This is a genomic window from Rhizobium mulingense (assembly GCF_029194105.1).
Classification (GTDB): Bacteria; Pseudomonadota; Alphaproteobacteria; order Rhizobiales; family Rhizobiaceae; genus Rhizobium; species Rhizobium mulingense.
The window spans coordinates 630,041-686,559 of sequence record NZ_JARFVE010000003.1 but is presented as its reverse complement, the minus strand read 5'-3'; the positions used below and the strand labels follow the sequence as shown (position 1 = coordinate 686,559).

53 protein-coding genes and 5 pseudogenes (2 of these 58 running past the window's edge) are annotated in these 56,519 nt (G+C 61.4%); 21 read left to right on the top strand and 37 right to left on the bottom strand.

Features of this window, described 5'->3' with window-relative positions; translation table 11 throughout:
* The 4 genes in view from PYR71_RS08140 to PYR71_RS08125 are tightly spaced (at most 2 nt apart) and all read right to left on the bottom strand, a layout consistent with a single transcriptional unit that may run on beyond the window.
* Positions 1-441, bottom strand: partial view of a CgeB family protein gene (locus PYR71_RS08140; RefSeq protein ID WP_275618932.1) — the 5' end (the start) only. It extends 690 nt beyond the left edge of the window; 441 of the gene's 1,131 nt are visible here — the first part of the coding sequence; its start codon is at positions 439-441; the stop codon falls past the left edge of the window.
* A gap of 2 nt (positions 442-443) precedes the next feature.
* Positions 444-1,556, bottom strand: a complete 1,113-nt coding sequence (locus PYR71_RS08135; protein ID WP_275618931.1) for a glycosyltransferase family 4 protein — start codon at positions 1,554-1,556, stop codon at positions 444-446.
* Positions 1,553-3,595 carry an NAD-dependent epimerase/dehydratase family protein gene (locus PYR71_RS08130; protein ID WP_275618930.1) on the bottom strand — a complete coding sequence of 681 codons (2,043 nt, stop codon included), beginning with the start codon at positions 3,593-3,595 and terminating at the stop codon, positions 1,553-1,555. The genes PYR71_RS08135 and PYR71_RS08130 overlap by 4 nt, the downstream gene beginning before the upstream one ends.
* Positions 3,592-4,695 (bottom strand): NAD-dependent epimerase/dehydratase family protein, encoded by a 1,104-nt coding sequence (locus tag PYR71_RS08125; RefSeq protein ID WP_275618929.1) that lies wholly within the window; start codon positions 4,693-4,695, stop codon positions 3,592-3,594. Before PYR71_RS08125 ends, PYR71_RS08130 begins: the two co-directional genes overlap by 4 nt.
* A gap of 181 nt (positions 4,696-4,876) precedes the next feature.
* Between PYR71_RS08125 and PYR71_RS08120 the strand changes: the two genes are divergently transcribed.
* Together PYR71_RS08120 and PYR71_RS08115 are read left to right on the top strand one after the other, a co-directional pair.
* On the top strand, positions 4,877-5,863 hold the full coding sequence (locus tag PYR71_RS08120) for an MDR/zinc-dependent alcohol dehydrogenase-like family protein (protein ID WP_275618928.1): 987 nt from the start codon (positions 4,877-4,879) through the stop codon (positions 5,861-5,863).
* Positions 5,863-6,906, top strand: a complete 1,044-nt coding sequence (locus tag PYR71_RS08115; protein ID WP_275618927.1) for a Gfo/Idh/MocA family protein — start codon at positions 5,863-5,865, stop codon at positions 6,904-6,906. Before PYR71_RS08120 ends, PYR71_RS08115 begins: the two co-directional genes overlap by 1 nt.
* Here the strand turns inward: PYR71_RS08115 and PYR71_RS08110 are convergent.
* On the bottom strand, positions 6,893-7,192 hold the full coding sequence (locus PYR71_RS08110) for a hypothetical protein (protein ID WP_275618926.1): 300 nt from the start codon (positions 7,190-7,192) through the stop codon (positions 6,893-6,895). The two genes, PYR71_RS08115 and PYR71_RS08110, sit on opposite strands and share 14 nt — an antisense overlap.
* 61 nt (positions 7,193-7,253) lie before the next feature.
* Complete coding sequence (locus tag PYR71_RS08105; RefSeq protein ID WP_275618925.1) at positions 7,254-7,475, bottom strand: hypothetical protein; 222 nt, start codon at positions 7,473-7,475, stop codon at positions 7,254-7,256.
* A 201-nt stretch (positions 7,476-7,676) separates the two neighbouring features.
* On the opposite strand from PYR71_RS08105, the gene PYR71_RS08100 reads away from it, so the two are divergent.
* The 3 genes and pseudogenes from PYR71_RS08100 to PYR71_RS08090 form a co-directional block, all read left to right on the top strand.
* Positions 7,677-8,483 carry a nucleotidyltransferase family protein gene (locus tag PYR71_RS08100; protein WP_275618924.1) on the top strand — a complete coding sequence of 269 codons (807 nt, stop codon included), beginning with the start codon at positions 7,677-7,679 and terminating at the stop codon, positions 8,481-8,483.
* A gap of 10 nt (positions 8,484-8,493) precedes the next feature.
* A complete protein-coding gene (locus tag PYR71_RS08095; protein WP_275618923.1) occupies positions 8,494-9,216 on the top strand; it encodes a metallophosphoesterase family protein in 723 nt (240 codons plus the stop codon).
* Between the two features lie 180 nt (positions 9,217-9,396).
* A pseudogene (locus PYR71_RS08090) lies at positions 9,397-9,600 on the top strand (SDR family NAD(P)-dependent oxidoreductase); the annotation flags it as partial.
* Positions 9,601-9,649: 49 nt separating this feature from the next.
* Here the strand turns inward: PYR71_RS08090 and PYR71_RS08085 are convergent.
* From PYR71_RS08085 to PYR71_RS08065, 5 genes and pseudogenes are all read right to left on the bottom strand, one after another.
* On the bottom strand, positions 9,650-9,913 hold the full coding sequence (locus PYR71_RS08085; protein WP_183916907.1) for a hypothetical protein: 264 nt from the start codon (positions 9,911-9,913) through the stop codon (positions 9,650-9,652).
* Positions 9,914-9,949: 36 nt separating this feature from the next.
* Positions 9,950-10,194: pseudogene (locus tag PYR71_RS08080) on the bottom strand (hypothetical protein).
* 73 nt (positions 10,195-10,267) lie between these two features.
* Positions 10,268-11,725, bottom strand: a complete 1,458-nt coding sequence (locus PYR71_RS08075) for an APC family permease (protein WP_275618922.1) — start codon at positions 11,723-11,725, stop codon at positions 10,268-10,270.
* On the bottom strand, positions 11,722-12,165 hold the full coding sequence (locus PYR71_RS08070; protein ID WP_275618921.1) for an amino acid permease: 444 nt from the start codon (positions 12,163-12,165) through the stop codon (positions 11,722-11,724). Before PYR71_RS08070 ends, PYR71_RS08075 begins: the two co-directional genes overlap by 4 nt.
* Before the next feature lie 10 nt (positions 12,166-12,175).
* Positions 12,176-12,475 carry a hypothetical protein gene (locus tag PYR71_RS08065; protein WP_275618920.1) on the bottom strand — a complete coding sequence of 100 codons (300 nt, stop codon included), beginning with the start codon at positions 12,473-12,475 and terminating at the stop codon, positions 12,176-12,178.
* Here PYR71_RS08065 and PYR71_RS08060 point away from each other — a divergent pair.
* The 4 genes and pseudogenes from PYR71_RS08060 to PYR71_RS08045 all read left to right on the top strand — a co-directional run bounded on the left by PYR71_RS08060 (position 12,461) and on the right by PYR71_RS08045 (position 17,254).
* Positions 12,461-14,416: a protein-L-isoaspartate(D-aspartate) O-methyltransferase gene (locus tag PYR71_RS08060; RefSeq protein ID WP_275618919.1), complete on the top strand. Its 1,956-nt coding sequence runs from the start codon at positions 12,461-12,463 to the stop codon at positions 14,414-14,416. The two genes, PYR71_RS08065 and PYR71_RS08060, sit on opposite strands and share 15 nt — an antisense overlap.
* A 103-nt stretch (positions 14,417-14,519) precedes the next feature.
* Entirely contained in the window at positions 14,520-15,047 is a 528-nt protein-coding gene (locus PYR71_RS08055; protein ID WP_275618918.1) for a DUF4142 domain-containing protein, read from the top strand.
* A 59-nt stretch (positions 15,048-15,106) separates the two neighbouring features.
* Positions 15,107-15,368: pseudogene (locus PYR71_RS08050) on the top strand (hypothetical protein).
* 102 nt (positions 15,369-15,470) lie between these two features.
* Positions 15,471-17,254 (top strand): annotated as a pseudogene (locus tag PYR71_RS08045) (thiamine pyrophosphate-requiring protein).
* Positions 17,255-17,288: 34 nt separating this feature from the next.
* Here the strand turns inward: PYR71_RS08045 and PYR71_RS08040 are convergent.
* The 7 genes from PYR71_RS08040 to PYR71_RS08010 form a co-directional block, all read right to left on the bottom strand.
* Positions 17,289-18,053: a FadR/GntR family transcriptional regulator gene (locus tag PYR71_RS08040; RefSeq protein ID WP_183916921.1), complete on the bottom strand. Its 765-nt coding sequence runs from the start codon at positions 18,051-18,053 to the stop codon at positions 17,289-17,291.
* A gap of 24 nt (positions 18,054-18,077) precedes the next feature.
* Positions 18,078-19,142: a four-carbon acid sugar kinase family protein gene (locus tag PYR71_RS08035; protein WP_275618917.1), complete on the bottom strand. Its 1,065-nt coding sequence runs from the start codon at positions 19,140-19,142 to the stop codon at positions 18,078-18,080.
* The gene (locus PYR71_RS08030) at positions 19,139-20,131 is read right to left on the bottom strand and encodes an ABC transporter ATP-binding protein (RefSeq protein WP_275618916.1); all 993 of its coding nucleotides are present in this window, start codon (positions 20,129-20,131) and stop codon (positions 19,139-19,141) included. The genes PYR71_RS08035 and PYR71_RS08030 overlap by 4 nt, the downstream gene beginning before the upstream one ends.
* Positions 20,131-21,138 (bottom strand): ABC transporter ATP-binding protein, encoded by a 1,008-nt coding sequence (locus PYR71_RS08025; protein ID WP_275618915.1) that lies wholly within the window; start codon positions 21,136-21,138, stop codon positions 20,131-20,133. Before PYR71_RS08025 ends, PYR71_RS08030 begins: the two co-directional genes overlap by 1 nt.
* Positions 21,135-22,094, bottom strand: a complete 960-nt coding sequence (locus PYR71_RS08020) for an ABC transporter permease (RefSeq protein WP_275618914.1) — start codon at positions 22,092-22,094, stop codon at positions 21,135-21,137. Before PYR71_RS08020 ends, PYR71_RS08025 begins: the two co-directional genes overlap by 4 nt.
* Before the next feature lie 2 nt (positions 22,095-22,096).
* A complete protein-coding gene (locus PYR71_RS08015; protein ID WP_275618913.1) occupies positions 22,097-23,053 on the bottom strand; it encodes an ABC transporter permease in 957 nt (318 codons plus the stop codon).
* Between the two features lie 128 nt (positions 23,054-23,181).
* On the bottom strand, positions 23,182-24,819 hold the full coding sequence (locus tag PYR71_RS08010) for an ABC transporter substrate-binding protein (protein WP_275618912.1): 1,638 nt from the start codon (positions 24,817-24,819) through the stop codon (positions 23,182-23,184).
* 323 nt (positions 24,820-25,142) lie between these two features.
* Between PYR71_RS08010 and PYR71_RS08005 the strand changes: the two genes are divergently transcribed.
* The 5 genes from PYR71_RS08005 (at position 25,143) to PYR71_RS07985 (ending at position 30,784) form a co-directional block, all read left to right on the top strand.
* Complete coding sequence (locus tag PYR71_RS08005) at positions 25,143-26,048, top strand: dihydrodipicolinate synthase family protein (RefSeq protein ID WP_275618911.1); 906 nt, start codon at positions 25,143-25,145, stop codon at positions 26,046-26,048.
* Positions 26,049-26,059: 11 nt separating this feature from the next.
* Positions 26,060-27,247, top strand: coding sequence for a sialidase family protein (locus PYR71_RS08000; RefSeq protein ID WP_275618910.1), 1,188 nt, complete (start codon positions 26,060-26,062; stop codon positions 27,245-27,247).
* A gap of 345 nt (positions 27,248-27,592) precedes the next feature.
* Positions 27,593-28,726 carry an iron-containing alcohol dehydrogenase gene (locus tag PYR71_RS07995; RefSeq protein ID WP_275618909.1) on the top strand — a complete coding sequence of 378 codons (1,134 nt, stop codon included), beginning with the start codon at positions 27,593-27,595 and terminating at the stop codon, positions 28,724-28,726.
* 30 nt (positions 28,727-28,756) lie between these two features.
* Complete coding sequence (gene pdxA, locus PYR71_RS07990; RefSeq protein WP_275618908.1) at positions 28,757-29,743, top strand: 4-hydroxythreonine-4-phosphate dehydrogenase PdxA; 987 nt, start codon at positions 28,757-28,759, stop codon at positions 29,741-29,743.
* A gap of 132 nt (positions 29,744-29,875) precedes the next feature.
* Complete coding sequence (locus PYR71_RS07985; protein ID WP_275618907.1) at positions 29,876-30,784, top strand: alanine--tRNA ligase-related protein; 909 nt, start codon at positions 29,876-29,878, stop codon at positions 30,782-30,784.
* Positions 30,785-30,836: 52 nt separating this feature from the next.
* On the opposite strand, the gene glpK is transcribed toward PYR71_RS07985, so the two are convergent.
* The 10 genes from glpK to PYR71_RS07935 form a co-directional block, all read right to left on the bottom strand.
* Positions 30,837-32,339, bottom strand: coding sequence for a glycerol kinase GlpK (gene glpK, locus PYR71_RS07980; protein WP_275618906.1), 1,503 nt, complete (start codon positions 32,337-32,339; stop codon positions 30,837-30,839).
* Positions 32,340-32,490: 151 nt separating this feature from the next.
* Entirely contained in the window at positions 32,491-34,215 is a 1,725-nt protein-coding gene (locus PYR71_RS07975; protein ID WP_097583662.1) for an ABC transporter substrate-binding protein, read from the bottom strand.
* A 79-nt stretch (positions 34,216-34,294) separates the two neighbouring features.
* Positions 34,295-34,576 carry a DUF2160 domain-containing protein gene (locus PYR71_RS07970; RefSeq protein WP_275618905.1) on the bottom strand — a complete coding sequence of 94 codons (282 nt, stop codon included), beginning with the start codon at positions 34,574-34,576 and terminating at the stop codon, positions 34,295-34,297.
* Positions 34,577-34,588: 12 nt separating this feature from the next.
* Positions 34,589-35,410 (bottom strand): carbohydrate ABC transporter permease, encoded by an 822-nt coding sequence (locus PYR71_RS07965; RefSeq protein WP_097583659.1) that lies wholly within the window; start codon positions 35,408-35,410, stop codon positions 34,589-34,591.
* Between the two features lie 12 nt (positions 35,411-35,422).
* On the bottom strand, positions 35,423-36,286 hold the full coding sequence (locus PYR71_RS07960) for a carbohydrate ABC transporter permease (RefSeq protein ID WP_011427488.1): 864 nt from the start codon (positions 36,284-36,286) through the stop codon (positions 35,423-35,425).
* A gap of 3 nt (positions 36,287-36,289) precedes the next feature.
* The gene (locus PYR71_RS07955) at positions 36,290-37,360 is read right to left on the bottom strand and encodes an ABC transporter ATP-binding protein (RefSeq protein WP_275618904.1); all 1,071 of its coding nucleotides are present in this window, start codon (positions 37,358-37,360) and stop codon (positions 36,290-36,292) included.
* 9 nt (positions 37,361-37,369) lie between these two features.
* Entirely contained in the window at positions 37,370-38,464 is a 1,095-nt protein-coding gene (locus tag PYR71_RS07950) for an ABC transporter ATP-binding protein (protein WP_275618903.1), read from the bottom strand.
* Between the two features lie 41 nt (positions 38,465-38,505).
* The gene (gene glpD, locus PYR71_RS07945; protein WP_275618902.1) at positions 38,506-40,020 is read right to left on the bottom strand and encodes a glycerol-3-phosphate dehydrogenase; all 1,515 of its coding nucleotides are present in this window, start codon (positions 40,018-40,020) and stop codon (positions 38,506-38,508) included.
* A 111-nt stretch (positions 40,021-40,131) separates the two neighbouring features.
* Positions 40,132-40,905, bottom strand: coding sequence for a DeoR/GlpR family DNA-binding transcription regulator (locus PYR71_RS07940; RefSeq protein WP_004673604.1), 774 nt, complete (start codon positions 40,903-40,905; stop codon positions 40,132-40,134).
* 112 nt (positions 40,906-41,017) lie between these two features.
* Positions 41,018-41,935, bottom strand: a complete 918-nt coding sequence (locus PYR71_RS07935) for a DMT family transporter (RefSeq protein WP_275618901.1) — start codon at positions 41,933-41,935, stop codon at positions 41,018-41,020.
* 72 nt (positions 41,936-42,007) lie between these two features.
* On the opposite strand from PYR71_RS07935, the gene PYR71_RS07930 reads away from it, so the two are divergent.
* Positions 42,008-42,937, top strand: coding sequence for a LysR family transcriptional regulator (locus PYR71_RS07930; protein ID WP_183916954.1), 930 nt, complete (start codon positions 42,008-42,010; stop codon positions 42,935-42,937).
* A gap of 138 nt (positions 42,938-43,075) precedes the next feature.
* Here PYR71_RS07930 and PYR71_RS07925 read toward each other — a convergent pair whose 3' ends face one another.
* The 4 genes from PYR71_RS07925 to PYR71_RS07910 form a co-directional block, all read right to left on the bottom strand.
* The gene (locus PYR71_RS07925; RefSeq protein WP_275618900.1) at positions 43,076-43,597 is read right to left on the bottom strand and encodes a DUF992 domain-containing protein; all 522 of its coding nucleotides are present in this window, start codon (positions 43,595-43,597) and stop codon (positions 43,076-43,078) included.
* A gap of 329 nt (positions 43,598-43,926) precedes the next feature.
* The gene (locus PYR71_RS07920) at positions 43,927-44,091 is read right to left on the bottom strand and encodes a DUF1328 domain-containing protein (protein WP_003571841.1); all 165 of its coding nucleotides are present in this window, start codon (positions 44,089-44,091) and stop codon (positions 43,927-43,929) included.
* Between the two features lie 99 nt (positions 44,092-44,190).
* A complete protein-coding gene (locus PYR71_RS07915) occupies positions 44,191-44,781 on the bottom strand; it encodes a hypothetical protein (RefSeq protein ID WP_275618899.1) in 591 nt (196 codons plus the stop codon).
* A 139-nt stretch (positions 44,782-44,920) separates the two neighbouring features.
* Entirely contained in the window at positions 44,921-46,543 is a 1,623-nt protein-coding gene (locus PYR71_RS07910; RefSeq protein WP_183916960.1) for an ABC-F family ATP-binding cassette domain-containing protein, read from the bottom strand.
* Positions 46,544-46,686: 143 nt separating this feature from the next.
* Here PYR71_RS07910 and PYR71_RS07905 point away from each other — a divergent pair, with 143 nt between their 5' ends.
* On the top strand, positions 46,687-47,016 hold the full coding sequence (locus PYR71_RS07905; RefSeq protein ID WP_275618898.1) for a DUF6665 family protein: 330 nt from the start codon (positions 46,687-46,689) through the stop codon (positions 47,014-47,016).
* Positions 47,017-47,053: 37 nt separating this feature from the next.
* The gene (locus PYR71_RS07900) at positions 47,054-47,923 is read left to right on the top strand and encodes an aldose 1-epimerase family protein (protein WP_275618897.1); all 870 of its coding nucleotides are present in this window, start codon (positions 47,054-47,056) and stop codon (positions 47,921-47,923) included.
* A 74-nt stretch (positions 47,924-47,997) separates the two neighbouring features.
* On the opposite strand, the pseudogene PYR71_RS07895 reads toward PYR71_RS07900, so the two are convergent.
* Positions 47,998-49,586: pseudogene (locus tag PYR71_RS07895) on the bottom strand (DHA2 family efflux MFS transporter permease subunit).
* Between the two features lie 23 nt (positions 49,587-49,609).
* Positions 49,610-50,788 carry an HlyD family secretion protein gene (locus PYR71_RS07890; RefSeq protein WP_275618896.1) on the bottom strand — a complete coding sequence of 393 codons (1,179 nt, stop codon included), beginning with the start codon at positions 50,786-50,788 and terminating at the stop codon, positions 49,610-49,612.
* A 134-nt stretch (positions 50,789-50,922) separates the two neighbouring features.
* Here PYR71_RS07890 and PYR71_RS07885 point away from each other — a divergent pair, with 134 nt between their 5' ends.
* Positions 50,923-51,570, top strand: coding sequence for a TetR/AcrR family transcriptional regulator (locus PYR71_RS07885; protein WP_275618895.1), 648 nt, complete (start codon positions 50,923-50,925; stop codon positions 51,568-51,570).
* A gap of 54 nt (positions 51,571-51,624) precedes the next feature.
* On the opposite strand, the gene uxuA is transcribed toward PYR71_RS07885, so the two are convergent.
* Together uxuA and PYR71_RS07875 are read right to left on the bottom strand one after the other, a co-directional pair.
* Positions 51,625-52,812 (bottom strand): mannonate dehydratase, encoded by a 1,188-nt coding sequence (uxuA, locus tag PYR71_RS07880; protein ID WP_275618894.1) that lies wholly within the window; start codon positions 52,810-52,812, stop codon positions 51,625-51,627.
* Between the two features lie 43 nt (positions 52,813-52,855).
* Positions 52,856-53,578, bottom strand: a complete 723-nt coding sequence (locus PYR71_RS07875; protein ID WP_275618893.1) for a GntR family transcriptional regulator — start codon at positions 53,576-53,578, stop codon at positions 52,856-52,858.
* A 145-nt stretch (positions 53,579-53,723) separates the two neighbouring features.
* Here PYR71_RS07875 and PYR71_RS07870 point away from each other — a divergent pair, with 145 nt between their 5' ends.
* The 3 genes from PYR71_RS07870 (at position 53,724) to PYR71_RS07860 (ending at position 55,999) form a co-directional block, all read left to right on the top strand.
* Positions 53,724-54,125 carry a DUF2934 domain-containing protein gene (locus tag PYR71_RS07870; protein ID WP_275618892.1) on the top strand — a complete coding sequence of 134 codons (402 nt, stop codon included), beginning with the start codon at positions 53,724-53,726 and terminating at the stop codon, positions 54,123-54,125.
* A gap of 52 nt (positions 54,126-54,177) precedes the next feature.
* A complete protein-coding gene (locus PYR71_RS07865; protein WP_275618891.1) occupies positions 54,178-54,429 on the top strand; it encodes a hypothetical protein in 252 nt (83 codons plus the stop codon).
* 301 nt (positions 54,430-54,730) lie between these two features.
* Positions 54,731-55,999, top strand: coding sequence for an O-antigen ligase family protein (locus PYR71_RS07860; RefSeq protein WP_275618890.1), 1,269 nt, complete (start codon positions 54,731-54,733; stop codon positions 55,997-55,999).
* A gap of 39 nt (positions 56,000-56,038) precedes the next feature.
* Here PYR71_RS07860 and PYR71_RS07855 read toward each other — a convergent pair whose 3' ends face one another.
* A protein-coding gene (locus PYR71_RS07855) for a polysaccharide biosynthesis protein (protein ID WP_275618889.1) crosses the window boundary here: on the bottom strand, positions 56,039-56,519 show its end. The gene runs 1,514 nt beyond the window's last position; 481 of the gene's 1,995 nt are visible here — the last part of the coding sequence; its start codon lies beyond the right edge, outside the window; its stop codon occupies positions 56,039-56,041.

Below are 56,519 nucleotides of genomic sequence, written 5' to 3'. Positions count from 1 at the left end.
CCCAAAGGCCAGCACACCATCGTAGTCGTCCAGCATGAGCGACGCGATGTCCCCTTCCGCCGAGACGGCCCGGTGATGCGTATCGTGGAAGAGCAGGGTGAAGGCAGCGCCTTTGCGCCGGATGCGCCCGAGGCTCTCGACCAATCGCGGCTCCGTCCACTCGTGCACAATGACGACATCGGCATCGGTAAGTGCTGCCTCGTGGTCGAAAGCCTCGTCGTAGATCTCCGAGCGATGCTGCGGAAAGGCCTGATGAAAGCGCTCGACGGCAGCCGGCCCCTGATCGCTGATGAGATTGGTGCGGCTCCAGGCGCCTTCCGGCTCCAATGCCAGCGTTTCGTGACCTCGCCGCTGGAGGTCCCGCATGACGCCGCGAAGGAAATGTGCATTGCCATGGTTCCAGTCGGAAATCAGCGAATGGGTATAAAAGACGAACTTCATGATCACTCCGCTGCTGTTGAAAAGGGCCGGCCAAACATGCCTGAGTAAATTCTGCACATCGCCTCCGCTTGAGCGTCGAGACCGAAGCGCTCGGATCGCACGCGCGCTTTCAGTCCAAGCGTAGCGCGCCGTTGCGGATCATCGGCAAGAGTGTTGAACGCATCGGCGAAAGCCTCAGGATCACGCGGATCGGCAAACAGCGCGGCGTCCCCCCAGTTCTCGCGATAGGTCGGTATATCCGCGAGGACCAATGCCGCGCCCGCCCTCGCCCCCTCGAGAGCTGCAAGGCCGAACGGCTCGTAGATCGAAGGCGAAGCCACAATGGCGGCCTGCCGCATTGCGGCTGCCATCTGGGTGTAGGGAAGCTCACCGCGATGGTCTGCATGGCGAAACTGCATCGATTGTCCGCTGGGCCCTTTGCTTGCCCCGGCCACCACCACCGGCCAGCGCGTCATTCCTGCCGCAGTATCCAGGACGGCACCATTTTTCCCGTCATCCCACCACCGCCCGGCGGCCAGAACGAAACTTCGCTTCGGCTCATCGGACGATTGAAGAGCGCTCGCATTGTGAACGACATGGAGATCCGCAATCGGCCCGTAGACCGCTTGCATTGCCTCGGCATGGCTGCGACTCGGCGCTATTACTTTATCCGCGCGCGCAAAGCCGGCCTGGTTGAGCCGATATTGCCACTGCCAGTCCTGCGGCACGTGGCTGCGGCGAACGGCCGCGAACCAGGTGACGACGCAGGAATGGCAAGCCACCGTAACCGGCAGATCCGTTTCCATATAAGCCGCTTGCGACGGCAGATTGACATGCAGAAGGTCGGCCTCCTCGCAGCGAGCAAGATCAGCAATCAGGCGTGGGACGTCTGCAACTGCCCTTTCGTCCTCCACCATCCAGTCGAGTGGCGCGTCCAGCCAGACGAGTTTGCCGATCCGATTTGCCTCCGCCGCCTTATCCTTGCCGGGGCCGGGACCAAGCCCTGCGAAGACCATCTCAACCTGCTTCGGCCTGAGCGCCGTGGCGAGATCCATAGCATAGCGCCAGACGCCGCCCACGGCATCGACCGTCATCACCACGCAGCGATGTCCCTTGCGTCGTTCCCGTCGGATCATGCCGACACCTTCCGCTTTTCCCTGCGGATCTGCCGACCGCCTAAACGATTGGCAATCAGCCATTCAGCGAGATGCCGCAGGCCGTCTCTCCATCCAATACGGGCCTGCCAGCCGGTTTCGCGTTCCAGCTTTTGAGTATTGGCCACGAAATAGAACTGGTCGCCGGCGCGCCACGGGCCGAAGCTCCTTGCGACGGGATGTTCCGTCAGCTCTCCGATCGCGCGCAGCACCCCCAGCACGCTGACGGCGTTGCGCGGCCCCCCGCCGAGATTGAAGGCTTTACCGCTGACGCGATCAATATTCGCAAGCAACGACCGATAGGCGGCGACGGCATCGTCTACGTGGAGGATATCGCGCACCTGCTTGCCGTCGCCATAGATGGAAATGGCTTCTCCGCCGAGAGCCCGGATCAGGAAATGCGCCACCCAGCCTTGGTCCTCGGTGCCGAATTGGCGTGGCCCATAGATGCAGCTCATGCGCAGGACCGCGGAGGGTATTCCGAATGACTTGGCGTAGTCGAGAATATATTGGTCGGCAACGCCTTTCGAGCAGCCGTAGGGAGTGCAGAAATCGAGGGGCCGGTCCTCGCCGATACCCTGCGCCCTGATGATCTCGCTTTCGGGAAGGTAACGATCGTCGAGTTCGATCATACCGAGATCATCAAGAGCACCATAGACCTTGTTGGTGCTGGCGAAAATGACCGGCGCGCGCCTGCCCGCCTTGCGCACCGCTTCCAGGACATTGAGCGTGCCGCGAGCATTCGTTTCAAAATCCTCCAGCGGATCGACGAGGCTCGTGGTCACGGCCGTCTGGGCGGCATAGTGAAAGACAGCCTTGGCATCACGAAAGGCAGCTTCGATCCCCATCAGATCACGAACGTCCGCAAGAACCGGATGCACCCGCTCGCCATGCCGTTCTATCAGCCACGAAAGGTTCTGATCGACTCCCGGTCGTGCCAGACTGTCCAGAATGACGACGTCCTCCCCGTCGTTCAGCAAGCTGTGCGCCAAGTTGCAGCCAACAAACCCGCTCCCGCCGGTGACCACTATCGGCGCGGCACCGGAGGCGATTTGAGGGGTGGCCAGCGAAGCGACCGCTTCCAGCCTGTTAACGCCTCCCTCCATCAGGAGGCGTGCAAGCAGCTTCGGCTTGTTGTCGTGGGTGACCGCGCCGAGATGATAATGCCGCGGGTCGAACCACAGGCCTTCCTGAACCGGAACATCCGGCGGAACGTCGCGCCAGGAATACCAATACATGCGGTCGGCCGGGACAGTGAGCGCCTTGATGAAGCGTCGCGCCTGCTCGATCTCGTCGTTGCGCCATGTGGAATAACCGGCCTCGGTAATCCAGATCTCGGCATCGGCGTTATAGCGATCGATAATCCCGCGCATCTCCCCCAGATGCATGTCCCAGCCGCCCCAGGTGGCCTCCTCGCTATCCCACGTCCCGGGAAAGCCGTGGAAGCCAACGGCATCGACGACACCGAGCACTCCGCGCGTGCCCATCAGGTTGAGCCAATAGGGATCGAAGGGGCACGGGCCGCCAAGCACCGGTTTGTAGCCTCGCTGCTTGGCCCAATAGGCGGCACCGCCGATCATCTCGCAGAAGAGCAGAAAATCGCTGTCCTGGCGCCAATCCCAATCGAGCAGATTATTCGGCTCGTTCCACAGTTCAATATGACGAAAATAGCCGCCGTAACGAGTCAGGATATGATCGACGAAGTCGGCGTAGGATTTGAGATTGACCGGCGCGCCGGAGGACTTGCCCGTCCGCGACAGCGATGGCGGCGTGTAGTGGATGCAGGGCAGAAGATCGATTTCGCTGCCGACGCGGGGGATCAGCCAATCGAACCATTCCTGGCCGCCCGGCGCGAGATATTCCGCCCAGGATAGATGTGTCCTGAGATAACTGGCGCCGCTCGCCAGAATATCCGGCAGCAGCGTCTCGGTCCGCTCATGTTCTCCCGGTCTGAACCATTCGACGAAGCCGAAGCGCCGAGTCTCACGCTGGCTGGATCCTCGAGAACCGGTCCTGTTCATGAAACCAGCCCCCGTTCTTCCAGTTCCCGCTTCATCTCGGCGCCGCGGTCGATCGCCCCAGTCTGCCGGACCCAGTCGACGAAAGGAGCGAGCGAATTTTCGAGATGGTATCTCGGCTCGAAGCCGAGCAGTTCACGCGCCTTGGATATATCGGCAAAGCAATTGCGAATGTCGCCGGAACGCGCTTTGTTCATGATATCGGGGCTGATCTCCGGAACGCCCATCGCGTCGGCAAGAAGCGTTGCGACGTCGGCGATCGAATAGACCTGGCCGCTGCCGATATTGATCACGTGGCCCGATGCCGCGGGCTTTTCCAGGGCCAGCCGGAAGGCCCTCGCCACGTCGCGCACATGGACGAAATCGCGACGCTGCTTGCCGTCCTCGAAGATCATCGGCGGCTGCCGGTTGGCCAGCCGCGAGCCGAAATTTGCGAGCACGCCGGTATAAGGATTGGAAAGGGCTTGCCCGGCGCCAAAAACATTGAAAAGACGCAGGGCGACGGCATCCACACCATAGGCTTCGCCGAAGATCAGGACCTGTTTCTCTTGGACATATTTCGTCAGGGCGTAGATCGAAGCCAGATCGACCGGCTTCTCCTCGTCGGTGGCGACGGGCGTCAATGGCTCGTCATTGGGTCCGAGCGGATCCCATTCACCACGCTTGATATGATGGTTTCGTCGCCTGACATATCCGAGCCGTCTGCCGTCTCCGGTCAGATAAAGCCCTTCTCCATAAACGCTCATGGAGGAAGCGACGACGATCTTTCTGACAGGCATGCCGATCATGGATTCGAGCAGCACTGCCGTTCCGAGGTCGTTGCAGCCGACATAACGGGCAATTTCATACATTGATTGCCCAACGCCGACTTCGGCGGCAAGATGGATGACGCCGTCGACATTCGCCAGCGCAGCGCGCACTGCGTCCTTGTCCCTGACGTCGCCGCGAACGACCTCGGCACCCTCCGGCACGACAACCTCGGCGTCGGCATGCACCTGGTCGATCAAGGCATCGAGGACGCGCACATCATAGCCGCTTTGCAGAAGTTCGTCAGCAACATGGCGGCCAATGAAGCCGCACCCACCTGTTATCAAGATCGTCATTATAGGATCCGTCCGGTTGAAGAAATTGCTTCGGAGACAGCGGCCGAACCGAGCGTAGGTGGAAAAGTTCCTTCTTCAATGACATCTTTATTGACTTCATCATCTATGACTTCTTTGACATCTAGCGGGAACTCTTCACAGGACCCACGGTTCTAGGGATGCCTTACCTGGAGGATATTCCATGGACACTGCGGCGAGCCGAAAGGCCGAACTCATGCGGGCTGCGATCGTCACCGGCCCCGGACAGATCTCACTGGAGACCCGCCCCTTACCGGAACCCGGTCCGGGCCAGGTCAGAGTAAGACTGGAAGGCTGCGGCGTCTGCGCTTCGAACCTCACGCCCTGGGCGGGACCGGAATGGATGACTTTTCCGACCGAGGCCGGCGGATTGGGCCATGAGGGCTGGGGCGTCATTGATGACGTCGGTAGCGGCGTCACAGCCCTTCAAAAGGGCGACCGGGTCGCGGCTCTGTCCTACCACGCCTACGCCACACACGACCTCGCGGATGCCGCCATGGTTGCCGTGCTGCCAAGAGAATTGGATGGTCAGCCGTTTCCAGGCGAGCCGCTTGGATGCGCCATGAACATCCTCGGTCGCAGCGGTATCGAAAGCGGCAAGACCGTCGCCATCATCGGCATTGGTTTTATTGGCGCCCTCCTGACCCGGCTCGCCGCGGCAGCGGGAGCAAAGGTGATCGCCATCTCTCGGCGGTCCTATTCGCTCGAGGTCGCAAGGAGAATGGGCGCTGCCGAGGTCATCCCCATGGAGGATCACTGGCGCATCATCGAGGACGTCAGGACGTTGACGGACGGAAATTTGTGCGACTGCGTCATCGAAGCCGTAGGCAAACAATGGCCGCTCGACCTGGCGGGCGAGCTTGCCAAGGAGCGGGGGCGGCTTGTGATCGCCGGCTATCACCAAGATGGACCTCGTCAGGTGAACATGCAGCTCTGGAACTGGCGCGGGTTGGATGTCATCAATGCTCATGAGCGTGATCCCGCCATCTATATGAAGGGCATTCGCGAGGCGATAGAAGCGGTGCGCGAGGGCCGGATCGACCCCCAGCCGCTCTATACGCACATTTATCCCCTGGAACGGCTGGACGAAGCGCTGAACACCACGCGCGATCGCCCCGACGGTTTCCTGAAAGCCCTGGTGCAATATTGATGAATGAGCTGGTTTCGGCGCAGACGGCGACCGCCCTCAAACAGGTGAAGCTCGGCTTTCTCGGCGTCGGATGGATCGGCCGACACCGGATGAAAGCGATGCTCGACAGCGGCTTCGCCGAGGCCGTCGCCATCGCCGACCCGTCGACGGACATGTTGCGGCAGGCCAGGACACTCGCTCCCGATGCGATGATTGCGACCGATCTGGAGGAACTGCTCGATCAGCAGCTCGACGGCGTCGTAATTGCGACGCCGAGCGCCAGTCATACCGAGCAGGCCATCCGCGCGCTCGAGGCCGGTATTGCCGTCTTTTGCCAGAAGCCGCTCGGCCGAACGGCGTCGGAAGTGAAAGCCGTCGTGGATGCCTCCAAGACAGCGAACAGATTGCTTGGGGTCGACCTTTCCTACCGCCATACGGAGGGCATGCGGCAGATCCGTGAACTCATCCGCTCCGGTGCTCTTGGAAAGGTATTCGCGGCGGACCTGACTTTCCATAACGCCTATGGCCCCGACAAAGCTTGGTTCTACGACAAGACACTGTCCGGCGGCGGCTGCCTTATCGATCTAGGGGTTCATCTCATCGACCTCGCCTTATGGTGCCTCGATTTCCCATCCGTCGCCACGGTTACGAGCGAGTTGCGAGCCGGCGGAAAAAGGCTTGAGGAAAGCGGCTCCGTCGAGGACTTTACCGCGGCGACGCTCACGCTCTCCGACGATCGAGTGGTGCGTCTGACTTCGTCCTGGCGGCTTCAGGCCGGCTGCGACGCCGTGATCGGCGCCGATTTCTTCGGAACCGAAGGAGGCGCCTCATTCAGGAATGTCGACGGATCGTTCTATGGCTTCACCGCCGCAAGGCTATCAGGCACGTCGCGCGAAATCCTGGCGGAACCGCCGGAGGAATGGGGCGGACGAGCCGCCGTGGATTGGACGAGCAGACTTGCTCGAGGACAGCGCTACGACCCTGCCGCTGAAGAGTTCGTCGCGGTTGCTTCGGTGATCGATCGCATCTACCAAGCGGGCGGTTGCGATCTCAGGACCCCTTGAAGAGGCCGTAGAAGACAATCGTGGCATAGAGGATGAATGCCACGACGCCGACCGCGCCGACCAGGATGAGGGCAATTCTGCCAGCATTGAGCCTGGTGCGTTTGCCCGCCGAAGAGGATGATGGTCGCTGAACAGGATCTTTATCCCTCTCGCTCATCGTGCCTGCTCCGTCGCCGGCACGGGTGATTTCCCATTGGGTTCGCCCGTATGTGTCGTCAGCGTGAAAGCCAGAGCGGCCAGACAAGCGACAAGAAAAATGCTGATGACGAATATCATCATTCGCCATGACGGCTTTGCATCATCGTAGCCCGGGCCCGAGGGGGAAGGGCCGACTTTTCTCACCTCGGTCAAGGCGCGCCCCTTTGTGGAAGATCGATCTGCTCATCGAGCTCGTCCTTGAGATCGTCGAGCCGATCGCGCAGCAGCGAAGCGTTCGTGCGTTTGATGTCCTCATCCGTCAGCTCGACCATGCGGCCGCTGTCGTCGGGAATACCCGGGCCGCTTCCGGAGACGGTTTCGTTTCTCGGCCTGTCGTTCGCGCCCGTCGATATCTTCGCTCGTCTGTCCATGACATCCTCCAATCAGCACCTGGGGCGTTTCCGCAGACGCGACATGCGTCCAAGGGTCAAACAACGCGGAGATGGTGAAGTTCCTGACAGATCCGGTCCGCGCGCCGAACAGCTCCCACCTCGGGGCCACCGCCTTCAGCGACCATTTGGAACATTGAACGACTCCATGTGTTGCTTTGCGTAGCAACGCAGGAATCGACGATGACCGCGCGAACAGCCGGACAAGGCAGACACAATGATGTGCTGATCAAAGCGAAGGCAGTTCCGCAACTCATCGATCCGGCCGCCGAGCCGTTCGTTACCGAAGTCATTCGGGAGCTCGTCAAATCCCGCATCCCTTTCCTCGTCGCCGGTACCTATGCCGTCTGCGCCTATACCGGCATCTCGCGCCAGACGAAGGATTTCGACATATTCTGCAAGGCCGGCGACTATGCTCGCATCCTCGGTCACTTCAAATCGAAGGGTTACACGGTCGAAGTCGAGGACGAGCGCTGGCTTGGAAAAGTGCTGAAGGGTAATCACTTCTTTGATGTGATCTTTGCTTCCTCGAACGGAACCATGCCGGTCGGCGACGACTGGTTCGACGATGCACGCAGGGTTGAAATGTGCGGTCACACGGTCAGAATCGTCGGCCCTACGGAACTCGTCTGGTCGAAATGTTTCGTCCAGCTGAGACACCGCTATGATGGCGCCGATGTCGCGCATGTCATCTTGAAGGCCCATGATGCCATCGACTGGCGCAAACTGCTCGCTTATCTCGAAGTGCATTGGGAGGTGCTTCTCATCCATGTCCTCAACTTCAGGTGGATTTACCCGACCGAGCGGGACAAGATTCCCCGGTGGCTGCTGGAGGAGCTTTTGGACCGCCTCAAGGCGCAGCAGGAACTGCCCCTTCCGCAAATGAAAATATGCCGAGGCCGGATGTATTCCCGCATCGATTTCGAGATCGACGTCAAGGAATGGGGCTTTGCCGACGTCGGCGGCGAAGGCGAACTGCGACGCGATTAGGAGAAACGCCATGGATGATAAGCCAAAGAGCGTGACGGTTGCGGCGGTGGCCGACCTCCATGTGACGGAGGATGGGGCAAAATCCTATAAGGAACTGTTTGCCGAGATTTCCTCGGTCGCCGATGTCCTGGTCATTGCCGGTGATCTGACCGATCTCGGCAAGCCTAAGGAGGCCGAATTGCTCGCTAGTGATCTGCGCCATTGCACCATCCCGACCGTCGCCGTGCTCGGCAATCATGATCACGAAAGCGGCCAGGTCGATGACGTCTGCAAAATTCTGACTGACGCCGGCGTCAAATTGCTGAACGGCCATGCAGCCGAGATCTCCGGTGTCGGTTTCGTTGGTGTCAAGGGTTTTGCCGGCGGCTTCGGGCGCCATATGCTGGGTTCGTTCGGCGAAGCCGCCATCAAGGCGATGGTCGCCGAAAGCGTCAAGGAATCGATGCGCCTCGAAAACGCTATGCGGCAGGTGCGGTCCAATCGCTCCCTCGTCGTATTGCACTACGCCCCGATCGCCGAGACCGTGGCAGGCGAGCCGTTGGAAATCTATCCGTTCCTCGGCTCCTCGCGGCTTGCGGAAACCATCGACCGGTTTCGGGTCAACGCCGTCGTCCACGGCCATGCCCATCGCGGATCCTATGAGGGCCGCACACCGGGCGGCGCCCCAGTTTATAATGTCGCGGCCCATGTCGAAAAGCCGACCGGCAAGCCCTACGCGTTGCTCGAGCTTTGACGTTCCGCCGACGCCAATGTTTGCGGTTCAGCGAAGCGCCACGGCAGATTTGCCGTTGCTGGCGCCCTCAGGGCGAACTCGTACGGCGAGCCTCCCGCACCGCGGCGCTCCGATCGGAAGCTCCGAACAACGGGAACATTTCGCAGAAGCTGAGGTTGGAGCGCCGTCGACGATCGCAAGCTAGATACTGCGACCGGCCAGTCAAAAAAGGATGTTGCGGGCGAAGTCGCGCGCATCGGCTGTGACGCGATGATGGATGGCGAAGGTGATGTCGTCAGCGGCTGGAAGAACAAGCTCCAGGCCGCCGTTGCCAACGTCACCGCCGCAAGTGTGCTCGCGCACCAGCATTCGAAGATGGTGGACCCGGGCTCTGGCCGTAAATGACACCGGCCCTCAGCACGAACGCGGCGATGGGGATCGCCGCGTGAGGCATTCAGTTACGCTCGACGAATTTATTGAAGCGGCTTGTCTTCCCGTCCTTGGTCTTGTCCTGGTAGAGAAAGGCAAGCTTGTTTTCGTCGAAGATCTTGAAGAACTCGTCCCAGTCGATTTCGTCGAATTCTTCTTCCTTCTCTCCAAAATCGATGCGCAGGACGCCGCCTTTGCCGCGGGTGCGGATCGCCGCCGGCCTGCCTTTCCTGTCTTCTGCCCATTTGCGGATCTTCTTGTGGTCCGTCGTCGTTTCAGAGCTGCTCATCTCTACCTCCGTCTATTCTTTGCATTGCGCAAACAGTCACAGCAGCGGCTGCCTTTGCTTCCAGTCGCGATATGGCGCGAGCAGTCGGCCAGGATAACGACGCTCAATTTCGCTTTCTGTCAAGCGATGCGGGACAGGACCTCCGCCGCCGCGTCGTGCTCGGCTCTGTCGCTCGCTTTTTCCAGCTCATTCATGCTTTCGAACAGCTCGTCGTCCGTCATTGCTTCCAGGCGGTTGGCGAGATCTTCGACCGGTTCGCTCAATAAGGGATTGGTGGACATTGGCGCCTCTTGCTGATGCCTGTCCAACTTCGCTCTCCACACTAAGTTCCGCAGAGAGCATGAACGAAAGGTGTTATCCCGCCGGCTGCTCCTCCCGATAGAGCCGCCAGGGAACCGTGGCCACCGTTAGCCGCGGACCTCCGAGCTTGACGAGCTTTGTCCGCAGCCGCCCTGCCCTGTTCATGTGCAGAAGCTTCTGCCACCATCTGTCTTTGACGGTTTCGGGAATGAGAACCGCGACACGCTTCTCCGGACTGTCCGCATCCAGCTTTTCGATCAGCCGCAGCAGCGGTTCGTGCAATTGCCGATAAGGAGCAGGGATGAGCATGAGCCGCGGCGGCCTCAATCCCAATGCGGCGATCGGCTCTTCGACCTCGACACGCCATTCCTCGCGGAGCGCCTTTTCGCCCTCCTCCCGATCAGGTCCGCCAAGACGAATGAAGTGAACCGCTACGACATCGGGCGAGATGGTCAGGGCAAATTTGATGGCGCGTTCGCTCAGTCTGTTCCATGCTTCGGTTATGACGAGAACCGTCGGCGGCTCGATATCTTCGAGGGTGATCGGGCCGGGCTTGCGCAGTTCGCGTTGAAGCGAAATATAGTAGCTCTTGATCATCTTCAAAACGGCTATGGCTACGGGAACAGCAACCAAAGTGATCCATGCACCCTCAGCAAATTTCGCGATCAGAATGATGACAAGCGCTGCCCCCGTCGAAGCCGCGCCAACCGCGTTCATCGTGAGCTTTGCCCCAAAGCGCCTGGACCGGCGGCGCCAATGCTGGGTCATCCCGGCCTGAGAAATCGTGAACGTCAAAAAGGCCCCGATCGCGAAGAGGGGTATCAAATTGTCGGTAATCCCCCCGAAGGTGATGAGAAGCAGCGCGGCGGAGCCGGAGAGAAAGAGGATGCCGACGGTAAACACCAGCCGGCGCCCCGGCTGAGCAAAGGCCTTTGGGAGATAACCATCGGCGGCGACCATCTGGCAGAGCCTGGGAAAACCGACAAAACTGGTATTGGCCGAAAGGCAAAGAACGCTCAGAAGGCTTGCCATGGCGATATAATAGAAGGCGCCATGACCGGCGATGACGGCAAGCAGCTGCGATAGCACGCTCTGGTAGCCTTCCTTCGTCTGATCCATTGCACCGATCTCATAGGCGCTGGCGATGGTCGCCACACCGCCGAGCAGCAAGCCGAGAACGACGACAATAATCGTAAGAGTGAGATAGGCGTTGCGCATGATCGGCTGCCTGAACGAGCCCATTCCGTTGGAAACAGCCTCAACGCCGGTCATGGCCGTGCAGCCGCTGGCAAATGCATGCATAAGGAGCCATAGAGTTGCGCCTTGTGCCGCCGGGTGAAGCGGCGGCGGCGCGATGGCGGGTGCTGGCTTGTCCCCCAGGCCGAGTCCGACCAGCCCATAAGCGATAGCGCCCAGAAAGCAGATGATGAAGAGATACGCCGGCAGCGCGAACAGCCAGCCGGCCTCCCCCGTTCCGCGTAAGTTGGCCAGCATGACGACGAAGACGATCACGAGGCAGAGCGGCAGGATATAGGGTGAAAACTCGGTATCGCCGAGACGAGCGCCCCTACCCCTGCCGAATCGCCAACCGCAACATTCAGCACGTAATCGATCATCAACGCTGCGGCGGCAAGCAAGCTCGGATATTCTCCGAGATTTTCTTTCGCCACCACATAGGCGCCGCCATTCGTCGGATAGGCCGCGAGAGTCTGCCTGTAGGAGAAATAGAGGATTGCCAGCAGAGCGACGATGCAACCGATTACCGGGCCGATATAGACCAGGCCGAACGCGCCAAGTGGAATGAGAACGGTGAGCGTTGCTTCCGGGCCGTAGGAGGACGATCCCAGGCCATCCAGTCCCATCGCCGGCACGGCTTCGATCCAACCGATCTTCTTGTCTTCGTACTCGCGATTGGCAAGACGCCGACCGAATACGAGGGTGCTGAGGTTCAATTTCCATTCCTTATTCAGGCTGGGCGATAACCAACAACCGGAGACCGCCCCGGTTCCCGAGGCAAAGCGATGGAAACCAGAGGCCCTGTCGCCGATCCTCCGCAGCGCGCAAATCAGTGCCGTGCGGGCTGGCGGGCGCGGCGATCCGGCTGCCCGCGGAGACCATGGCGACAAACGAGCCCAAGCCATAGCCAGCCAGCCCACCGGCCGACTGCTTCGGAACAACCACCTGCTTTCCGCTGTTTTCTTCGAGAGTGGAGGTGATCCGATGGATATGACCCGCAAACGAGACCACATGGTGGAACATCATGTCATTCGCCGCGGCATCCACGATCGAAGCGTCACCAGGGCGATGCGCATGGTGCCCCGGGAAAAATTCGTCGATCCGAGCTTCGAGGAGTTCGCCTATGAGGATGCGCCTTTGTCGATCGGCGAGGGTCAGACGATCTCACAGCCTTTCATCGTCGCGCTGATGATCGAAAAGGCCGCTCTGGATACAGAAGACCGGGTTCTCGAGGTCGGAACCGGTTCCGGATACGCCTCTGCGCTCATCAGCCGGATTGCGCGACACGTCTATTCCATCGAACGCCATGAAAGGCTGGCGCTTCAGGCCAGAGAGAGGTTTGAAAAGCTGGGGTACCGCAACATCGACGTCAGGGTGGGCGACGGCAGCAAGGGCTGGGCCAAAGCCGCTCCTTTCGACGCAATTATCGTTTCCGCTGGTGCACCAGAGGTGCCGGCTGCTCTGAAGGAGCAGCTGGATCTCGGTGGGCGGCTCGTCATCCCGGTCGGCCGCAGCGACGAACAGCGCCTGAAGCGCATCACGCGCACGGGGGCGGCCAGCTTCGAGGAGGAAGATTTGGGCGGCGTGCTCTTCGTCCCGCTGATTGGCGAGGATGCCTGGACCGCGGCACATCCGATGTACACAGCGACAGCTCGCTCATGGCCCAAGGAAGAGATCCCCTGCAAGATGATCTCGGCAGCGGCGGAAGAGTTTTCATCGATCGAGGACAAGAGCTTTGCCACCCTCGTCGATCGATTTGCTGACAGCCGCATTGTTCTGCTTGGGGAATCCAGCCACGGCACAGCCGAATTTTATGAGACGCGGGCTGCCATCAGCCGACATCTGATAGCACATCACGGATTTAATCTGATTGCCGTCGAAGCGGATTGGCCGGACGCAGCCGCTATTGACCGCTGGATCAATGGCCAGAGGCTGAAAGATGGCCAGCCATTCAGCCGTTTTCCCAGGTGGATGTGGCGGAACCTGGAGTTTTCGCGGTTCATCCGCTGGATTAAGGAAGAAAACGAACGGCGCAAGGCATTACACGGGGATCCGGTGCGGTTCTATGGCCTCGATCTCTACAACATGTCGGGATCGATCCGCTCCGTCCTTGACTATCTCGAAAATGTCAGTCCGGAAACCGCCAAGACTGCCAGAGAGCGCTACGGCTGCCTCAGCCCTTGGCAGAGCGATCCCGCCACCTATGGCCGGGCCGTGCTGACCGAAGCCTACAGATCATGCGAGGATGCGGTGCTAAAGCAATGCACTGAACTTCTGGCCCGATCGCTAAATGATGCGGCCTCAGAGAACGATGATTTCCTGAACGCCGTCCAGTCTGCAAGATTGCTCGCCGCCGCCGAACGCTATTATCGCGTCATGTATTACGGCGGTGCCGAAGCCTGGAACCTGCGCGACACTTATATGGCCGACACGGTCGAGCATCTTCTCGACTTTCATGGAGCAGCGGCAAAGATCATCATCTGGGCTCACAACTCACACATCGGCGATGCCCGCTACACAGACATGGCAGCGGCCCGCGACGAACTCAGCCTCGGTCAGCTGTGCCGGCAGCGCTTCGCAGAGACGACAAGCCTCGTCGGACTGGGAACGCATTGCGGCGAAGTGCTCGCTGCCGACGATTGGGATGGGCCGGTGGAGAGGAAGCAACTCAACCCGTCGCTTCCGCAGAGTTACGAGCGCTTATGTCATGACGCCGCGAAACCGCAATTTCTCCTCGACCTCAAGGCCGATGAGGAACTGCACGCAAGCTTGGTCGAACAGCGGCTTCAGCGCTTCGTGGGGGTGATCTACAGGCCGGATTCCGAACGGCTGAGCCACTACATGTCGACATCACTGTCGCGACAATACGACGCTTTCATCTGGTTCGATGAAACGCACGCGCTATCACCGCTTGTCGCTGCACAGTCCGGTAGGGGCGACCAGGAAACCTTCCCGTTCGGTTTGTAGCCCGGCACCTCTACCGAAGCGCGCGAGACCGCTGTCGTGCGCGATAAGTGGGAACTCTCGGCGCATCCGTAAGTTTAGCGGATGACCAACCCAGGAGATCCATATGAAACGCTTTGTTGTCGCATCGCTCGCCCTTTCGCTTGCCGTTCCCGTTTTCGCGCAGTCGGCGGCTGAAAAAACCGGCGTCAATTCCCTGATGGGCGTGCCGCCAAAAACGGAGGATTTCGTGAAGGAGGCTGCCGCAAGCGACATGTTCGAAATCGCCTCCAGCAAGCTCGCGGTCGAGCGCGGCGACGATGCGACGAAAGCCTTTGCGCAGCAGATGCTGACCGACCACCAGAAAACCAGCGAGGAACTCAAGGCGCTGGTATCGGGCGGCAAGGTCAAAGCGACCCTTCCTAACGCAATGACCTCGGATCAGAAAAGCATGCTCGACAAGCTGAACGGCCTTAAGGGCGACGATTTCAACAAGCAATATCACTCGGATCAGGAATCCGCCCACGAAGACGCGGTCGATCTCTTCAAGCGCTACGGCGACGAAGGCGATAATCCGGAACTCAAGGCATGGGCGGCAAGCACGCGGCCTGCTCTGGAACACCACCTCCAGATGGCCAAAAAACTCAACAAATAGCCACAGACCGAAGGGTTCAGGGCAACACAAGTCGGCCGGGGCACAGAGAGACGGAAGATATGCACGAATATGTCAGCTATCCCGCAGGCGCCGTTCCGGCCGGCTCCCTGGTCGTCAAACTCTATCGATCGGGGAACAAGATCAGAGGCTATGTCCGCAAGGTCGCGGATATTTACCAGGACGATACGCTCTTTCCCGCGAGGAAATGGAACTGAGGCAGCGCTCAAGCTTGCGGAAACCCATCGTGGCAATGCTCCCATCTTCGTCGATCTTGTCGAAGACGTTGCGTGGGATCCGTCCTGGGGGCGCCTCAGGCACTAGGAGAACCGACAGGCGGAGCCATCGTTAGCCGGTGATCTGATCTCGCAGTGCCCTAGTCGGAGCTGCTAGCGCGATGACTATTCCGCAATGAGGATATCTTCCATGGCGAAAACGGTCGGCGATTTCATTGTGGCACGGCTTGGCGAATGGGGCGTGCGGCGTATGTTCGGCTATCCCGGCGACGGCATCAACGGCGTCTTCGGAGCGCTCCACCGCGCGTCTGACAAGATGGAATTCATTCAGGCACGACACGAAGAAATGGCGGCGTTTATGGCCGCCGCCTATGCGAAATTCTCAGGCGAAATCGGTGTCTGCATCGCCACCTCGGGACCGGGCGCAACCCATCTGATCACAGGTCTCTACGACGCCCGCATGGACCATCAGCCGGTTCTGGCCATCGTTGGCCAGCAGGCGCGCCGTGCGCTCGGTGGGCATTATCAGCAGGAGCTCGATCTCGCCGCCCTCTTCAAGGATGTCGCCAGCGATTTCGTGCAGCAGGCCGCAGCCCCCGCCCAAGTGCGTCATCTGATCGATCGAGCCGCCCGCATCGCACTCGCCAACAGGACGGTAACAGCGATCATCCTGCCGAACGATCTGCAGGAAATGCCTTATGAGGAGCCCGCGCGAAAGCACGGCACCGTGCATTCGGCCCCAGGTTACCGGCCGCCGAGGGTCTTTCCGCATAGAGACGATCTTCAGGCTGCGGCCGATATCCTCAACGCCGGAAAGAAGGTGGCGATCCTTGTCGGCGCGGGTGCGCTCAATGCCGCGGACGAGGTCATCGCCGTAGCGGATCGCCTCCAGGCTGGCGCTGCCAAAGCCCTGCTCGGCAAGGCGGCACTGCCGGACGAGCTCCCTTGGGTAACCGGTTCGATCGGACTTCTCGGGACAGAACCCTCATGGAACCTCATGCGGAATTGCGACACCCTGCTGATGATCGGCTCCGGCTTTCCCTATTCCGAATTCCTGCCGGAGGACGGTCAGGCGCGCGGCGTGCAGATCGACATCAATCCCGACATGCTGTCGCTGCGTTATCCCATGGAGCTCGGTCTGACGGGCGATGCAGCCGAAACGCTACGGGCGCTCTTGCCTCTGCTGCGCGAAATCCCGATCGCAGCTGGCGGGAAACCGTCGAGAAGGACGTCACCGCCTGGTGGAAGACCCTGGACGAGCGTGCGCATGTCGAGGCAAATCCGGTCAATCCGCAACGCGTCGTCAGCGAGCTCTCGCTGCGGTTGCCGGATAACGTGGTCGTCACCAGCGACTCCGGCTCCTGCGCGAACTGGTACGCGCGCGACCTAAAGATGCGCCGCGGAATGAAAGGGTCTTTGTCCGGCGGACTGGCCTCGATGGGCGCTGCCGTCCCCTATGCGATCGCCGCGAAATTCGCCCATTCCGAGCGACCCGTTGTTGGTCTGGTGGGCGACGGCGCTATGCAGATGAACAACCTCGCAGAGATGATCACTGTTGCCAAATACTGGAAGACATGGACCATTCCGACCTTCGTCGTTTGCGTCTTCAACAATCAGGATCTGAACCAGGTAACCTGGGAACAGCGGGTGATGGAAGGCGATCCGAAATTCGATGCGTCACAATCCATTCCGGATCTGCGCTATCACAAATTCGCCGAGCTTATCGGGCTCCGCGGCATCTTCGTCGACCGGCCAAATCAACTCGGCGCCGCCTGGGAAGAAGCCCTGGCCGCCGACTGCCCCGTCATTCTCGAAGTGAAGACCGATCCCGAAGTGCCGCCGCTGCCGCCGCATATCACCTTCGAGCAGATGCGGAACATCACCTCAGCCCTGATGACCGGAGATTCACATGAAGCCGGCGTGATCGCCGGCACCTTCCGCCAGCTCTTTGCCGGAATCTTGTCGCGGCGATAGGCCTCGACCATTCGCGAGCCGACGTCTCACGGTCTCAGAAGGACAAATCGAGCGCCCTGCCCTCGAACAGACGGTCTCGGGATCCTTCGAGATGCGCCTTCATCAGCCTTTGCGCATCATCCGCGCGGCCATCGGCAATCGCCTTGTAGATGGCGTTATGCTCTTCATAGACCTGCTCCAGCCCCTGACGCGGGCCGAGCAGGGAAAGGCCGTGCAGATGCATGCCGACGGCGATATGGGCTTTGAGCGCATCGATCGAGGCTGTGTAATAATGATTGTTGGCAGCTTCGGTCACTGCGCGATGGAAGATGAAATCGGCATCGGTGCGGTGAAGCTGGTGGCTGGTCGCTTCGCGCAGGTCCGCAAGAGCGCTGGCGATCTTCTGGATCGCCTGCTCATTGCGGCGCTTGGCGGCGAAATAGGCGGCGGCCGGCTCGATGGTCAGGCGGAACTCGTAGCAGCGCTGAATATCGGCAATGGTCTTGACCGGCGAATAGGCAAGCTGTGTCGTCGGCGAACCATGGGCGCTGACGAAGGTGCCGGCGCCTTGGCGGGCATAGACCATGCCCTGGTCGCGCAGACGCGCCAGCGCATCCCGGACGATCGGCCGTGAAACACCGAGCATCGAGGCAAGTTCGTGTTCGCCGGGAAGGCGTGAATCCGGCGGATAGTTTCCGCCGCGGATCCGCTCGAGCAGCTGGTCGAAGACGCGATCGACCAGCTTGACGGCCTTGCCACGTTCGGGCTTGCCCGGCGGGCCGGCTTCCGCGTTCAAAGATTCGCCATTCGCTTCAGTCACGTCATTCTCCCCGACGGTATCTTACTATGCCGCCTGATTCCGAAGTACCAGTCTTAGCAAACTATCAGGCTTGCCGAAGCCCCCCGATTTGACGGCGCACCGGAAAGGCCGGCCGTCGGCTGCCGCGACATCGAACCACGGAATACCGGCCTCGATTTCGCCCTTCGGTGTGAGCACCTTCACGTCAAGCGCACGGAGGATTGCCAGCGCCGTATCGCCGCCGCCGACCATCAGCATATCGGGCCTGGTATCGCCGATCACCCTTTTGACACCTGCGGCAAAGTCATGGGCGACGTGGGCCGCATCGGCCGTCATATCGCCGGTGCAGCGCAGCAGCACCGGCAGCGCCAAGCCCTCCCCGCATTCAATCTGCCCCATCGGCGCGTCCACCACCATCCGCAAGGCGCCGGAGGCTTCGAGCCGGTTCATCTGGGCGCCAGTTATCGGATCGCGCGAACCGAAGGCAAACAGCGTGCGTGGGGTTGTCACAAATTCGCTCACCGGCCGCCGCTCGCTCTCGCCCAGCCGGCGGGCGAAGGCCGCACCGAGGCCCCGCGCACCGACGGCGAGCGTCGTCAGCCAGACATGACCCGCGACGATCTGATCGAGATCGGCATCGTCCGCGGCATCGGCAACGATGATACTGTTCACGCGGCTCTCGAACAGATCAGAGATCGGCAGCGGCTTGTTGACGCCGCGGCCGACGACGCAGCCCCGGTAGGTCAGGCGCTCCTGATCGGGAATGGCGGGCGCCACGAGGATATTCTCCAGGCCGAGCGCATCCGCAAGCGCCAGGCTTTCGGCCGCGACATTGCCCTTCAGCCTGGAGTCGATCTTCTTCATGACGACGCCGGGCTTCACGTCGCGAAACATCCCGGCCGCCCACCGCACCCTTTCGGCGGCTTCATGCCCGCTCAGCGCGCGCGAGGCAGTATTGACGACGACGACATCGCAGCCGGTGACAATAGCATCCTGCGCCGCTTCGACATCGACGGCGACCGCGACCGAGAGGCCGGCCGCAACGAAGGGGGTGCCGGTATCGAGCGCCCCCGTCAGATCGTCGGCGATGATCGCGGCCTTCAGCGTCATGCGATCTCACCCGTATTGACGGCGTGGCAGGCGACGAGATGGCCGGGCTTGGCTTCCTTCCAGACAGGAATGACCTTGCTGCAGACATCCATGGCGATCGGGCAGCGGGTGTGGAAACGGCAGGCGGACGGCGGGTTCAGCGGGCTCGGCACGTCTCCCTGCAGGATCTGGCGTTGACGCGTGCGCTCATGCTCCGGATCGGTCTCCGGAACGGCCGACAACAGCGCCTTCGTATAGGGATGCAGCGGGTTGTCGAAGAGTTCCTCGCGGGTGGCAAGTTCGGCAAGCCGACCGAGATACATGACGCCGACGCGGGTGCTGATATGGCGCACCACCGCAAGGTCATGGGCGATGAAGAGGTAGGTCAGCCCGTATTTCTCCTGCAGATCGAGCAGCAGGTTGATGATCTGCGCCTGGATGGACACGTCGAGCGCCGAGATCGCCTCGTCACAGACGATGAATTTCGGCTGGCAGGCGAGCGCCCGGGCAATGACTACGCGCTGGCGCTGGCCGCCGGAAAGCTCATGCGGGTAGCGCTGGGCAAAACGTGTCGGCAGGCCGACATCGGTGAGCAGCGTCGCCACCCTCTCCTTGAGCTCGGCCTTGGTGCACAGCTTGTGAAAGAGGATCGGCTCGCCGATCGCCTCGCCCACCGTCATGCGCGGGTTGAGCGTCGAATAGGGATCCTGGAAGACGATCTGCAGGTCGCGACGGAACGGCCGCATCTGCTTTTCATCAAGCTTGGCGAGGTCCTGGCCCTTGTAGACCACCTTGCCGCTGGTCGCCTTGTAGAGGTTGAGGATGGTGAAGCCGGTCGTCGATTTGCCGCAGCCGGATTCGCCGACGAGGCTCAGCGTTTCGCCTTCCATGATGTCGAGATCGACATTGTCGAGCGCATAGACGGTTGCCGTGCGTTCGCCGAAGGCGCCGAGCTTGACGTGGAAATGCTTGACCAGATTTTCGACTTTGAGCAGCGGTTGCGCAGCCATCACGCGGCCTCCTGCATTCTCTGGACGACGAAACAGGCGGCGCGATGATTGCTGCTGCCGCTCAAGGGTTGGAGTCGCGGCACCTGCTCATGACAGATCGCCTCGACGAGCGGACAGCGCGGCGCAAAGGGGCATCCCTTCGGCCGACGACCGGGCTCCGGCGGCGTGCCGCCGATCGAGCTCAGCCGGCTTGCCGGCGGATCTGACAGTTTCGGGATCGAGGAGAGCAAGCCGCGCGTATAGGGATGGCTCGGGCGGGCATAGAGCTCGTCGACCGGGGCGTCCTCGACGACCGTGCCGGCGTAAAGCACGGCGACGCGATCGACGAGGCCGGCGATCAATGCCAGATCGTGGGTGATCCAGACGACGGACATGCCGAGCTTAGCGCGCAGATCCTTCACCAGATCGACGATCTGGGCCTGGATGGTGACGTCGAGCGCCGTCGTCGGCTCATCGGCGATCAGAAGCTTCGGATTGCAGGCAAGGCCGATCGCGATCATCACGCGCTGGCGCATGCCGCCTGATAGTTCGTGCGGAAAGGCCTGCAGCCGCTCTTCGGGGCCGGGAATGCCGACGAGGCGCAGCAGTTCGACGGACCGGGCGCGGGCTTGCGCCTTCTTCATACCGCGGTGATAGATTAGCGGCTCGCAGATCTGATCGCCGACGCGCATGACCGGGTTGAGCGAGGTCATCGGGTCCTGAAAGACGAAGCCGATATCGCCTCCGCGCACCTTGCGCAGCTCGCGATTCGACATCGTCTGCAGATCGCGCCCGGCGAAGGTGGCCGTTCCCTTGGTGACCTTGATCTTGTTCGGCAGGAGCCGCATCAGGCTCAGCATGGTGAGGCTCTTGCCGCAGCCGGATTCGCCGACGACGCCCAGCGTCTCGCCCTTGTCGACATGGAGGTCGATGCCGTCGACGACGACGGCCGGACCATTGCGGCCATCGATCTCGACGGTAAGCCCCCTGACATCGAGCAGGCGTTCTCTGTTTTGCGTGTCCATCATTTGCTGCCCCGCGGATTGAGCGCGTCGTTGAGGCCGTCGCCGAGGAAGCTGAAGGCAACTGAGGCAAGGCCGAGCACGGCCGCCGGAGCGGCGAGAAGATGCGGATAATGCTGCCAGACGCGAAGGCCGTCCGAGATCATGTTGCCCCAGCTCGGCGTTGGCGGATTGACCCCGACGCCGAGGAAGCTGAAGGCGCTTTCCAGCACCATCGCGGTGCCGAGACCGGCGCTGACCGAGACGATCAGCGGCCCGAGTGCATTCGGCACGACATAACGCTTGATGATGACCCAGTTCGACAGGCCGAGCGCCTGGGCGGCGGTGATGTAGGGCCGGCTGCGGATCGATAGCACCTGGGCGCGCACGAGGCGCGCATAGGGCGGCCAGGAGATCAGCGCCATCGAGCCGAAGACGAGGATGAAATCGACCCATATCGTCTGGCGATAAAAGGGATTGAGGGTCTCTAGGTAGCGCGCTTCCATCCAGCGGGTGATCGGCGATTTCAGCGAAGCGTTGATGACAACGACGAGCAGCAGGTTGGGAACCGACATGGTCACGTCGGTCAGCCACATGATGGCGCGGTCGAAGGGATTGCCGAAGAACCCGGCGACGGCACCGAGGGTGAGGCCGATCAGCACCGCAAAGAAGGTGACGATGACGGCAACGAGGAAAGCGGTCCGCGTGCCGAAGACGACGCGGCTGAAGACGTCGCGGCCGAGGTCGTCGGTTCCGAAGAGGTGGCTCATCGACGGCAGTGCGTTGCGGGCGTTGAGATCCTGGCTGAGATAATCATAGGGCGTGAGGTAAGGCCCGAAGATCGCCGTGAAGGCGAGGATCAGGACGACGATGAGGCCGAAGACGGCGAGCTTGTTGCGTTTCAGCCGGTGCCAGGCGTCGCGCCACAGGCTGACCGGCGGCTCCTCGATGGTCTGGGTGGTGGAAAGAGGGATTGCGGACATGGTCAGCGGCTCCTTCTTGAATCATTGGCGCGGGGGTCGAGCAGCGGATAGAGCACGTCAACCAGCAGGTTCGACACCATCACCAGGAACGATCCGATCAGCGTGATGGCAAGAATGACGGGATAATCAGAATTGATCAGCGCCTGCACCGTCAGGCGTCCGAGCCCCGGCAGACCGAAGACCAGTTCGACGAAGATCGCGCCGTTGACGATGGTGATCATGATCAGGCCAAGTTGCGTGACGACAGGTGTCAGCACCGGCCGCAGGATATGGCGTAGCGCCACGATGATCTCCGGCACGCCCTTGGCGCGGGCAGTGCGGACGAAATCCTCCGACAACACCTCGATGACGGCGGCCCGAGTCTGACGCACGATCAAAGCGATCGGCTGGAAGGACAGCACGAGCAGCGGCAGCAGGATGCGGACATCGAAGACGCCGCCCCAGCCATAAGGCACGCTCGTGCCCGGCAAAAGCACGATGAGGCCGACCATCAGCAGCGGACCGGCGACATAGGCGGGGATCGCCCAGAGGAAGAGCGCCGAGCCCAGAATGGCATAGTCGAGGCGCGAATTCTGGTTCAGCGCGGCGATCATGCCGAGCGGGATCGCGACGACAGCCGTCAGGATGATGGCGCAGAGGGCAAGCTGGAACGAGACCGGGGCGGCAGCCGAGACCATCGCCCAGACGGCGCGGCCCGATGTCAGCGAATTGCCGAACTGGCCGTGCAGCAGGTTCCAGATGTAAAGGCCGAACTGTTCGATGAAGGGCCTGTTGAGCCCCGCACTTTCGCGGATGGCCTCGATGCGCTGCGGATTATAGGCGACGTCGCCCGGCGCGCGCAGGAAGATGAGCTTGATCGGATCGCCGGCGCCGTAGAAAGCCATCGCGTAAACGGCCAGCATCACCACCAGAACGGACGGAATCCAGATGGCAAACCGGGTTAGCACGTAGCGCAGCAAGGCCACCTCCCACCTGTTGTCGATGCGGTCCGTCCTAAAGCCAGGCGGATCGCATCTCTTCGTCTTGAAACTTGCGCGAAGGCCTTGCAGCCTTCGCGCGCTTACTGCCGGGCGACTATTGTTCCGGATCAGCCGATGGAAATGTTCCACGGTTCGGCGATCTGCCAGTCGAGGTTCTTCTCCATGCCCTTGACCTCCTTGGTGGCCCAGCGCGACATCGCCTGAGAATACCATGGAATGAAGGCCCAATCTTCGCGGAACGCCTTCTGGGCCTCCTGGGCGAGAGCAACGCGCTGCGGATCGTCCGCAGCCTTGGTCGCCGCTTCGGCAAGGGCGCCGTCGACCTTGTCGTTCTTGTATCCGCCGAGCTTGTTCTGCGCGTTCGACGAAGTCGAGGCGATGCTGCCCGTGAGATAGGAGACGGCGTCCGGGACACGGGTGCCGACGTCGTCGCGGAAGATCTGGACCGAGTTCTGATCCGGACCAGCATAGGCGTCCTGCTGCGGTTTCATGTCGACGGCCGTGATGCCGAGGTTCTGGCGCCACTGCTCCGCGATAAACTGGGCGGCGGCCTGAATGGCCGGCGCCGAAATGCCGACGAACAGGAGCTTCGGCAGGCGCTCGGGCCCGCCGTAGCTCGATTCGGCAAGCAGCTTTTTGGCGGCTGCCGGATCATAGGGAAAGGGCTCGAAGCCGGAATTGTCGGCGCCGGGAACCGAGTTGAGGATCTGGTCGGCCTTCTTGTGCGGCCCATCCGGATAGGACGCCTTGAAAAGGCCGTCGCGGTCGACCGCCATGATCAGCGCCTGGCGCACCTTCGGATCATCCATCGGCGCGCGGGAGATATTGAACCAGAAGTGCTGGCTGGTCGGGATCAGCGGGCCGGCCGAGAATTCCGGGCCGAGATCCTGGATGATCGTCGAGGTGACCAACTCGGTATGGGCGTTGAACTCGCCGGATTGGATCAGCGATGTCGCGGTGACATTGTCCTCGATCGAGGTGATGTCGATGCGGGCAAGCTTCGGCTTCGGCCCAAAGAAGTTCTCATTCGGCTCGAATGTGATCTTGCCGGCATCGATATCGATGCTCGTCAGCTTGAACGGACCGGAGAAGACCGGCTTGTTCTCCGGCTTGTACCAGTCGATAATCTCCTCGCCGTCGCTGCCGCGCGACTGCGACGCCTTGGTGATCGGTGCGATGTGGTTGGCGAGGCGCATGAAGAAGATCGGATCGGCAGCGGTCAGCGTCACCACCACCGTTCCCTCGTCGGGCGTCGCCACGCCGGTCAGCTCGTTGCCCGAGCCGGCGGCGATTTCGGCATAGCCCTTGACCTTGCTCAGCACCTGGTCGGCGCGCTGGCTCTTGGTGTTCGGCATTGAGGCGACTTCCCACGACCCCTTGACGTCGGCAGAGCTGATCTTGCTGCCGTCGGAGAAGACCGCCTTCGGGTCGATCTTGAAGGTCCAGACCGTGTTGTCGGCCGATTCCCAGCTGGTGAAGACGTAGGGCTTGATATTTCCCTGACTGTCGAAATACATGGGCGAAGCCCACCAGATCGAGTTCCAGCGGAACGTTCTGCCGCCGCCGCGCAGCGGCGACCAGTCCTGGTCGAAGGCCGGATGGGCGACCTTCAGGACCTGGCCCTCGTCGGCCAGCACGATGCGGGCATTCATCCCGAATACGGTCAGCCCGATGCCGGCGGCAAGGCCGAGCTTCAGCGCGTTGCGACGCGATAGATTGGTTTCATCCGATTGATCAAAAGACATGGCATTCCTCCCAGGTGAAATCGGCAGCGCTCTCCCTGCGCTGCCAGGCGCAGCACAATCCGTCGCCTATCGTTCTCTCGTTATTGTAAATATGTCAACAAAAAATCACGATTTTCATTCGAACAAAATTTATCTCTGAAAAAATGTAAGTAATTACAGTCAGATAAGCTTTCGATTTCAGGTCAGGCCATTTTGTCTTCTTGACAAAAGCGCCGCAATGGAAAAGTTCTTAGCACTCCATCGCAGATAGATGCATGACAATCGGGCGCAGTCGCGCGGTTCGGACACGGATCGGCAAGCCGGGACGCACTGGAGGAGGAGAAATGAGCCATCACAGGATCACCGGTGTCTTCAGCGCGGCGGCAACTCCGCTGACCGCAGACAACACCCCGGATCTCGCGCTTTTCACCGACCATTGCCAGCGGCTGCTGGCCGAGGGATGCCACGGCGTGGCCCTGCTCGGCACGACCGGTGAGGCCAATTCCTTCTCCGGCAACGAGCGGCGCGCCATTCTGGAAGCGGCTTTGAATGCCGGCATACCGGCCGACAGGCTCTTGCCGGGCACTGGCGTCGTCGCCATCCCCGAGACCGTGGAACTGACCCGGCACGCGCTGTCGCTCGGCGTCACCAAGGTGGTGATGCTGCCGCCCTTCTATTACAAGGGCGTCTCCGACGACGGCCTGTTCGCCGCCTATTCGCAAGTGCTGGAAAAGGTCGCCGACACGCGTCTGCGGGTCATTCTTTATCATATTCCGCAGGTTTCTGGTGTTCCGCTCTCCCTCCCGCTGATCGGCCGGCTGATTGCGGCCTTCCCGGAAACCGTCGTCGGCATCAAGGAATCGGCCGGCGATTTCAACAACATGCAGGCCATCATCGCCGCTCATCCCGGCTTTTCCGTCCTGGCCGGCGCTGATCCGCTGCTGCTGCCGCTGATGAAGGCCGGCGGTGCCGGCTGCATCACCGCCACCTCCAATCTCGTGGCGGATTCGCTCCGCACCGTTTACGATCATGTCCATGACGAGGCCCGTGCCGCCGATGTCGAGGCGGCGCAGGCGCGCATCAACGCCTATCGCACGCTTTCCAACTCCTACGTCCAGATCCCGACGATCAAGGCAATGGTCGGGCTGAAGAGGGGTAACCCCGCCTGGAAGCGTACGCGCGCACCGCTGATGCCGCTGAGCGAGGCCGACTATGCCGCACTCGCCGATAGCTACGCCAAGCTGCCTTGAGGAGATCCACCATGACATTTACCGGCCTGTCTCCGGAAGCCGTGCCCGCTCTGATGACCGGGACCGTCACCCCTCACCCCTCTATCGCCGGCCGCGCCGATGCCTACCTGCCCTCACCCTGCATCCAGAACCATGCAGCAAATCTCGCCTTTCTTCCCGACGGCACGCTGACCTGCGTCTGGTTCGGCGGCACAATGGAGGGCATGGGAGACATTTCGATTTACATGTCGCGGCTGGCGCCTGGCTCCCAGCGCTGGTCGGAACCGGAAAGGATGAGCGACGATCCTGAGAAATCCGAGCAGAACCCATTGATTTTCAGTGCGCCGGACGGAAAGACATGGCTGCTCTACACATCGCAGACCTCAGGCAACCAGGATGGCTCGATTGTCAAATGCCGTATATCGGATGACGGCGGCAAGACATTCGGCCCGGTCAACATCCTCTGCGGCAGTCCCGGTACCTTCGTTCGCCAACCGATCGTCGTCAACGATCGGGGCGACTGGCTGCTGCCGATCTTCCGCTGCGTCGGGCTTGACGGCCAACGCTGGAGTGGCGATGCCGATACGGCAGCGGTGCTGATCTCGCGCGACGGCGGCGCGAGCTGGCAAATGCGTGATGTTCCGGACAGTCTCGGCGCCGTGCACATGAACATTCTTCCGCTTGGCGGCGACGAGATGATCGCTTTCTACCGCAATCGTTTCGCCGAAACCATCCTTTCCAGCCGGTCGGCGGATGGCGGCGAAACATGGAGCCCGCCCGAGCCGACCGGACTGCCGAACAACAACTCCTCCATTCAGGCCACCGTTCTGAAAAATGGGGGGATTGCAATGGTCTACAACCATTCGAACGCGACGATGTCGGACGCGCGGCGGCAGTCTCTCTACGACGAAATCGAGGGTGACGAAGCTGGAAAGAGTCCTGCAATCGTTGCCGACGCCGGCCGCAAGGCGGTCTGGGGTGTTCCGCGCGCGCCGCTCAGCGTGGCGATCTCAAGGGATGGCGGCAGGACCTTTCCGGATCGCATGGATCTCGATACGGGCGACGGCTTCTGCCTCAGCAACAATTCCAAGGATTCGCTGAACCGCGAATTCTCCTATCCCTCGGTCATTGAGGGCAGCGATGGCACGTTGCATGTCGCCTACACCTATTACCGGCGCGCCATCAAATATGTGCGGCTCGCTCCGCAGGCGCTGCCGTAGGCAAGATGCGGCGTGGAATTGTAAATCCGCCTTCCGATCCGGCGTAATGCGAATGCGGGAACCGAGGAGATTGGGCGGCCACGCCGAGTATTTGACAACAGATTTGGCTCCCCACCACCGCCGCGACGGCGGCTGACCTTTTAACTGCCTGTTTGATCCGAAAGCATACTAAATATTTGATTTATAAGAATATATTGATGCAATGCGATCCGCTGAAACGTGTTCTGCCGCATGTTCGGCAATAAAATATCCCCGAGCCGGGAAAGCTGGCTTGACATTGATCTTACAACTTTACAATAAATGGGGTAACACTATCGCCGCAAGATCTTGCAGGAGGACTGGTTCATGGCCAGCTTGGATTCGCCAATCACGATCATTCGGCCGCATCTGATCGAATTCGGCATCGGCACGGCGGCAAAGCTCGGCAAATGGGCCGCGGAAAAGGGCTATAGGCGCACGCTTGTCATCTCCGACGCGTTCAATGCCTCGCGCATCGACCTGCTGGAATTAAAGGGCGAAGTGACGGTCTTTGCCGAAGTAACGCCCGAGCCGGATACGGCCAACCTCGAAAAAGTCCTGGCGGCGGCCAACGGCGCCGACGCCGAGCTGATCGTCGGCTTCGGCGGCGGCAGCGCCATGGATCTGGCAAAACTCGCTGCCGTTCTTGCCGGCTCGGCGCAGACGCTGCATGACGTCGTCGGCCCCAACAAGGTGCATGGGCCGCGCAAGGCAGCGCTTGCCCAGGTGCCGACGACATCGGGCACCGGCAGCGAGGCCGGTATCCGCGCGCTCGTCACCGACCCTAGGACAAAGGCCAAGCTTGCAGTCGAAAGCCTGCATATGCTGGCAGATATCGCCGTCATCGATCCGGCCCTGACCTTCAGCGTGCCGGCCCGCACCACGGCCGCCACCGGCATCGACGCCATGGCCCATTGCGTCGAGGCCTTTACCAACCGCAAGGCCCATCCGATGATCGATATCTACGCGATCGAGGGAACGCGGCTGGTCGGCAAATATCTCGCTCGCGCCGTCAGGGACGGCAACGACGCCGAAGCGCGCGCCGGCCTGTCACTGGCCTCGCTTTATGGCGGCTTCTGCCTTGGCCCGGTCAACACCGCCGGCGGCCATGCGCTCGCCTATCCGCTCGGCACGCGCTGGCATGTGGCGCATGGCGCGGCCAATGCGCTGATCTTCCCGCATGTTCTCGCCTTCAACACGCCGTCTGCGCCCGAGAAGACGAAAGCGGTGATGGCAGCGCTTGGATGTCAAACCTCGGAAAACTCAGGCTCCGTCTTCGATGCGGCCTACGCTTTCTGCGCCGGACTTGGCATCGAGATGAAACTGTCGGGCCTCGGCGTGGCGGAAAGCGATCTCGACGCCATGGCCGACGACGCGTTTGCCATCCGGCGCCTGCTCGACAACAATCCGCGCGACCTCACGCGCGCCGACATTCGCTCGATTTACGCGGCCGCCTTTTAGGCGACACGGTTTTCAGAAGGGACTTTGATCATGGACAGGAATGCGAAAGTCGCCGTCACGCTCGGTGATCCCGCCGGCGTCGGCCCCGAGGTGATCGCCAAGGCCCTGGCGGCTCTTCCGAGCGAAGAGCGCCGCGATTTCGTCATCATCGGCAATGTCGAAGCGCTGGAACGCGCCGACCGCGTCAGCGGCACCGGCCTGAAATTCGGGCCTGCCGATGCCCCCGGCGATGACAGGATCGCCGTCGATGAAGTTCCGCTCGGCGCGGCCCTCCCCGAAATCGGCAAGGTCAGCCCCGTCGCCGGCGATGCCTCGGTGCGCTACATCACCCGCGCCGTCGATCTCGCCATGTCAGGGCAAGCCGATGTCATCGTCACCGCGCCGATCAACAAGGAAGCGATGAACCTTGCCGGCCATCACCATGACGGCCATACCGGGCTGCTCGCCCATCTCACCGGTTCGAAAAGCTCCTTCATGCTGCTTGCCTCCGAGCGGCTGAACACCATCCATGTCTCGACCCATATCTCGCTGAAGGGCGCGATCGAACGCGCCAAGACCGAGCGGGTGCTGGCGACCATCGAAGCCGGCCACCATCATTTCCTGCGCCTCGGCAAGAAGGCACGCATCGCCGTTGCCGGCCTCAATCCGCATTGCGGCGAAAATGGCCTGTTCGGCACAGAGGACATGGAATTCCTGGCGCCGGCGGTCGAGCAGGCCCAGGCCAATGGCATCGACGTCGTCGGCCCGATCTCCGCCGACACGGTCTTCGCCCGCGCCTATAATGGCGCCTTCGACCTCGTCATCGCCCAATATCACGATCAGGGCCACATCCCGATCAAGCTCGTCGCCTTCGAAACGGCGGTCAACGTCTCGCTTGGTCTGCCGATCGACCGCGTTTCGGTCGACCACGGCACCGCTTTCGACATCGCCGGCACCGGCAAGGCCAACCACGTCAACATGCTCTCGGCCATCGCCTATGCGCGGCTGATGGCGCGCTCACCGCGGCAGGAGATGTGATCGGAGCGTCCGAGGAAACAAGAAGGGCGCCCAGGCCTCACGAAAACACAATATTCTACTACCGCCTCGTCAATAGACCGAAGAGACGGCGGTTCGTGAATGCTCGCCGACGCAAGTTGCCGGACAGGGATTATGTCGCTATCTTGCAGAAAGGCTCGAACAGCAAAGGAGGTTGCCTATGTCACAGCGGGACGCCTGATCCAGCACTATCAAGACTTCTGCCTTTCCAAGGGTATCAATTTCACACGCATTGATTCCGTACGGCCGCATGACGATACAACGCTCTTCTGCAGCGCTGGAATGCAGCAATACAAAGCCCTCTTCTCCGATCCCTCCTATAGTGGAACAGTCGCAAACAGCCAGGCTTGCCTGCGCATGGGCGACCTCGACGAGATCGGCGACGGAACTCATCTCCTCCATTTCACCATGCTCGGCCTTTTCTCTTTCAGGGAAATGACCGTCGGCAACGCCATCGACTTCTGGCTCGAACTTCTGGCAACGCTTGGCCTCGTGCCGGATCATGTGACGATCCATCCCGACCGTCTGGCCGAATGGACGCCGCTCTATGACGGGCGTGCGGCGATCGTTGCAGATCCGGAATGCATATGGAGTGATGGCAGCATCAGCGGATACTGCACCGAGTTTTACAAGGATGGTGTCGAAATCGGAAACATCGTCAATCCGCTTGGAACCTGCATCGACGTCGGCTTCGGCACAGAGCGTCTCGATATGATCGTCAACGGCACGCCGCCAGACGATGCGCTCGGGACATTGTGCGAGACGGTGCTGACAATCGTGGAAAGCGGCTACCGGCCTGGCAACAAGGAGCAGGGATACGTCCTGCGAAAACTGCTCCGTCGCATCCACAAGATGGGCGGCTCACTCGATCATCCCTTCTTCGCAGAAGAGATCGAACGCCAGCTGCGGCTCAGCGCTAAATATCTGCGCCTGCGCGACCGGCACCCGGATATGAGTCCCGGCTGGTGGTTCGACAACCATGGCATCGATCTCTCCGACATCGGTGAGACGATCGACGAATAGCGTGAACAGGCCTCCCGAGAAAACCGGGAGGCCTTAGCCGCTCCGTCCGTCGCTACCCCGCAGCGGTATCCGAAATCATCCGCGATACGGCATTTTTCCAGCCGATGATCTTGGCCTGACGCTCGCCCTCCTCGATCGACGGGCTGAAGCGGCGGTCGCAGGCCCAGGCTTGCGCAAACTCCCGCCGGCCGGGCCAGATGCCGGCCTTCGAGCCGGCAAGCCAGGCCGCACCAAGTGCCGTCGTCTCGCGGATCGCCGACCGGTCAACTGGATTGCCGGTCATGTCGGCCAGGCATTGCATCGTCCAGTCGGAAGCCGCCATGCCGCCGTCGACTCGCAGCACGGTTTCCAGCTGGTTGACACCCCAGTCCTTCTTCATCGCCACAAGCAGGTCGAGCGTCTGATAGGCGACGGATTCAAGCACGGCGCGGGCAAATTCCGCCGGCCCGCTGTTTCGCGTCAGGCCGAAGATCGCGCCGCGCGCCGCCGGGTCCCAGTAGGGCGCGCCCAGCCCGGTGAAGGCCGGAACGATATAAACCTGCTGTCCGGGATCAGCCTTGGCGGCAAGCACGCCTGCCTCGGACGCCTGCTCGATGATGCCGAGCCCATCGCGCAGCCACTGCACGGCGGCGCCGGCGATGAAGATCGAGCCTTCGAGTGCATAAGTGGTCTCGCCGTCGAGCCGGCAGGCGATGGTCGTCAGCATCCGGTTGGACGAGGAAACACGGTCCCGGCCGGTATTCAGCAAGGCGAAACAGCCGGTGCCATAGGTGGATTTCATCATGCCGGGCTCGAAGCAGGCATTGCCCATCGCGGCTGCCTGCTGGTCGCCGGCGACCCCGAGGATCGGAAGCGCCGCGCCGAAGAGAGCCTTGTCGACGCGGCCGAAATCGTCAGCGCATTCCTTGACCTCGGGCAGCATGGCAGGGGGAATACCGAGAATGCCGAGCAGTTCCTCGTCCCAGGCGCCGTCATCGATATTATAGAGCAGCGTTCGCGATGCATTAGTTGCATCTGTCGCATGCACGCGGCCGCCGGTTAGCTTGTAGATCAACCAGCTGTCGATCGTGCCGAAGCAGACATCGCCCTCTTCCGCCTTCTCCCGCAAGCCATCGACATTGTCGAGCAGCCAGCGCAGCTTGGTGCCAGAGAAATAGGGGTCGAGCAGCAGGCCGGTCTTGGCGGAAAACAGCTTCTCATACCCATCGGCTTTCAGGCTCTCGCACATTTCGGCAGTGCGCCGGTCCTGCCAGACGATCGCGCGGTGAAGCGGAGTACCCGACCGTCGATCCCAGACGACCGCCGTCTCGCGCTGATTGGTGATGCCGATCGCGGTTATGTCGACAGCGTTAAGACCGGCGTCGCCGATCGCCTTGCGCGCTGTGTCGACGACGGAGTGCCAGATTTCCGCGGCATCGTGCTCCACCCAACCAGGCTGCGGATAGTATTGCATGATTTCCGCCTGAGCGGAGCCTGCCATTTTCATGTCGCCGTCGAAGATGATTGCACGCGAAGACGTCGTGCCCTGATCGATCGAAAGAATATAGCCGCTCATATCCGTCTCCGGCTCGCACGAGATCGCTCCGCCTGCCGGCGATCGGCAGGACGCGGATGTTTCATGAGAGATAGATTGTGAGTGCCACGGGCTTGTCGCCGGTGGCAGGAAGTGATGGCCGGAGGCCTCGTTGCCTCCGGCCGGGTCCGCCTTACTTCTTCTGCCAGCTCTTGACGAGTTCGTCGTAGTTGACGGTGAGCGGCTTGTCCTTCTCGTTCTCGATCTTCAGCTGCGGAGCGAGGTTGCCCTTTTTCACCGCATCAGCGTTCCAATAAGCGAGATCATGCTCTTCGGCGAGCTTCGGGCCGATATCGCCCTGGACCTTGGCGCGTTCCAGGCGCTGCAGCACCTTTTCCTGCTCCGAGCAAAGCGAGTCCATGGCTTCCTGTGCCGTCTTGGCGCCGGAGGAGGCGTCACCGATTGCCTGCCACCAGAGCTGCGCGAGCTTCGGATAATCAGGAACGTTCGTACCGGTCGGCGACCACTGCAGGCGGGCCGGAGAACGATAGAACTCGATCAGGCCGCCGAGCTTCGGCGCGCGGTCGGTGAAGGACTTATGATCAAGCGTCGACTGACGGATGAAGGTCAGGCCCATATGGCTTTTCTTCACGTCGACGGTTTTCGAGGTGACGAACTGGGCATAGAGCCAGGCCGCCTTGGCGCGGTCGACGGGTGTGGACTTCATCAGCGTCCAGGAACCCGCATCCTGATAGCCGAGCTTCATGCCGTCCTTCCAGTAGACACCATGCGGGCTCGGAGCGAAACGCCATTTGGGGGTGCCGTCGGCATTGACGACTGGCAGGCCTTCCTTGACGAAATTGGCGGTGAAGGCCGTGTAGGTGAACATCTGCTGGGCAACTTCACCCTGCGAAGGCACCGGACCGGATTCGGAGAAGGTCATGCCCTGAGCGGCAGCCGGTGCGTATGCCTTCATCCAGTCCAGATATTTCTGGATGGAATAGACAGCGGCCGGGCCGTTGGTATCGCCGCCGCGAGCGACGCACGAACCGACCGGACGGGAGTTCTCATCGACCTTGATGCCCCATTCATCGACCGGCTTGCCGTTCGGAATGCCCTTGTCGCCGTTGCCGGCCATCGACAGCCAGGCATCGGTGAAGCGCCAGCCGAGCGACGGGTCCTTCTTGCCGTAGTCCATGTGGCCATAGACCTTCTTGCCGTCGATCTCGCGGCCGGTGAAGAACTCGGCAATATCCTCATAGGCCGACCAGTTGACCGGCACGCCGAGATCGTAGCCGTACTTCGCCTTGAAGTCGGCCTTGTTCTTCTCGTCGTTGAACCAGTCGTAGCGGAACCAGTAGAGGTTGGCGAACTGCTGGTCCGGCAGCTGATAGAGCTTGCCGTCAGGCGCTGTCGTGAAAGACTTGCCGATGAAGTCGTCGACATCGAGGCCCGGATTGGTGACATCCTTGCCTTCATTGGCCATCCAGTCGGTCAGCGAACGGGCCTGCTGATAGCGCCAATGGGTGCCGATCAGGTCGCTATCGTTGATATAGGCGTCATAGATGTTTTCGCCCGACTGCATCTGCGTCTGCAGCTTCTCGACCACGTCGCCTTCGCCGATCAGGTCATGGGTGATCTTGATGCCGGTTATAGCGGTGAAGGCGGGCGCCAGCACCTTCGATTCATAATCATGCGTGGTGATCGTTTCGGAAACCACTTTGATGTCCATGCCGGCGAAGGGCTTCGCGGCATCGACGAACCATTGCATTTCCTTTTCCTGATCGGCGCGGGAAAGCGTCGAGAGATCGCCGACTTCCTTGTCGAGGAAGGTCTTGGCCTCGTCCATCCCGGCATAGGCCGATGCCGTCATCGCCAGCAGCAGGCCTGCTGTCGTCGTCAATAAGTGCCGTCGCATAATATCCTCCCAGGGTTTGCGATTGCAGTCACATAGTCAGGCGGCCAAGGACCCCCGGCCATCTGTTTTCTCCTTGCCGTCACACGTAGCGGAAGACGCCGATGGCGTAGACCACGGAGAGGGCAAGAGCCCACCACAGGTTGGGCCCAGCGAGCCCAAGCCATGCAAGATGAATGAAAGCGCTGCCCAGCAGCGAAATGAAAAGCCGGTCGCCGCGCGTCGTTTCGAAACGCAGCACGCCCGTGCGCGGCGAGCCGCCCGGAGAAAAATACTCCCCGACGCTCATGGCGATCAGCAGCGCCAGGATCGTCAGGAAGAACAGCGCCGTCGGCAGCGTCCAGGCCATCCAGGAAAAGGTCATGTCCGGTCCTCCTCAGACGCGGCCCAGGGCAAAGCCCTTGGCGATGTAGTTGCGGACGAAATAGATGACGAGCGCGCCCGGAATGATGGTCAGCACGCCGGCAGCCGCGAGCACGCCCCAATCCAAGCCGGCTGCCGAAACCGTTCGTGTCATGATCGCCGAGATCGGCTTTGCCGCCGTAGTCGTTAGCGTGCGGGCCAGCAGCAATTCGACCCAGGAAAACATAAAGCAGAAGAAGGCCGCCACGCCGACGCCGCTCGCGATCAATGGAATGAAGATCTTGATGAAGAAGCGCGGGAAGGAATAACCGTCGATATAGGCCGTCTCGTCGATTTCCTTCGGCACGCCGGACATGAAACCTTCAAGGATCCAGACGGCCAGCGGCACGTTGAACAGGCAGTGGGCCAGAGCTACGGCAATATGCGTGTCGATCAGGCCGAAGGCCGAATAGAGCTGGAAGAATGGCAGTGCGAAGACCGCCGGAGGCGCCATTCGGTTGGTCAGCAGCCAGAAGAACAGGTGCTTGTCGCCGAGGAAGCGGTAGCGCGAGAAGGCATAAGCCGCCGGCAGCGCCACGGCAACTGAGATCACCGTGTTCATCACCACATAAATGATCGAGTTGATATAGCCGTTATACCAGGACGGGTCGGTGAAGATCACCGTATAGTTGTGCAGCGTCGGGGCGGCCGGCCAGAGCGTGAAGGCGCCCGTGATTTCGGCATTTTCCTTGAAGCTCATGTTGATCAGCCAGTAGATCGGAAGGAGCAGGAAGACGATATAGAGCGTCGGCACGAGCCAGGAGAGGCTGCCTGCGGGTTTATATTTTCTGGTCATGTCTGCTCCCCCTTAGCTCGCGTCGCTGCTGGTCATCACGGTGTAGAACACCCAGGAGAGCAGCAGGATGATGAGGAAATAGATGATCGACATTGCCGCCGCCGGGCCGAGGTCGAACTGGCCAACCGCCATCTTCACAAGGTCGATGGAGAGGAAGGTCGTCGAATTGCCGGGGCCGCCGCCGGTGACGACGAAGGGCTCGGTATAGATCATGAAACTGTCCATGAAGCGCAGCAGCACAGCGATCAACAGAACCCGCTTCATCTTCGGCAGCTGGATGTAGCGGAAGACGGACCAGCGCGAGGCGCCGTCGATCTTGGCAGCCTGATAATAGGCGTCCGGGATCGAAACCAGGCCGGCATAGCAGAGCAGCACGACGAGGCTCGTCCAGTGCCAGACGTCCATGACGATGACAGTCACCCAGGCGTCGACCGGATCGCGGACATAATTGTAGTCGAGACCGATCGCTGCGAGCGTATGACCGAGCAGGCCGATATCGACGCGTCCAAAAACCTGCCAGATGGTGCCGACGACGTTCCACGGAATGAGCAGCGGCAGCGCCATCAGTACCAGGCAGACCGGGACGCCAGGCCCCGACTTCGGCATGTTGAGGGCGATGAAGATGCCGAGCGGAATCTCTAGCGCCAGGATGATGAAGGAGAACAGCAGATTGCGCTGGAGCGCTTCCCAGAAGCGGTCGGAATGCAGCGTCTGGACGAACCAGTCGGTGCCGGCCCAGAAGAACTCGTTATTGCCGAACGTATCCTGCACCGAGTAATTGACGACGGTCATCAGCGGAATGACCGCCGAAAAGGCCACGAGCAGCAGCACCGGCAGCACCAGAAACCAGGCTTTGTTGTTCCACGTCTTCTGCATGGCTCAGGCCTCCCTGCCGACACGCCAGCTGTCGGCGTAGATGCTGATGGCGAACGGATCGAAGGTGACGCGGGCATCCGCGGGAATGTCGTCGTCTTCAGAGACGACGATCGCGATCGGCTGACCGGCGAAACGAGCGCGCACGATCTTCTGCCGGCCGATATCCTCGATCTTGTTGATTGTAACCGGCATGCCCTCCCGCCCGAGGCGGATGAATTCGGGGCGAATGCCAAGTTCGGTCTTCACCGCGCCATTGGTATTCGGCGCATAATCCAGCGTCACCACCTCGTCCCCGACCTTGACGGCGCTGCCGTCGATCTGCGCCGGCATGACGTTCATGCCGGGCGAACCAATGAAATAACCGACGAAGGTGTGGCTCGGCCGCTCAAAGAGCTCGGCCGGCGTGCCGATCTGGACGATCTGGCCGTCATACATGACGACGACCTTCTCGGCGAAGGTCAGCGCCTCGGTCTGGTCGTGGGTGACATAGACCATGGTGAAGCCGAACTGCTTGTGCAGCCGTTTCAGCTGCGAGCGCAGCACCCATTTCATATGCGGATCGATGACGGTCAGCGGCTCGTCGAACAGGATGGCGTTGACGTCGTTGCGCACCAGCCCGCGGCCGAGCGAGATCTTCTGCTTCTGGTCGGCGGTCAGCCCCTGCGCCTTGCGCTTGGCCCAGCCGGCAAGGTCGATCATTTCGAGAATGTCGCGCACACGCCGGTCGACATCGGCCTCGGCCACGCCCCGGTTGCGCAGGGGAAAGGCGAGATTGTCGTAGACGGTCATCGTGTCGTAGATAACAGGGAACTGGAAGACCTGGGCAATGTTGCGACTCTGCGTCGAAAGGTTCGTCACATCCCTGCCGTCGAAGAGAATGCGGCCATGCGAAGGCTGCAGCAGACCGGAGATGATGTTGAGCAGCGTGGTCTTGCCGCAGCCGGAGGGGCCGAGCAGCGCATAGGCGCCGCCGTCGTTCCACTCGTGATCGACTTCCTTGAGCGAATAATCCTTTTCCGTCTTCGGATTGGCGCCGTAGGCGTGGCGGATATGGTCGAGCGTGATGCGTGCCATGATGCTCTCCTATGCCTTTCCGGCTGCAGCGACAGTGCCGACCGCAGCGATGGCGCGGCCGTCCGCGCCGAAGGCCATCAGGTGGCGGGTGTCGAGAAAGGCCTCGATCTCGATGTCCGGATCGATGTCGTGAATGCCATGCGCCAGCATCACCCAGCGCACGCCATCATATTCCAGATGCACGAAGCTCTCCGAGCCGGTGATCTCGGAGACGAGCGTGCGCGCCTGCAGGCGGGCCGCATTGCCGGTCTGGGCCTGAAGGCCGAGATGATGCGGGTGAAAGGCGATCGTCACCGGCCCATTCGGCACTGCGGCCAGATGCGAAGGGACGGGAAGCGTGGCCCCGCTCGGGCGCGTGAAGATATCGCCCGATTTCGTCACGCCGAGCGTGTTCAGCGGCGGATCGGCGAAGATGCCGGCGCTGTCGAGATCGACAGGGCGCCGGTAGACGTCGATGGTCGGCCCGAACTGGATCACCCGACCTTGGTTCAGGGTTGCCGTATTGCCGCCGAGCAGCAGCGCCTCGGACGGTTCGGTGGTGGCGTAAACGAAGATCGCACCCGACTGAGCAAAAATCTTCGGCAGTTCCTCACGCAGTTCTTCGCGCAATTTGTAATCGAGGTTGGCAAGCGGCTCGTCCATCAGCACCAGGCTGGCATTCTTGACGAGCGCGCGAGCAAGCGCGGTGCGCTGCTGCTGGCCGCCGGAGAGGTTCAGCGGCGTGCGGTCGAGATAGGGCGTAAGCTTCAGAAGTTCGGCGGCCTTGCGCACGTCTCGGTCGATCGTGGTGGCATCCTTGCCCGAAATGCGCATCGGCGAGGCGATGTTTTCATAAACGGTCAATGCCGGATAGTTAATGAACTGCTGGTAGACCATGGCGACATTGCGCTTCTGCACCGGCATGCCGGTGACGTCGGCGCCATCGAAATGGACAGAGCCGGCGGTCGGACGGTCGAGCCCGGCCATCAGCCGCATCAGCGACGTCTTGCCCGACAGCGTCGGCCCGAGCAGGACGTTCAGCGTGCCGCGCTCGAGGACCAGATCGGTCGGATAGATGTGATAGTCCGCGCCCACCATCTTGGCGGCGTTTCGCAATTCCAGCATTCCCGTTCCCGTGCCTCCACGCAGCGGGGATCACACGCTGCCTATCCGGCCATCGCCGGCATGGCAGCCATGTACTCCTCCAGTGACTGAGCCTGCTCCTTCGAAAGGCGCAGACCATCCTTTGTTCTCCTCCACAGCACGTCTTCGGCGTGCCGGGCCCATTCATGTTCGACCAGATAGGCGACCTCGGCCTCGTAGAGATCGCCGCCGAACAACCGTCCAAGATCGTTGATGCCGCGGGCATCGCCGAGCAGCGTCTCGGCCCTGGTGCCGTAGCGACGCACCAGCCGGCGAGCGTGCTGATCGGCGAGGAACGGATAGCGCTGCTTCAGCGCGGCGACCTGCCCCTCATAACCGCGAACCGGGAAATTGCCGCCGGGCAGATGGCTCTTGGCCGTCCACGGAGCACCCTTGACGCCGATCGCAGCCCCGATCTTCTCCAGCGCGTGCTCGGACAGACGGCGATAGGTGGTGAGCTTGCCACCGAAAACATTGAGCAGCGGCGCGGTCTGCCCCTCGCCTTCCAGCTTCAGCACATAGTCGCGCGTCGCCTCCTGCGCCTTCGAAGCGCCGTCGTCATAAAGCGGGCGGACCGCCGAATAGGTCCAGACGATATCTTCCGGCCGCACCGGCTCCTTGAAATATTCCGACGCCGCATTGCAGAGATAGACGGTCTCCTCCTCGGAGATCCGGACATCCTTGGGATCGGCGGTATAGTCGCGGTCGGTCGTGCCGATCAGGGTGAAATCGCCCTCGTAGGGAATGGCGAAGATGATGCGATTGTCCGGATTTTGAAAGAAATAGGCGCGCGGATCGTCGAACTTCTTCTTCACGACGATATGGCTGCCCTGGACGAGGCGGACATTGTGAGCTTCGTTCTGACCGAAAGCGGAACGGATGACGTCATCGACCCAGGGGCCGGCGGCATTGACCAACATACGGGCCTGGTGGCTGTCATTGTGGCCGGTGACGGTATCGACAGTCTCGATATGCCACAGGCCGTTCTCACGCCTTGCCGAGACCACTTTGGTACGCGGCAGGATGGTCGCGCCCTTGTCGGCGGCGTCGCGGGCGTTCAGCACCACCATGCGGGCATCGTCGACCCAGCCGTCGGAATATTCGAAAGCCCTCGTAAACAGCGCCTTCAGCGGCTTGCCGGCCGGATCCTTGCGCATGTCGAGCACCGACGTCGCCGGCAGCAGCTTGCGGCCGCCAAGATGGTCGTAGAGGAAGAGCCCGAGCCGGATCAGCCAGGCTGGACGAATGCCGCCCTTATGATAAGGCAATACGAAACGCAGCGGCCAGATGATATGCGGCGCCATCGCCCAGAGGATCTCGCGCTCCATCAGCGATTCACGCACCAGCCGGAATTCATAATGCTCGAGATAACGCAGGCCGCCATGAATCAGCTTGGTGGCGCCGGATGAGGTGCCGGAGGCGAAATCGTTCATCTCCGCCAGCGCGACGGAATAGCCGCGCCCGACGGCATCGCGCGCGATGCCGCAGCCGTTGATGCCGCCGCCAATGACGAAAATGTCGTATATCTCCCGGCCCAATTGCCCCTCCGAGCCCTGCTGCTGATTTCGCATCGCACAAAATTTGCGCGATTGCGAAAGTGACATCAGTTAAAACGAAAGAAATACGAATGTCAAACGAATGTTGACACGTTATCGGGATCTGCTGTTTGTTTCGATCAGCTTCACATTGTTTTCCAGGCAGAGATTGCGGATCGACGGCACCGGACAGTGGTCGGTGATGAAGGTGTGAACCTGGGAGAGCTGGCCGATCCGGACCGGCGCGGTGCGTTCGAACTTCGTGGAATCGGCAACGAGAATGACGTGGCGGGCATTGGCGATGATCGCCTGCGCGACCTTCACCTCGCGAAAATCATAATCGAGAAGCGCGCCGTCGATATCGATCGCCGATGCGCCGATAACGGCATAATCGACCTTGAACTGGCGGATGAAATCGACCGCCGCTTCACCGACGATGCCGCCGTCCGAGCCGCGCACCACCCCGCCGGCGATCACGACCTCGATTGCCGGAAAGAGGCGCAACCTGTTGGCGACGTTGATATTATTGGTGATCACCATCAGCTCGTGATGATTGGCGAGCGCCTCGCCCACCGCCTCGGTCGTCGTGCCGATATTGATGAAGAGCGAGGCCCCGCTCGGGATCAATTCGACGGCCGCCATGCCGATCGCCTGTTTCTCCGAAGCGGCAATCTGGCGGCGCGCCTCGTATTTAACGTTTTCCGTTCCGCTCGGGAACGTCGCGCCGCCATGGATGCGGGTCAGCACCTGCGCATCGCAGAGATCGTTCAGATCCTTGCGGATGGTCTGCGGCGTCACCGAAAATCGTGAGGCGAGCTCTTCGACCAGAACCCGGCCGCTCGATTTTGCGATCGCCACGATTTCAGTCTGTCGGTCGGTCAAGAACATCGGCGCCCCTTTCGATCTGCTTTCGTTTTTAAAGAAAGCGAACGGCGGCGCAACGCCTATTTGTCGGCGGCGAGCTTTCGCCGCCGAATTTGGGGCTGGCGTCGCGGCGCCGTCACCGTTTCCGCATGATATTGACCACCAACACACCGAGGATCGCCATGGCGCCGCCAATCGCGCCGAGTGCCGTCGGCGTCTCGCCGAGCCAGACGAAACCGATCAGCGTTGCGACCGGCGGCACGCCGTAGAGGAAATTCGAAGCGCGACCTGCCGTCAGCCGCTTCAATGCGATTGCCCAGGTGAGATAGCCGATCGCGGTCGGGAAGATGACCAGATAGGCAACGCCCCAGTTGACCTCCGCCGGTGCGGCGGCCAGCGCGCGGACCGTCGCCGGGACGGCCGGAAACAGCGGCACGGAGCCGATCAGCAGGATCCAGGCGGTGACGGCAAGCGCCGGCAGTCGGCCGAGCAGCGGTTTCTGCAGCACGCTGGCGATCGCCGAGCAGAGCGCTGCGCCGAGGATCAGGACTGCATTCGGATCGAGCTTGAAGCCGTCATCCGAGGCGACCGCGATCAACGCCACGCCGCCGAAGGAAACTGCGGTGCCCGCCCAGCCCCAGCGGCCGAAGCGCTCGCCGAGCGCGAAGGTGGCGATGAGGGCGGTGAAGACGGGCATGGTATTGATGATGAAGCTTGCCGGTCCCGCCGCAACCGTCTGCTCGCCGGTGTTCAGTAGAACCGCATAGGCGGCGATGAAGAGTACGGCCGCAACGGAGAGGCGCAAGACGTCACGTTTTTCGGGCATCGGCCGATAGATGGCGAGGTAGATGAGGGCGAGCGCGCCGGCTGCCACATAGCGCGCCGTCGCCAGCTCGATCGGCGTCAGCGGTCCGAGGCAGATGCGGATCACCACGAAGGAGGAGGCCCAGAAGAGAATAGTGACGACGATCGCCGCAAAGGCAACCAGATCGAACCTGCCCTGCTCCTTCGCCGAAACCGGTGCGCTTGCCGCCATGCTCATTGTCGCCTCCATTGGTGTGTTGACCAAGGATTAAGCTGACGATGCGTGCTTGAAAAGCATCTCAATCGATGATCAAATGTGCACATGGTTCACAGCTCGCCCGTTCTCCCGCCACTTGATACGCTCGAAACCTTTGCCCGCGCCGCCCGGCTCGGATCGTTTTCCGCCGCCGCGGAGGAAAGCGGCATCACCCATGGCGCCGTGTCCCGCCAGGTGTCGAGGCTCGAACGCTGGATGGGCGTGCGCCTGTTTTCGCGCGAAGCCCGCGGTGTGCGCCTGACGCCGGAGGGCATGCGGTTTTTCGCGCGCGCCGAGGAAGCGCTTTCTTTGCTCGGCAATAGCGGCGAGCGCTGGCTGCCCCGGCCGAACAAGGCGGTGGTGCGCCTTTCGGTGACGCCTTCGGTCGCATCATTGTGGCTGTTCCAGCGTCTGGCGAAGCTCGAAGGAAACGAGTTGCATGTCGAGCTGACGCTCGAGCACCGGTTGGCGGATTTCGGCGAAGGCACGGATCTTGCCATCCGCTGCGGCAAGGGGCCTTGGGCCGGGGTGCGCGCCCTGCCGCTCTGGCAGGAGAAATCCTTTCCGATCGCCGCCCCGGCGCTGGCCGACCGGCTCGAGCGGCGCTCCGATGCGCCCTCCCTGCTAGCGTTGCCGATCCTTCACGACTCCAATATCGAAGGCTGGCGCCGCTGGCTCTCTCGCGAAGGTATCGATTATGCGCCGCGCGGCCAGGACCGGCGCTTCGAGGATTACAATCTGGTGATCGATGCTTGTGCGCAAGGACTCGGCGTCGCGCTCGCCCGCCCTCCCCTATCGGATGGGGCACTCGCCGCCGGCCGGGTCGTGGCGGTGTCGAACCGTACGCTCGACTATCACGTCGCTTTTCACCTCATTCGACCGGACGATGCACTGCGAAGTCCCGCCGTCGAATTTGCCAGCCGCTTCCTGCACGAAGCCGGTCATGACGAGGCGACGATCAGCGCCTTTGTCTCACCCGGCAGGGCGAAAGCGTAGACTCGCCGCCGCATCCTTTACGTTTCGGCGGCTTGTCACGGCCGTCCCAGATTTCGGATAATCGTCCATTCCGGCGCCCGCAAACAGGCGCGGCTTGACGCCCCGGCCGCGTCGCGGCAGGGGCGCGTCAACAACCGGTCAATCCGCCGGAGTGAGTGTCATAGATGCGCTGCCGGCCGCAACGTTCAGGCCGAGTTGGCCGGTCAGGCTTACCGTCTGCAGATGGATTGAACCGGAGGTGCCGCCGACCAGGAGGTTGGCGCCGACACCGGCCCCGAGCGTCGCCTCCGCGCTCGCGCCGACATAAAGGCCGGCGAGCGACCCGCGGTGATAGCCGGCCGTCGGCGCAAACACCGCCCAGATCAGCCGGCTGCGCGTGGTGAAGCCGAGATCGATGCCAAGCTTTCGCATTTCGCCGGTATAGTGATCTAGAACCTCATTGCCGACGATCGACTGGAAGACGCAGTCTGCTTCCTTGGAGGAGCCCAGCACATAACCCGTGCCGCCGCCGATATCGCAAGTGAGATAACCGATCTTCACGCCATTGCGCAGGTCCGGCTCTTCATATGTTCTGGTGACGGGATCGGCGGCATTGACCGCCCCCGCGCCGACAAACGTCAACGATACCGCGGCAAACGCCGTCGCAAGAGTTTTATTCATAAGTCTCTCCTTCTCAAATCGTGACGGGAACACCCGGCTGGCCGGCACCGGATAACGGAGGGGATCGCAAAACAATCCCAGAGCGGTGCCGTTTTGGTGCCGCAGTCAAAGCGCATGGGAAGCGCAAGCGACGCGCTTACGGTTCAGCCCCATTAGGACATTTCGAAGGCACCATGCGGGCCGCATGCGCCATTTCACGATCTTGTCAGGAATGGTTGCACAAAAAACACATTCGCCCAAAGCGAGTTGTCACCGGCGCGTGGGCGACAACCAAGAAAAGGAAAACCCGGCGATGGTTGTCACCGGGTTTTATACTTCATTTCTCCTCGCTATACTCTGCGCATGAAGCGCATGACGAGCGAGACGACGAACAACACCAGGAATATGAAGAACAGAACCTGGGCAATGGAAGCTGAGGCCCCTGCGATGCCGCCAAATCCGAGGACGCCGGCAATCAAGGCCACAACGAGAAACACCAGAGCGTAGTAAAGCATCGCAATCTCCTTTTACGTTGCTGCTGAAGATAACGGAGACCGCCCGGTTTGGTTCCCTGTCTATCATGGCCGGCAGGGGGAGCATCGCACGGCTTTCGTTCAGCCGAAATGAAAGACGCCGCTGTACGTCCGGTCGCCTTCGGTCGGCTCGGGAGGCTCGGCCGCGTCCAGATAGGTCTTGAGCGGCCCGGTTAGCACGAACCAGACGCTTGCCCCCAGCATGAAACAGGCGCCCGTCGGATCGTCAATGCGAGCGATGAACGGAAGGCAGGCCGACGAGAACAGAACAATGATCCGCACCGACCACTCCGCCTCACGTTTTGCCACGGCGCGCGCCCTTAGCGACTTGTACTCCCGGACGCCATAGGCGCTTCCTCGCGCCTTTGCCGCCGAAAGCAGCTTTCTGGCCGACGGCAGGGCCAGCATGACCAGCGCGGTGACGCTGAGTGCGAAAGGCCTCCCGGCCATCACCTGCCCGCTCGCGACAAGGAGAAAAGAGAGCACGACGAGATTCCACGTCGGCTCCAAAAGTTCCGGCGGCTGCCGCGTGCGGATGTGCCAACTCCGCAGCAAGCCCGCCGCACCGTGCAGTAGCGGCTGATCGATATAACGATTGATCCAGTCCATACAGACCCGCCCGTCCCCGATTGAATGAAGAGGGCTCCGAACACCACGGAAATAGGTCATCATCGTGGCAGAGCGCCGGCAATATCAGCCGAAGCTATGCGTCGCTCACAGAAAACCGCCTATTGCAGTTCCCGCACAACTTCCCAGACATGGCCCGACGGGTCGGTGAAGGCCGCCTTGCGGCGCGCCCCGAAGATAGCCGTCAGCTCCGCAGGCCAGGTGCCTCGTGACCGGTGCGCGCCACATATTCCGTATAACCGCCTCCATATTGGTGGACACCCTCCGGCGTCAGTTCCAGCACGCGGTTGGAGAGCGCAGCCAAGAAGTGTCGGTCGTGCGAGACGAAGAGCATGGTGCCCTCATATTGCGAAAGCGCCTTGATCAGCATCTCCTTGGTGTCGAGGTCGAGATGGTTGGTCGGCTCGTCGAGCACGAGCAGGTTCGGCGGATCGAACAGCATCATCGCCATGACCAGCCGCGCCTTCTCGCCGCCGGAGAGCACCCGACACCGTTTCTCGACATCGTCGCCGGAAAAGCCGAAACACCCGGCAAGCGCCCGCAATGGCCCCTGCCCTGCCTGAGGAAACCTGTCTTCCAGCGATTGGAACACCGTCCGCTCGCCGTCGAGGATATCCATGGCGTGCTGGGCGAAGTAACCCATCTTGACGCTGGCGCCGAGCGCGACGATGCCTTCATCCGGTGTGGTGGTGCCGGTCACCAGCTTCAGCAGCGTCGACTTACCGGCGCCGTTGATGCCCATGATGCACCAGCGCTCCTTGCGGCGAACCATGAAGTCGAGTCCCTCATAGATGCTTCGGCTGCCATATTTCTTATGGACATTCTTCAGGCTGACCACGTCCTCGCCAGAGCGCGGCGCGGCCTGGAACTCAAAAGCGACCGACTGGCGGCGCTTGGGTGGCTCCACCCGGTCAATCTTTTCCAGCTTCTTCACCCGGCTCTGGACCTGTGAGGCATGCGAGGCCCGCGCCTTGAACCGCTCGATGAATTTGATCTCCTTGGCGAGCATCGCCTGCTGACGCTCGAACTGGGCCTGCTGCTGCTTCTCGTTCTGCGCCCGCTGCTGCTCGTAGAATTCATAGTCGCCGGAATAGGCCGTCAGGCCGCCGCCATCGATCTCGATGATCTTGTTGACGATGCGGTTCATGAACTCGCGGTCGTGCGAGGTCATCAGGAGAGCCCCTTCATAGCCCTTCAGGAACTCTTCGAGCCAGATCAGGCTTTCGAGATCGAGATGGTTGCTCGGTTCATCGAGCAGCATAACGTCGGGGCGCATGAGCAGGATGCGGGCAAGCGCCACGCGCATCTTCCAGCCGCCCGACAGCGCCCCGACGTCACCGTCCATCATCTCCTGGCTGAAGCTCAGGCCTGCAAGCACCTCGCGGGCGCGGCCCTCGAGCGCATAGCCGTCCAACTCTTCGTAACGCGCCTGCACCTCGCCGTAACGCTCGATGATCTCTTCCATGTCGCCGGCCCTTTCCGGGTCGGCCATGGCGGCCTCGAGCTCGCGCAGTTCGCCGGCAACGATGCTGACCGGGCCGGCACCGTTCATCACCTCGGCGACGGCGCTGTGACCCGCCATCTCGCCGACATCCTGGTTAAAGTAGCCGATCGTCACGCCCTTCTCGCAGGAGACCTGCCCCTCATCGGGCTGCTCTTCGCCATTGATCATCCGGAAGATCGTCGTCTTGCCGGCGCCGTTCGGGCCGACCAGACCGATCTTCTCGCCTCTGTTGAGGGCGGCCGAGGCCTCGATGAAAAGGATCCGGTGGCTGAGCTGTTTGCTGATATTCTCGATACGAATCATGGTGTGCGCGGGTGTCCGGGAAGTTTCGGCGCCCTTATGCCACGCATGGAAACGTCGGGATAGGGCCCGCTTCCACCCTCTCGATCTCCGGCTTCCGATTGGATAATATCGCCGCCTACGCTGATTTAAGGATTTCCAAACCAATGAGCGTTCGCCTACCGCAGTCTTTCAGGCAGTCGCAGCAGGACGCCAATGGCTTCAACGTCCTCGAATATGGGCTGATGTCGGAACGCGCCAATTCGCTCGGGCGGCATGGGCTGAAGGTGGAGGCAGCGCTGGCCGCGTTAAAAGCCTGGGCCGTCGAGCGCCAGAGCGCGGAGGAACGCGAGAGGCTGCTCAACGAAGCCTCCGATGCCGTCTGGGCATTTTTCGTTCAGCGCGAGAGCTGCGGTTTGCGAAACAATCGCGACGCCATCCAGCGTTACGGCATCCCAAACGAAGTGCTCGCCAGACTGGGCGCCATACGAAAATGACGTAAAGGCCGGCCCATCAGGGCGAAAGGAAATTGCGATGCCAAGCTCAATACGGATCGGCAATCAGCATCTTGCCGTCGACGTCTCCTCTCTAGGTGCCGAGATGCAGGCGCTCACCAGCAACGATGGGCGCTCCTGGCTGTGGACGGGCGATGCGACCTATTGGGCCGGACGGTCGCCGATCCTGTTTCCGATCGTCGGCAAGGCGGCTGATGACAAGCTGGCGATTGGCGGCACGGTCTACCCGATGGCCCAGCATGGCTTTGCCCGGCGGAGCGAGTTTAGCCTCGCCGCGTCCACGCCGACCATGTGCCGGCACGAACTTCCTGCCTCGGCAGCCACGCGGGCGGTCTATCCGTTCGATTTCCTGCTGGCCGTGGAACATGCGGTGCGAGGACGCGCGTTGACGGTGACGGCAGAAGTAAACAATCGCGACGCAAGGGCGCTGCCCTTCGGTCTCGGCTTCCATCCGGCCTTCGTCTGGCCGTTGCCTGGCGCTGCCGGGCGCCCGCACACCATCACGCTCGACAATGAAGGCGAGCCAGGGCTCGTGCGGCTGGAGGGGGGCCTTATCAATCCGGCCTCACTGCCCTCCCCATTCGATAAAGGCCGGCTGGTGCTGGATCACGCCATGTTCGAGAAGGACGCGATGATTTTCCCGAAGGGTGCTGGCGCTGGGCTGCGTTACGGCGGCGAAGGCGGGCCGAGCCTGCGGTTCCAATTCGAAAACCTGCCCAACCTTGCCCTGTGGACCAAACCAGGCGCGCGCTTCCTCTGCGTCGAACCGTGGCACGGAACGGCGGCGGAAGCCGGAGGTTCGGCCGAGCTATCGCAACGGCCCTACACCACCATCCTGTCGCCGGGGGCCACGGCGCGTTTCGCCTTTACGGTCGAGATCTTGCCATAAAGGCTTCGCGCGCCCCGTCGGCGCGCGAAGCAGTTCTTATTTCGGAACCGTTGTTCGTTAGTCGGTGCCGATTGTCAGTGGGCGCCGGCGCCAGCGCCGGGCCGCGGTTTTTGAGTGAGCAGCAAGGCGACTGCAGCAATGGCCAGCACGACGCCGATGACGGCGAAAGTATCGGCAAAGCCCAGGATGAGGGCCTGGCGCCTGACGATCTGACCGAGAGCGGCAACGGCCTTGTGTGCAGCGACGGCAGGATCGGAAATCCCGTGCTGCATGAAATAGGCGGTCGTTTGTGCAAGACGATCGCGGACTTCATCGCGGCCGAGCGTTACCGACTGACCGATTATGTTGGAATGAAACTGCTCGCGTTTGGTCAGCACCGTGCCGAGTGTTGCCGTGCCGACGGCGCCGCCGAGATTGCGCAGCATGTTGGTGAGCCCCGAGGCGGCGGCGGCATCCGCGGCTGCGATGCCGGCGGTGGTGATGGCGGTGATCGGCGTCAGTACCAGGGCCTGACCGACGGCACGCACGATGTTCGGAATCCAGAACTGGTCGCCGGCGGTATCGGCCGAAAGCGTGATGTTGAGGAAGCAGCTGATCGCAAAGATCGAGATGCCGAGAAAGCCGATATAACGCGCATCGAAGCGCCTCATCATTAGGGGCACGAGCGGAATCAGCAGCAGCTGCGGCAGACCGGTCCAGGCCAGCACGTTGCCGATCTGCTCGGCATTGTAGCGCTGCACTTGGCCGAGATATTGCGGCAGGATGTAAACAGTGCCGAAAAGCGCGACGCCGACCAGCACGTTGACGGCAACGCCGATGCCGAAATTGCGCTGCGTCAGCAGGCTGAGCTTGACCAGCGGCTTCTTGACGGTCAGCTCGATCCAGATGAAGGCCGCGAGGAAGACGAAGGCGAGGATGCTGAGCTTGACGATGAAGGGCGAGGCGAACCAGTCCTCCTTGTTGCCTTCCTCCAGCACCGTCTGCAGCGCCGAGAGGCCGATCGCCATGGTGACAATACCGGCCCAGTCGCCCTCCTTAAGGAGGCGAAGCTGCATCGGCTGCTTGTTGAGCGTCAGGGCAAGGGCGCCCGCCATGACGGCGCTCGGGATGGCGTTGATGAAGAAGATCGTCTGCCAGCCATAGTTTTCGGTGAGATAACCGCCAATGGTCGGGCCTATCGCCGGTGCGAAGGTGACGGAGAGCGCGAAGATCGCCAGGCCGAGCGGCTGCTGCGGTTTCGGCAGCTTGGTCAGAACCATGGTGAAGGCCATCGGAATCAGTACGCCGCCGGCAAAACCCTGCAGGCCGCGCAAAAGGATCATCGTGCCGAGATCATGCGCGAAGGCGCAGGCGATCGAGAACAGCGGAAACAGGATGGAATTGACGAGAATATAGCGGCGGAACGAGAAGACGCTGCTGAAATAGGCCGTCAGCGGAATGACGACGATCTCGCCGATCAGGTAGGAAGTGGAGATCCAGGCGCCGTTGTCGACGCCCGTTCCGATGCCGCCTTCGATATCGAGCAGCGAGGCATTGGTGATCTGGATGTTGAGGATTGCCATGAAGGCGCCGACATGCCAGCGAGGACGGCGATCCAGTCTCTGGTGCTGGCGCCGGTTTTTTCCCGCGGAACGGCGATGGCTGTTGCTGCAATGGTGGACATGACACGAACTCCTCGTCCCCGGCCTAGCTACGGTCGTTCCTGGTATCGATATCAGGCTGTACCGACATGCCGGGGCGCAGGTCGCCGTTTTCGGCAGCGTCGCCGTCGAGCACGATCTTGACCGGGATGCGCTGAACGACCTTGGTGAAGTTGCCGGTGGCGTTGTCAGGCGGCAGCAGCGCGAATTCCTGGCCGCTTGCCGGAGCGAGACTGTCGACATGGCCGCGATAGGTGCGGCCGGGGAACATATCGACCTCGATATCGACCGGCTGGCCGGCCTTAACGTCGGTCAGCTGTGTTTCCTTGTAGTTGGCGATGATGTAGGCCGCCCGCGTCGGCACGACCGACATCAGCTGGGTGCCGGCCTGGACATATTGGCCGACGCGCAGCGTCCGGTTGCCGGCGGTACCGTCGACTGGGGCTGTTATCGTCGCATAGGAAAGGTTGAGCTCGGCCTGGTGCTGGATGGCCTGGCTGCGCGCAAGGGCCGCCTTTGCCTGGGCCAGCTCGGCGTTCAGCAGATCGAGCTGCTTGACGGCGGCATCGAGCGAGGCCGTGTCGCGGACGATCGAAGCCTGGGCAGCGGCGATTTGCGAGGCCGCCTGCTGCGCCGTTTGGACCGGGGCATAACCGCTGGTGGCGAGGTTCGAATAACGCTTGTTGTTCTGCTCGGCGAAGGTCTCGTTGGCGCGATCGACATCGACGGTGGCGCGGGCGGCAGCGATCGTCGATTGCTGGATATCGAGCGAAGTCTGCTTGGCGTTGACGGTCGCTTCCGCGGCGGCGACGTCGGCCCTGGCCTGATCGAGGGCCGCCTTGAAGTCACGGTCGTCGATGCGGGCGAGCGGCTGGCCGGCCTTCACCGTCTCGTTGTCCATCACCAGGACCTCGGCGAGATAGCCGGAAATCTTGGGGGCGATGGTGCTATTGTCGGCCTTCACATAGGCATCGTCGGTCGAGACGTGGAAGCGGCCCACCGTCCAGTAATCATGGCCGTAGTAGCCGCCGGCGGCAATCAGCACCAGCGCCGTGGCGCCGACGAGCAGGGAGCGGCCGCCGTGCCGGCGGGCGGGACTTTCCTCGACAGCGGCAGCATCGGCGATGCGCAGCGGCTGGCCGGCATCGAGGCTTGCCGGGGCGGCTTCGGCAGCAGTTTCGGGAGCCGCGTTGTTGTTGAGGGGATGCAGCATCTTGATGGTCATTGTCTTCTCCTGATGACGGTCGCCGTCTCTTGGGCTGCGGCCTCTGAATTCGCCTGGAATGCTATTTAGGAAACTTGATACTTTCCAAAATATGCACTATAAAATCGATGTCAATCAGAATTTGGAAAATAGTCATGGTCCAAAATCACAAAATCGAGAAGAGACCGAGGGGCCGGCCGCAAATCCGTTGCGACGACGATACGAAAAGCGTGATCATCGAGGCGGCCAACCGGCAATTCCACCAGAGCGGTTATGCCGCCGCCAGCATTGCCGCGATCGCTCAAGAAGCGGGGGTTTCGACCAAGACGCTGTACCGGCTGTTTCCGACGAAGGCCGATCTCTTTTCCGAAATGATCACGGAGCGGACGGGACGATTCCTCACGGCGCTTGACCCCGGCACGCTCGCCGCGGCGGATGTCCGACAGGGACTGGAGCGCATGCTGACGGCCTATGGCATGCTGACGCTGTCGCTGGATACGATCACCGTGACCCGGCTCGTCATCAGCGAATCCGACCGTTTTCCCGAGATCGCCAGTGCCTTCTATGAGAAAGCGATCGTCAGAACCAACACCTTGATGGAGAATTGGCTGCGCAAGCAGATCGACCGGAAGCTGATTGCGCTTGACGATCCGCATGCTGCCTGCGGCATGCTGCGCGGCATGATGATCTTGGAGCCGCAGCGCGCGGCGATGCTGCGCCAGCAACAGCCGCCTGGGAATGAGGAGATCGCCGCCAGGGCGAAGATGTGCGCCGATCTTTTTTTGAAGGGTTGCGCGCTCTGAAGCGTTGCTCAAGCTTCAGAGCGCGTTGATTTCCGATGAAACCACGGGACGCCCTCAGGTCGGCGGCGCGCCCAACGCATGCAGGATGCCGCGCAATTCGGCAAGGCCGCGCATGCGGCCAATCGCCGGATAGCCGGGGGTGACGACCTTGTCGAGATCGTCGAGCATGCGGTGGCCGTGGTCGGAGCGGAAGACGATGGTGTCTTCGCCACCCCGGCGCTTGTCTTCCGCCACCAGCTCCCTGAGCACCGCGACCATATCGACGTCGCCTTCGAGATGCGCGCTTTCATGGAAGGTCCGGCCGTCGCCCTCGCGCGTCGTGGCGCGCAGATGGGCGAAGTGGATGCGCGAGGCGAAGCGCCGGGCGATGGCCGGCAGGTCGTTGTCGGCGCGCACGCCAAGGCTGCCGGTGCAGTAACACATGCCGTTCGCCGCCGACGGCACTGCATCGAAGAGCGCGGCATAATCATCCCCTGTGGAGGCGATGCGGGGAAGACCGAACAGCGAACGCGGCGGATCATCGGGATGCAGCGTCAGCTTGACGCCGCGGGCTTCGGCAGCCGGCGTCACCGCCTCCAGGAATTCGATCAGATGGCGGCGCAGCCGTGCGGCATCGATGCCGCTATAGGCGACCAGCTTTTCCCGGAAGGCCGGAATGGTCAGGGGCTCGGTGGTCGAGCCGGGCAGAGCCGAAGTGATGATGCGGGTGATCTCGGCAATCTCCTCCTCCGACATCGCCTCGAAGACGACACGCGCCCGTTCGCGGTCTTCCGCCGAATATTGCTGTCTCGCATCCGGCCGTTCCAGAACGAAGAGGTCAAAGGCTGCGAAGCGCTCGTGATCGAAGCGCATGGCTGTGGCGCCGGTCGGCGTCACGAAATCGAGTTCGGTGCGGGTCCAGTCGACGACCGGCATGAAATTATAGCAGACGATCGGGATGCCGCAGGCGGCGACCGCTTCGAGGCTGGCAATCCACGCCTCGATTTCGGCCTTTGCCGCCCCGCCCTTGCGCTTGACGGCGTCGGGAATCGGAATGCTTTCGACCACCGACCAGACGAGCGGCGACCGATCGGCAGGCGTAGTCTCGATCAGCGATTGGCGTTCGCGCACTTCCTTTTCCGTCCAAGCCCTGCCGATCGGCACCTGATGCAGCGACGAGACGATATTGGTCGCGCCCGTCTGACGGACCTCATCCAGCGTCACCGGCGCTTCCGGCCCGAACCATCTCCAACCCTGCCGCATCTTTCTTCCTTCCCTTGCTTTTCGTTTCGTGGTGATCCTGCCGTCAGCAGAAATAATCGGGGTAACGCGAGCGCAGCTCGTCGACATCGGGAATAACGGCGCTCAAGTGGTGGATCATGGTGCTACGGGCGGCCGCTGCATCATGGGCGGCAAGGGCGTCGCGGATGATCATATGCTCGGACACCACGTTGCCCATACGCCCAAGCGCCGGCAGCGTCAGCCGCCTTGCCCGGTCGATTTGCACCTTGACCGTCTTCAGGATCGCCCAGATGCCGGGATAACCTGATATCTGCGTGATCGCCTCATGAAAGGCCTCGTCCTCCTCGTGGAAGCTTGAGGCGTTGCCGGCCGCGGCATGCGCGCGCTGTCGGGCGATAATGGCATCGAGGCGGGCGACATCGGCGGCGGTGGCGGTCTGAGCCGCCATTTCGGCGGTCGTGCCTTCGAGCGCTTTTCGCACGATAACCGCCTCCGGAATCGCCGAAACCGGCACGCGCGACACGACGGTGCCCGACTGCGGGAAGATATCGACAAGTCCGCCTTCGGAGAGCCTCAGCAACGCCTCGCGCACCGGTGTGCGGCTGACGCCGAATTCGTCGGCAATCCGCTTTTCCTGCAAAAACAGACCAGGCGGCATTCGGAGCGAGACGATGTCGGCATAAAGGCGCTCGTAGATGGCGCCGGCCGTGGTGACGCGGCGTAGCCTGCGGCCGGCTTCCTGCGAGCTCGGGCCCAAAAGCGCGGCGGTTTCTGCATCTTGTCTCATAAACGGTACCGGACATTCGTTGTGGCATACTAGTATATCAGTCGTGACACGGTTGCCAAGGCACGTGGATACATTGGCGTTCAAAATGCAGCCAATGGGAACTTAGATCAGCGGAATTGGTTGAGATCCCATCAAGGAGGCGCCGATGAAAAATCCGTTACGACGCAGAAGAAACGAAATCGCGACCGACGACACGCGGCTGAAGGCTTCACCCCCAGCCGGCGCAGGCAAAGGGAAGACGGCACGTCGAGCCATTCAGGAACCCGCAGAGCAGAGCATCGGTTCTCAGCCAGCCACCCGCGAGGACGAGATCCGGAAAAGGGCATACTCGCTGTGGGAGAAGGAAGGAAGGCCGGAGGGCAAGCATCGGGATCACTGGATCCGCGCCGAGCACGAGCTCGATGCACGGGGTGAGACGGACAATCCTCCCAGGCTCGAGGCACTGCGAGAGGCGTCGCGCGAGCATCGCGACACCTTCCTCGTCAAGACGGATCTCGAAGACGCGGATCAACGCGAAGCCTCACCCGGCACACGTGAGCAGGATTGAAACTGCAGTCTCGATCAAAATTTAGGATGGGCAACACAGGAAAGGTCCCGACATGGCTGACAAACAGGATTTGGACGCCGGCTTCACCGGCACACCCGTCGAACAGCCGGAAGGATTGGCCAAGGCCGCCCAATCGGCGGCTGGCCGAGTGAAACGCGGGGCCTATGCAGTAACCGCCGGCGCGAGAGACCACCCGCACACGGCAAGCGCATTGTTGCTTGGCATCGGTATTGCGGCGTTCGGCTTCGGTTATCTCCTTGGTCGATCATCGGCGGAAAGCTCGGCCCGCTCATATTGGCGTTAGCTGGAGACATCAACGAATAAGCCGCGCCAGCGGGAATAACGATAAAGCCGGATCGTGTGCTTCCATACGCGGAAATGACAAACCCACGGCAAGGCCGCACTTCAAACGTCTTTCGTCATCGCATCAGCTTTGCCGTTGCCGGGCGCTGCGGCGCATCACCGATAGAGCAAGAAGCATCCGGGTTTGCTGTTGCCGGAATACAATAGTGAGAAAAGCGCGAGTTAGGCCCGCGCGCACAGCTTGACAGCGGTGACATCGGTCCTTAGCGAGGCTGGATCAATGACACCTCAGGATCAGCAAAGTGAATTATTTCAGGCAACTCGTGATTGCGGTACTTCATCCCGGCAGCGGGTCCGGAAGCGCGCTTGATCGAACCAACGGCATTGCGGTTTTTCTCTTCGCAATCCTGCCCGGACTTTCACCTAATTTCAACGGGTTCATCCTCCTCGGGTCGATGCTCTCGGGCATCTACTTACTGGCGACGGCCCGCTTTCCGCTGAACTTTTCGAAATCGGACCGGGCAGTCGCCATCTGCATGACGATCTACCCGCTGGTGATGATCGCCAGCATCTTCATTAACCCGCCTTACTCCGAAGTCGCAGACTGGATATTCCGGCTCCTGCCCTTCTTTTCGATCTGGCTGATATTGCCGCGAATGCGCCAATCTCCCGATGGCCGTCTCGTGCCGCTATTTATCCTCGGCGCCGGGATCGGCATGATCGTTACCTTTCTCGTCAGCCTGCTGCAGATCATGTTTCTGATGGAGAGAGCAGAGGCTGGGACGTCGAATGCCGCACTCCTCGGAATCATAGGCCTTCTTTTCGGCGGCGTTGCGCTTCTTAACGTTCAATCTCCTAAAAGCGTCGAGCAAAGAATTGCGATCTTGGGATATGCCGCTGGCCTCGGCTGCGTGCTGCTTTCGGGAACGCGCTCGGCGTGGCTGGCCATTCCCGTCCATCTCGTCATCCTTCTCTGGTATTTTCGCAAACACAGCTTCCATCTGAGTTCGCGCAGTCTCGCTATCACCGGCTCTTTGCTGTTTGCGGGACTTATCGCGCTCGGCAGCGGCCAGATCATCCACCGCATCCACGCGCTGCAGGAAAATATGGCAGCGCTTGAACGCAGTGAAGGTGAGATTACCTCACTCAGCGCACGAGTCGCTTTATACAAAGGCGCACTGTCAGCCATCAGCAAGGACCCGTTGACCGGTTATGGCCCGCAAAACAGGATGGCCTCGGTCTTGGCGGAACTACCCGACAGCATGCGGCCATACTTGACCTTCTCGCATGTCCATAACGGCTTTCTGACAGCGGGAATCGACGCCGGCGTTGTCGGCATCGCGGCGCTTTCGCTGCTGCTCCTGACGCCCTTGATAGCCGCGTGGAAAAAGGAACCCGGTCCCGGCAGGGACCTGTCCATGGCGCTCGCTCTTCTGCTCACCAGCAGCTACATTGTTACCGGCAGCGTCGGCATCATGTTCAACCAAAAGGCACTGGATCCGATCTTCGCCTATATGGTCGCCCTGATTTGCTTGGATCGGGGTAGCACAGTCTTCACGCCCGTCGTGTGAAGCTGAATTCCTGCGCTCGACGCTTGCGCGTTGTCGTCTTTAGGCCGCCGGAACGGTCTCGGCGCCGGTGAAGGCAAGATCCGAAACCTCACCGGTTGAGGAATAGCCGGAGACGAGCTCTGCCAAGGTCGCGCGTGCCGCGACCATATCGTTGCGATCCAATGCCGCGTTGAGCAAGCTGAGCTTCTTCGAAAGCTCCGGCCAGAACAGGAAATCCTCGCGCGCCTTCATAATCCGGGGATGTTCGGTTGTTTCAGGGTTATCCCCGATCAAAAGTTCTTCATAAAGCTTCTCGCCGGGCCTCAGGCCGGTAACGGAAAGCTCGATGTCCCCTTCGGGATTATCCTCGTCGCGGATGGTCAATCCTGAAAGCTCGACCATCTTGCGGGCGAGGTCTGCGATGCGGACGGGCTCGCCCATGTCGAGCAGGAAAACATCCCCGCCCTCGGCCATGGCGCCTGCTTGAATGACCAGTTGCGAGGCCTCCGAAATGGTCATGAAGTACCGGGTTATTTTCGGG

Bases quoted from the DNA above. Each gene is read 5' to 3' on its own strand.
- PYR71_RS08135 (WP_275618931.1), bottom strand. From the start codon at position 1,556: ATGATCCGACGGGAACGACGCAAGGGACATCGCTGCGTGGTGATGACG.
- PYR71_RS08130 (WP_275618930.1), bottom strand. From the start codon at position 3,595: ATGAACAGGACCGGTTCTCGAGGATCCAGCCAGCGTGAGACTCGGCGC.
- PYR71_RS08125 (WP_275618929.1), bottom strand. From the start codon at position 4,695: ATGACGATCTTGATAACAGGTGGGTGCGGCTTCATTGGCCGCCATGTT.
- PYR71_RS08120 (WP_275618928.1), top strand. From the start codon at position 4,877: ATGGACACTGCGGCGAGCCGAAAGGCCGAACTCATGCGGGCTGCGATC.
- PYR71_RS08115 (WP_275618927.1), top strand. From the start codon at position 5,863: ATGAATGAGCTGGTTTCGGCGCAGACGGCGACCGCCCTCAAACAGGTG.
- PYR71_RS08110 (WP_275618926.1), bottom strand. From the start codon at position 7,192: ATGGCGAATGATGATATTCGTCATCAGCATTTTTCTTGTCGCTTGTCT.
- PYR71_RS08105 (WP_275618925.1), bottom strand. From the start codon at position 7,475: ATGGACAGACGAGCGAAGATATCGACGGGCGCGAACGACAGGCCGAGA.
- PYR71_RS08100 (WP_275618924.1), top strand. From the start codon at position 7,677: ATGACCGCGCGAACAGCCGGACAAGGCAGACACAATGATGTGCTGATC.
- PYR71_RS08095 (WP_275618923.1), top strand. From the start codon at position 8,494: ATGGATGATAAGCCAAAGAGCGTGACGGTTGCGGCGGTGGCCGACCTC.
- PYR71_RS08085 (WP_183916907.1), bottom strand. From the start codon at position 9,913: ATGAGCAGCTCTGAAACGACGACGGACCACAAGAAGATCCGCAAATGG.
- PYR71_RS08060 (WP_275618919.1), top strand. From the start codon at position 12,461: ATGGTGGAACATCATGTCATTCGCCGCGGCATCCACGATCGAAGCGTC.
- PYR71_RS08065 (WP_275618920.1), bottom strand. From the start codon at position 12,475: ATGATGTTCCACCATGTGGTCTCGTTTGCGGGTCATATCCATCGGATC.
- PYR71_RS08055 (WP_275618918.1), top strand. From the start codon at position 14,520: ATGAAACGCTTTGTTGTCGCATCGCTCGCCCTTTCGCTTGCCGTTCCC.
- PYR71_RS08035 (WP_275618917.1), bottom strand. From the start codon at position 19,142: ATGACGCTGAAGGCCGCGATCATCGCCGACGATCTGACGGGGGCGCTC.
- PYR71_RS08030 (WP_275618916.1), bottom strand. From the start codon at position 20,131: ATGGCTGCGCAACCGCTGCTCAAAGTCGAAAATCTGGTCAAGCATTTC.
- PYR71_RS08025 (WP_275618915.1), bottom strand. From the start codon at position 21,138: ATGATGGACACGCAAAACAGAGAACGCCTGCTCGATGTCAGGGGGCTT.
- PYR71_RS08020 (WP_275618914.1), bottom strand. From the start codon at position 22,094: ATGTCCGCAATCCCTCTTTCCACCACCCAGACCATCGAGGAGCCGCCG.
- PYR71_RS08010 (WP_275618912.1), bottom strand. From the start codon at position 24,819: ATGTCTTTTGATCAATCGGATGAAACCAATCTATCGCGTCGCAACGCG.
- PYR71_RS08005 (WP_275618911.1), top strand. From the start codon at position 25,143: ATGAGCCATCACAGGATCACCGGTGTCTTCAGCGCGGCGGCAACTCCG.
- PYR71_RS08000 (WP_275618910.1), top strand. From the start codon at position 26,060: ATGACATTTACCGGCCTGTCTCCGGAAGCCGTGCCCGCTCTGATGACC.
- PYR71_RS07995 (WP_275618909.1), top strand. From the start codon at position 27,593: ATGGCCAGCTTGGATTCGCCAATCACGATCATTCGGCCGCATCTGATC.
- pdxA (WP_275618908.1), top strand. From the start codon at position 28,757: ATGGACAGGAATGCGAAAGTCGCCGTCACGCTCGGTGATCCCGCCGGC.
- PYR71_RS07985 (WP_275618907.1), top strand. From the start codon at position 29,876: ATGTCGCTATCTTGCAGAAAGGCTCGAACAGCAAAGGAGGTTGCCTAT.
- glpK (WP_275618906.1), bottom strand. From the start codon at position 32,339: ATGAGCGGCTATATTCTTTCGATCGATCAGGGCACGACGTCTTCGCGT.
- PYR71_RS07975 (WP_097583662.1), bottom strand. From the start codon at position 34,215: ATGCGACGGCACTTATTGACGACGACAGCAGGCCTGCTGCTGGCGATG.
- PYR71_RS07970 (WP_275618905.1), bottom strand. From the start codon at position 34,576: ATGACCTTTTCCTGGATGGCCTGGACGCTGCCGACGGCGCTGTTCTTC.
- PYR71_RS07965 (WP_097583659.1), bottom strand. From the start codon at position 35,410: ATGACCAGAAAATATAAACCCGCAGGCAGCCTCTCCTGGCTCGTGCCG.
- PYR71_RS07960 (WP_011427488.1), bottom strand. From the start codon at position 36,286: ATGCAGAAGACGTGGAACAACAAAGCCTGGTTTCTGGTGCTGCCGGTG.
- PYR71_RS07955 (WP_275618904.1), bottom strand. From the start codon at position 37,360: ATGGCACGCATCACGCTCGACCATATCCGCCACGCCTACGGCGCCAAT.
- PYR71_RS07950 (WP_275618903.1), bottom strand. From the start codon at position 38,464: ATGCTGGAATTGCGAAACGCCGCCAAGATGGTGGGCGCGGACTATCAC.
- PYR71_RS07940 (WP_004673604.1), bottom strand. From the start codon at position 40,905: ATGTTCTTGACCGACCGACAGACTGAAATCGTGGCGATCGCAAAATCG.
- PYR71_RS07935 (WP_275618901.1), bottom strand. From the start codon at position 41,935: ATGGAGGCGACAATGAGCATGGCGGCAAGCGCACCGGTTTCGGCGAAG.
- PYR71_RS07930 (WP_183916954.1), top strand. From the start codon at position 42,008: ATGGTTCACAGCTCGCCCGTTCTCCCGCCACTTGATACGCTCGAAACC.
- PYR71_RS07925 (WP_275618900.1), bottom strand. From the start codon at position 43,597: ATGAATAAAACTCTTGCGACGGCGTTTGCCGCGGTATCGTTGACGTTT.
- PYR71_RS07920 (WP_003571841.1), bottom strand. From the start codon at position 44,091: ATGCTTTACTACGCTCTGGTGTTTCTCGTTGTGGCCTTGATTGCCGGC.
- PYR71_RS07915 (WP_275618899.1), bottom strand. From the start codon at position 44,781: ATGATGACCTATTTCCGTGGTGTTCGGAGCCCTCTTCATTCAATCGGG.
- PYR71_RS07910 (WP_183916960.1), bottom strand. From the start codon at position 46,543: ATGATTCGTATCGAGAATATCAGCAAACAGCTCAGCCACCGGATCCTT.
- PYR71_RS07905 (WP_275618898.1), top strand. From the start codon at position 46,687: ATGAGCGTTCGCCTACCGCAGTCTTTCAGGCAGTCGCAGCAGGACGCC.
- PYR71_RS07900 (WP_275618897.1), top strand. From the start codon at position 47,054: ATGCCAAGCTCAATACGGATCGGCAATCAGCATCTTGCCGTCGACGTC.
- PYR71_RS07890 (WP_275618896.1), bottom strand. From the start codon at position 50,788: ATGACCATCAAGATGCTGCATCCCCTCAACAACAACGCGGCTCCCGAA.
- PYR71_RS07885 (WP_275618895.1), top strand. From the start codon at position 50,923: ATGGTCCAAAATCACAAAATCGAGAAGAGACCGAGGGGCCGGCCGCAA.
- uxuA (WP_275618894.1), bottom strand. From the start codon at position 52,812: ATGCGGCAGGGTTGGAGATGGTTCGGGCCGGAAGCGCCGGTGACGCTG.
- PYR71_RS07875 (WP_275618893.1), bottom strand. From the start codon at position 53,578: ATGAGACAAGATGCAGAAACCGCCGCGCTTTTGGGCCCGAGCTCGCAG.
- PYR71_RS07870 (WP_275618892.1), top strand. From the start codon at position 53,724: ATGAAAAATCCGTTACGACGCAGAAGAAACGAAATCGCGACCGACGAC.
- PYR71_RS07865 (WP_275618891.1), top strand. From the start codon at position 54,178: ATGGCTGACAAACAGGATTTGGACGCCGGCTTCACCGGCACACCCGTC.